Annotated in this window: 47 protein-coding genes (2 of these 47 only partly in view); 22 read left to right on the top strand and 25 right to left on the bottom strand. The window is 53.5% G+C overall.

The features are described 5' to 3' along the window. On the top strand, positions 1–454 hold the end of the coding sequence (gene hemL, locus OGW16_RS07885; protein WP_286518244.1) for a glutamate-1-semialdehyde 2,1-aminomutase. 827 nt of this gene lie to the left of the window's left edge; only the last 454 of its 1,281 coding nucleotides appear in the window; its start codon lies beyond the left edge, outside the window; it ends in the stop codon at positions 452–454. Between the two features lie 114 nt (positions 455–568). On the opposite strand, the gene fhuB is transcribed toward hemL, so the two are convergent. The 11 genes from fhuB to hrpB all read right to left on the bottom strand — a co-directional run bounded on the left by fhuB (position 569) and on the right by hrpB (position 18,484). Then, positions 569–2,608, bottom strand: a complete 2,040-nt coding sequence (fhuB, locus tag OGW16_RS07880) for a Fe(3+)-hydroxamate ABC transporter permease FhuB (protein ID WP_286518252.1) — start codon at positions 2,606–2,608, stop codon at positions 569–571. Positions 2,609–2,622: 14 nt separating this feature from the next. Then, positions 2,623–3,513 carry a Fe(3+)-hydroxamate ABC transporter substrate-binding protein FhuD gene (gene fhuD, locus OGW16_RS07875; protein WP_286518242.1) on the bottom strand — a complete coding sequence of 297 codons (891 nt, stop codon included), beginning with the start codon at positions 3,511–3,513 and terminating at the stop codon, positions 2,623–2,625. Further along, complete coding sequence (gene fhuC / locus OGW16_RS07870; RefSeq protein ID WP_213733347.1) at positions 3,513–4,310, bottom strand: Fe3+-hydroxamate ABC transporter ATP-binding protein FhuC; 798 nt, start codon at positions 4,308–4,310, stop codon at positions 3,513–3,515. The genes fhuD and fhuC overlap by 1 nt, the downstream gene beginning before the upstream one ends. Before the next feature lie 46 nt (positions 4,311–4,356). Next, positions 4,357–6,606, bottom strand: coding sequence for a ferrichrome porin FhuA (fhuA, locus tag OGW16_RS07865; RefSeq protein WP_047406107.1), 2,250 nt, complete (start codon positions 6,604–6,606; stop codon positions 4,357–4,359). A 222-nt stretch (positions 6,607–6,828) separates the two neighbouring features. After that, positions 6,829–7,794 (bottom strand): fimbrial protein, encoded by a 966-nt coding sequence (locus OGW16_RS07860; RefSeq protein WP_286518240.1) that lies wholly within the window; start codon positions 7,792–7,794, stop codon positions 6,829–6,831. Between the two features lie 89 nt (positions 7,795–7,883). After that, a complete protein-coding gene (locus OGW16_RS07855; RefSeq protein ID WP_286518238.1) occupies positions 7,884–8,879 on the bottom strand; it encodes a fimbrial protein in 996 nt (331 codons plus the stop codon). A gap of 14 nt (positions 8,880–8,893) precedes the next feature. Next, positions 8,894–11,377: a fimbria/pilus outer membrane usher protein gene (locus tag OGW16_RS07850; protein WP_286518236.1), complete on the bottom strand. Its 2,484-nt coding sequence runs from the start codon at positions 11,375–11,377 to the stop codon at positions 8,894–8,896. A gap of 31 nt (positions 11,378–11,408) precedes the next feature. Next, positions 11,409–12,122 carry a fimbrial biogenesis chaperone gene (locus tag OGW16_RS07845; RefSeq protein WP_286518235.1) on the bottom strand — a complete coding sequence of 238 codons (714 nt, stop codon included), beginning with the start codon at positions 12,120–12,122 and terminating at the stop codon, positions 11,409–11,411. A 51-nt stretch (positions 12,123–12,173) separates the two neighbouring features. Further along, on the bottom strand, positions 12,174–12,716 hold the full coding sequence (locus OGW16_RS07840; protein WP_286518233.1) for a fimbrial protein: 543 nt from the start codon (positions 12,714–12,716) through the stop codon (positions 12,174–12,176). Positions 12,717–13,377: 661 nt separating this feature from the next. Next, complete coding sequence (gene mrcB, locus OGW16_RS07835; RefSeq protein WP_047406122.1) at positions 13,378–15,918, bottom strand: bifunctional glycosyl transferase/transpeptidase; 2,541 nt, start codon at positions 15,916–15,918, stop codon at positions 13,378–13,380. A 136-nt stretch (positions 15,919–16,054) separates the two neighbouring features. Further along, positions 16,055–18,484 carry an ATP-dependent helicase HrpB gene (hrpB, locus tag OGW16_RS07830; protein WP_100193964.1) on the bottom strand — a complete coding sequence of 810 codons (2,430 nt, stop codon included), beginning with the start codon at positions 18,482–18,484 and terminating at the stop codon, positions 16,055–16,057. 73 nt (positions 18,485–18,557) lie between these two features. On the opposite strand from hrpB, the gene thpR reads away from it, so the two are divergent. From thpR to panD, 15 genes are all read left to right on the top strand, one after another. Next, positions 18,558–19,088, top strand: coding sequence for an RNA 2',3'-cyclic phosphodiesterase (thpR, locus tag OGW16_RS07825; protein WP_043018465.1), 531 nt, complete (start codon positions 18,558–18,560; stop codon positions 19,086–19,088). A 15-nt stretch (positions 19,089–19,103) separates the two neighbouring features. Beyond that, on the top strand, positions 19,104–19,808 hold the full coding sequence (gene sfsA, locus OGW16_RS07820) for a DNA/RNA nuclease SfsA (protein ID WP_043018464.1): 705 nt from the start codon (positions 19,104–19,106) through the stop codon (positions 19,806–19,808). Positions 19,809–19,985: 177 nt separating this feature from the next. Next, a complete protein-coding gene (dksA, locus tag OGW16_RS07815; RefSeq protein ID WP_003018625.1) occupies positions 19,986–20,441 on the top strand; it encodes an RNA polymerase-binding protein DksA in 456 nt (151 codons plus the stop codon). Positions 20,442–20,511: 70 nt separating this feature from the next. Then, a complete protein-coding gene (gluQRS, locus tag OGW16_RS07810) occupies positions 20,512–21,408 on the top strand; it encodes a tRNA glutamyl-Q(34) synthetase GluQRS (protein ID WP_193146019.1) in 897 nt (298 codons plus the stop codon). Positions 21,409–21,479: 71 nt separating this feature from the next. Then, positions 21,480–22,877: a polynucleotide adenylyltransferase PcnB gene (gene pcnB / locus OGW16_RS07805; RefSeq protein ID WP_204363990.1), complete on the top strand. Its 1,398-nt coding sequence runs from the start codon at positions 21,480–21,482 to the stop codon at positions 22,875–22,877. 51 nt (positions 22,878–22,928) lie between these two features. Further along, positions 22,929–23,420: a 2-amino-4-hydroxy-6-hydroxymethyldihydropteridine diphosphokinase gene (folK, locus tag OGW16_RS07800; protein ID WP_286518230.1), complete on the top strand. Its 492-nt coding sequence runs from the start codon at positions 22,929–22,931 to the stop codon at positions 23,418–23,420. A 364-nt stretch (positions 23,421–23,784) separates the two neighbouring features. Continuing rightward, positions 23,785–24,378, top strand: coding sequence for a fimbrial protein (locus OGW16_RS07795; RefSeq protein ID WP_043018460.1), 594 nt, complete (start codon positions 23,785–23,787; stop codon positions 24,376–24,378). Positions 24,379–24,556: 178 nt separating this feature from the next. Beyond that, positions 24,557–25,291, top strand: a complete 735-nt coding sequence (locus OGW16_RS07790; RefSeq protein WP_043018459.1) for a fimbrial chaperone — start codon at positions 24,557–24,559, stop codon at positions 25,289–25,291. A gap of 31 nt (positions 25,292–25,322) precedes the next feature. Next, positions 25,323–27,959, top strand: coding sequence for an outer membrane usher protein (locus OGW16_RS07785; protein WP_100193962.1), 2,637 nt, complete (start codon positions 25,323–25,325; stop codon positions 27,957–27,959). After that, complete coding sequence (locus OGW16_RS07780) at positions 27,946–28,515, top strand: fimbrial protein (RefSeq protein WP_043018458.1); 570 nt, start codon at positions 27,946–27,948, stop codon at positions 28,513–28,515. The genes OGW16_RS07785 and OGW16_RS07780 overlap by 14 nt, the downstream gene beginning before the upstream one ends. Before the next feature lie 14 nt (positions 28,516–28,529). After that, the gene (locus OGW16_RS07775) at positions 28,530–29,150 is read left to right on the top strand and encodes a fimbrial protein (RefSeq protein ID WP_043018457.1); all 621 of its coding nucleotides are present in this window, start codon (positions 28,530–28,532) and stop codon (positions 29,148–29,150) included. Between the two features lie 11 nt (positions 29,151–29,161). Continuing rightward, entirely contained in the window at positions 29,162–29,746 is a 585-nt protein-coding gene (locus tag OGW16_RS07770; protein ID WP_043018456.1) for a fimbrial-like protein, read from the top strand. A gap of 146 nt (positions 29,747–29,892) precedes the next feature. Further along, entirely contained in the window at positions 29,893–30,687 is a 795-nt protein-coding gene (panB, locus tag OGW16_RS07765) for a 3-methyl-2-oxobutanoate hydroxymethyltransferase (RefSeq protein WP_043018455.1), read from the top strand. 11 nt (positions 30,688–30,698) lie between these two features. Continuing rightward, positions 30,699–31,553, top strand: a complete 855-nt coding sequence (gene panC, locus OGW16_RS07760) for a pantoate--beta-alanine ligase (protein WP_087051024.1) — start codon at positions 30,699–30,701, stop codon at positions 31,551–31,553. A 95-nt stretch (positions 31,554–31,648) separates the two neighbouring features. After that, complete coding sequence (panD, locus tag OGW16_RS07755) at positions 31,649–32,029, top strand: aspartate 1-decarboxylase (protein ID WP_000621526.1); 381 nt, start codon at positions 31,649–31,651, stop codon at positions 32,027–32,029. Between the two features lie 6 nt (positions 32,030–32,035). Here panD and OGW16_RS07750 read toward each other — a convergent pair whose 3' ends face one another. The 4 genes from OGW16_RS07750 to OGW16_RS07735 all read right to left on the bottom strand — a co-directional run bounded on the left by OGW16_RS07750 (position 32,036) and on the right by OGW16_RS07735 (position 35,564). Then, positions 32,036–33,265 (bottom strand): polysaccharide deacetylase family protein, encoded by a 1,230-nt coding sequence (locus OGW16_RS07750; RefSeq protein ID WP_043018453.1) that lies wholly within the window; start codon positions 33,263–33,265, stop codon positions 32,036–32,038. Positions 33,266–33,326: 61 nt separating this feature from the next. After that, on the bottom strand, positions 33,327–33,767 hold the full coding sequence (locus OGW16_RS07745) for a PTS sugar transporter subunit IIA (protein WP_043018452.1): 441 nt from the start codon (positions 33,765–33,767) through the stop codon (positions 33,327–33,329). A 103-nt stretch (positions 33,768–33,870) separates the two neighbouring features. Continuing rightward, the gene (locus OGW16_RS07740) at positions 33,871–34,641 is read right to left on the bottom strand and encodes an ABC transporter permease (protein WP_008786229.1); all 771 of its coding nucleotides are present in this window, start codon (positions 34,639–34,641) and stop codon (positions 33,871–33,873) included. Next, on the bottom strand, positions 34,638–35,564 hold the full coding sequence (locus OGW16_RS07735) for an ABC transporter ATP-binding protein (RefSeq protein WP_047406150.1): 927 nt from the start codon (positions 35,562–35,564) through the stop codon (positions 34,638–34,640). Before OGW16_RS07735 ends, OGW16_RS07740 begins: the two co-directional genes overlap by 4 nt. Positions 35,565–35,672: 108 nt before the next feature. Here OGW16_RS07735 and can point away from each other — a divergent pair, with 108 nt between their 5' ends. Beyond that, positions 35,673–36,335, top strand: coding sequence for a carbonate dehydratase (can, locus tag OGW16_RS07730; protein ID WP_043018450.1), 663 nt, complete (start codon positions 35,673–35,675; stop codon positions 36,333–36,335). A gap of 69 nt (positions 36,336–36,404) precedes the next feature. Here the strand turns inward: can and hpt are convergent, their stop codons facing one another. Beyond that, positions 36,405–36,941: a hypoxanthine phosphoribosyltransferase gene (hpt, locus tag OGW16_RS07725; protein WP_042312274.1), complete on the bottom strand. Its 537-nt coding sequence runs from the start codon at positions 36,939–36,941 to the stop codon at positions 36,405–36,407. A 203-nt stretch (positions 36,942–37,144) separates the two neighbouring features. On the opposite strand from hpt, the gene OGW16_RS07720 reads away from it, so the two are divergent. Then, a complete protein-coding gene (locus tag OGW16_RS07720) occupies positions 37,145–39,535 on the top strand; it encodes a glucose/quinate/shikimate family membrane-bound PQQ-dependent dehydrogenase (RefSeq protein ID WP_087051042.1) in 2,391 nt (796 codons plus the stop codon). Between the two features lie 34 nt (positions 39,536–39,569). On the opposite strand, the gene OGW16_RS07715 is transcribed toward OGW16_RS07720, so the two are convergent. Together OGW16_RS07715 and cueO are read right to left on the bottom strand one after the other, a co-directional pair. Continuing rightward, complete coding sequence (locus OGW16_RS07715; RefSeq protein ID WP_075145196.1) at positions 39,570–40,091, bottom strand: hypothetical protein; 522 nt, start codon at positions 40,089–40,091, stop codon at positions 39,570–39,572. 121 nt (positions 40,092–40,212) lie between these two features. Further along, positions 40,213–41,829, bottom strand: coding sequence for a multicopper oxidase CueO (gene cueO / locus OGW16_RS07710; RefSeq protein ID WP_100193959.1), 1,617 nt, complete (start codon positions 41,827–41,829; stop codon positions 40,213–40,215). A gap of 153 nt (positions 41,830–41,982) precedes the next feature. Here cueO and OGW16_RS07705 point away from each other — a divergent pair, with 153 nt between their 5' ends. Next, positions 41,983–42,330, top strand: coding sequence for a YacC family pilotin-like protein (locus OGW16_RS07705; RefSeq protein WP_003018667.1), 348 nt, complete (start codon positions 41,983–41,985; stop codon positions 42,328–42,330). 33 nt (positions 42,331–42,363) lie between these two features. Here the strand turns inward: OGW16_RS07705 and yacL are convergent, their stop codons facing one another. Both yacL and acnB read right to left on the bottom strand, forming a co-directional pair. Further along, on the bottom strand, positions 42,364–42,726 hold the full coding sequence (gene yacL / locus OGW16_RS07700) for a protein YacL (RefSeq protein WP_043018447.1): 363 nt from the start codon (positions 42,724–42,726) through the stop codon (positions 42,364–42,366). Between the two features lie 174 nt (positions 42,727–42,900). Continuing rightward, positions 42,901–45,498 (bottom strand): bifunctional aconitate hydratase 2/2-methylisocitrate dehydratase, encoded by a 2,598-nt coding sequence (gene acnB / locus OGW16_RS07695; protein ID WP_016151723.1) that lies wholly within the window; start codon positions 45,496–45,498, stop codon positions 42,901–42,903. 448 nt (positions 45,499–45,946) lie between these two features. Between acnB and OGW16_RS07690 the strand changes: the two genes are divergently transcribed. Next, positions 45,947–47,533 (top strand): DUF3300 domain-containing protein, encoded by a 1,587-nt coding sequence (locus OGW16_RS07690; RefSeq protein ID WP_043018446.1) that lies wholly within the window; start codon positions 45,947–45,949, stop codon positions 47,531–47,533. A 10-nt stretch (positions 47,534–47,543) separates the two neighbouring features. Next, positions 47,544–48,338 carry a DUF2950 family protein gene (locus OGW16_RS07685; RefSeq protein ID WP_075145199.1) on the top strand — a complete coding sequence of 265 codons (795 nt, stop codon included), beginning with the start codon at positions 47,544–47,546 and terminating at the stop codon, positions 48,336–48,338. 65 nt (positions 48,339–48,403) lie between these two features. On the opposite strand, the gene traT is transcribed toward OGW16_RS07685, so the two are convergent. The 5 genes from traT to pdhR all read right to left on the bottom strand — a co-directional run bounded on the left by traT (position 48,404) and on the right by pdhR (position 56,428). Continuing rightward, positions 48,404–49,135: a conjugal transfer complement resistance protein TraT gene (gene traT, locus OGW16_RS07680; protein ID WP_043018444.1), complete on the bottom strand. Its 732-nt coding sequence runs from the start codon at positions 49,133–49,135 to the stop codon at positions 48,404–48,406. A gap of 194 nt (positions 49,136–49,329) precedes the next feature. Further along, on the bottom strand, positions 49,330–50,754 hold the full coding sequence (gene lpdA / locus OGW16_RS07675) for a dihydrolipoyl dehydrogenase (RefSeq protein WP_003829486.1): 1,425 nt from the start codon (positions 50,752–50,754) through the stop codon (positions 49,330–49,332). Positions 50,755–50,929: 175 nt separating this feature from the next. Continuing rightward, positions 50,930–52,822, bottom strand: a complete 1,893-nt coding sequence (gene aceF / locus OGW16_RS07670) for a pyruvate dehydrogenase complex dihydrolipoyllysine-residue acetyltransferase (RefSeq protein ID WP_043018443.1) — start codon at positions 52,820–52,822, stop codon at positions 50,930–50,932. Positions 52,823–52,836: 14 nt separating this feature from the next. Then, on the bottom strand, positions 52,837–55,500 hold the full coding sequence (aceE, locus tag OGW16_RS07665) for a pyruvate dehydrogenase (acetyl-transferring), homodimeric type (protein WP_043018442.1): 2,664 nt from the start codon (positions 55,498–55,500) through the stop codon (positions 52,837–52,839). A gap of 163 nt (positions 55,501–55,663) precedes the next feature. Beyond that, a complete protein-coding gene (pdhR, locus tag OGW16_RS07660) occupies positions 55,664–56,428 on the bottom strand; it encodes a pyruvate dehydrogenase complex transcriptional repressor PdhR (protein WP_003018699.1) in 765 nt (254 codons plus the stop codon). Positions 56,429–56,992: 564 nt separating this feature from the next. Between pdhR and aroP the strand changes: the two genes are divergently transcribed. Continuing rightward, positions 56,993–57,671 carry the 5' end (the start) of an aromatic amino acid transporter AroP gene (aroP, locus tag OGW16_RS07655; protein ID WP_008786209.1) on the top strand. It continues 695 nt past the right edge of the window, so only the first 679 of its 1,374 coding nucleotides appear in the window; the start codon lies at positions 56,993–56,995; its stop codon lies beyond the right edge, outside the window.

The following is a 57,671-nucleotide window of genomic DNA, read 5'->3' as shown; positions in this document are numbered from 1 at the left end:
CGGCGGCCGCCGCGATGTGATGGACGCGCTGGCGCCGACCGGTCCGGTTTACCAGGCGGGTACGCTTTCCGGTAACCCAATTGCGATGGCAGCAGGCTTTGCCTGTCTGACCGAAGTGGCCCAACCGGGTATTCATGAAACGCTGAACGAACTGACGACGCGTCTGGCGGAAGGTCTGCTGGAAGCTGCCGAAGAAGCGAATATTCCGCTGGTAGTTAACCATGTGGGCGGAATGTTCGGGATTTTCTTCACCGATGCAGAAACCGTAACCTGCTATCAGGATGTGATGGCATGCGACGTTGAACGCTTCAAGCGTTTCTTCCACATGATGCTGGATGAAGGGATTTACCTGGCGCCTTCTGCTTTCGAAGCGGGCTTTATGTCCGTGGCGCACAGTGAAGGCGATATCAATAACACCATCGACGCCGCGCGTCGGGTGTTTGCGAAACTGTAAAAGAGAACGTACAGAAACAACGTAGGCCGGGTAAGGCGAAGCCGCCACCCGGCTTTTTTATTGCCGGATGGCGACGCAAAGCGTCTTATCCGACCTACATGAAAAGAATCAGCCTCAGCGACTCTGTTTTCTCAGCAGATAGATAAAGTACGGCGCGCCAATAAACGTCGACAATAACCCCGCCGGGATCTGATACGGAAACAGCACCATTCTGCCGCACCAGTCAGCAAAGACCAGAAGTACGCCTCCCGCCAGCGCCGAAATCAGCATATGCGGCATCGCCCGACGAAAACCCATCATTCGGGCAATATGCGGAGCCATCAACCCGACAAAGCTCAACGGTCCAATGGTCATGGTTGCTGTCGCCGTCAACCCTGCAGCCAGGAGCAGTAACCCTACGCGCGACGGCGTGATTGCCATCCCCACCGCCCGCGCCGTATCACCGCCAAGCGGTAAAATCGTCAGCCAACGACGGCACAGCGGCGTCATCGCCAGCAGGATAACCATCACAATCCCGGTGCGCAGTACCTGTTCACCCGTCGCGTTATAGGTTGAGCCGGAGATCCAGGTCAGTACGCCCGCCATACGCGGATCGCCGCTGGCCTGCAGCATCATCAGCAACATTGTAAACGCCGTGCTGAGCGCCATCCCTGCCAGCAGCATACGGTGCGGCGAAAAACCACCGCGCCCGGCGGCAATCATAATGATAAGCAAGGTGGCCGCAGCCCCGAGACTCCCGGCAGGCATCAGCCAGCCAAAGGCATTTCCTGGGACCAGAAACAGCATCAGCACTACGCCAAATGCTGCACCGGAGCTAATGCCCAGCACTTCCGGGCTGGCCATTGGGTTGCCCGTCAGACGTTGAATAATACAGCCCGCTACCGCCAACATTACCCCGGCAATCAGCGCCGCCATAATACGTGGCCAGCGCCAGGGCATCAGCTCATCCAGCATCGCGCCGCTGGCCCATGTCCAGCCGTGCGCATCGCGGCCAAACGACAGCGCCACCACCAGGGTCAACAGCAAGAGCGCCCCACCCGCCAGCGTAAACATCAGCACATTCTGACGCTCAGCGGCGATGCGGTTGCTGGCATTCATATCCGGCGCGCTCATACTCCTAAGGCGCGGTAACAGCCACAGCAGTAATGGCGCGCCAATCAGCGCCGTCACCGATCCGGTGGAGACTTCCATCCATACGCGGGTCAGCCACAGAATGATTTGGTCGGAGAGCCAGAGGATCAACGCACCAATCAGCGGGGCCAGCATCAGACGCGCCAGCAGACGACGCGCACCGAGCATTTTCGCCAGCAGCGGCGCAAACAGGCCAATAAAGCCGATAATCCCCACGGCGTTCACCAGCAAGGCGCTGAGAACAATCGCCAGCGATAAAGCCGCCAGACGCGCCAGCGACAGCGCCAGACCAAGGTTACGCGCCACGCCGTCATCCAGTCCCATCAGCGTCATAGGCCGCAATAGCAACAGAGTCAGCATCATGCCGCCCAGCAGTTGCGGCCACAGGCGCTGTACGCCGCTCCAGTCGGTTTGCGTTAGCGTACCGCTGCTCCATAAAAACATGCTTTGCAGCTGATCGTGATGGAAGATAACCATCAACTGGTTAATTGCCCCGCAGTACAGGCTGACCACCAGCCCGGCAAGGATTAACGTCACCGGGGAAAGACGCTTGCCCCAGGCTACGCCAAACACCAACGCCCCAACGACACATGCCCCCGCCAGCGCCGCAAATTGCGTGGTCAGCGCACCGGGAATAGCCCACAGCGTGGTAACCGTAATGCCCAACTGCGCACCGGTCGCCACGCCCAACGTGGTTGGCTCCGCCAGCGGGTTACGCAGCACCTGCTGAAACAATACGCCGACCAGCCCCAGCCCGGCACCGACCAGTAGCGATATCGCCAGCCTCGGCAGCAGGCTATAGTGGAAAACCATCTGTTTAATGGCGTCGATATCCGGTGACCAGATAGCCTGTTGCCACTGGCTGCGCGGTAGTGCAACGGAGAAGTTAACCCAGGTCAGCCAGAGAGCAACAATAACCAGTACCAGCAACAATAACGCCGGATGGCGGCTTCGCCTTATCCGGCCTACAACGCGCGCAAACCGTAGGCCGGATAAGGCGCTTTTAGCGTCGCCATCCGGCATTTCAAATTTCCTGCTCACGCTTTGCCTCCCAGCGCATTATCCAGAATACGGGCAAAATGCATTGCCGAGAGCGTTGCGCCATAGAACCAGACGGCCGGCACGCGCTGAAAACGTCCGCTACGGACAAACGGCATCGCTTGCCACAACGGCGTAGACATCAATGCAGCCATCTCTTTATCGTTGCCGTGGTCAAAGCACAATACATCAACATCCTGAAAGGTAGCCAGACGGTCAATACTCACGGCAGTGCTGCCCCAAAAGTTTGTCTCTCCCTGCCAGGCGTTGGGGATCCCATAATCGTCCAGCACGTCCTGGAACAAGCTATTTGGGCCAAACACCAGCATATGTCGCGAATCAAGCAGGGAAGTGAGAAGTACAGGGCGCGCGCCACGTTGAATGAAGCGCGGCTTCAGACTGGCGATAAAACGATCGTACTCGGCCAGATGGCGTTCAGCAGAGGCCTGCAGATTGAACAATTGCGCCATTTCCTGCAGCGATTGTCGCGCAACCGCCAGCGGTTTTTTGCCGTCGCTGAAGTTAAATCCCCGGCCAGGCGCAATCCGCGCCAGCTTTTCGGGAGAAGGACCATAGCCTGCCGACCAGAGCAAAAACGAGGGTTTCATTTCGGTCAGCAGTTCGAGATTGGGTTCCGTGCGTAGCCCGACATCAATCACCGAGTCCGGCAGCGGGGGCTCATTGACCCACAGCTTGTAGTTAGGGATATCGGCAATGCCATACGGCGTAATACCCAGCGCCAGCAATAGCTCTACCGGCAGCCATTCCAGCGCCACAATGCGCTGTGGATCAACCGCCGCGGCGTGCGCCGTCTTCATCTGCCACAGCAGCGGCGACAGCGCCATCGCCGTAAGCAAGCGCCGACGGGTAATATGATGTAATTCAATCATTAATAGACAAAACTCACGGGTGCGGCACCGGCCGGATGCGGCAAAATGCCCATCGGGATACCGTAAATCTGTTCCAGAGTTTCACTGCGCATCAGTTCAGCAGGCGTCCCTTGCGCAATCATTTCTCCGCCGCGCAGCGCAACTAAGTAATCACAGTAGCGGGCCGCCATGTTGATATCATGCAGCACCGCAATCACCGTCAGCCCGCGCTGCTGGCTTAAGCTATGCACCAGCGCCAGTACGTCAACCTGATGGGCGATATCCAGCGCGGAAGTCGGTTCATCAAGCAGCAGACAGCGGCTGTCCTGCGCAACCAGCATGGCAATCCACGCGCGCTGACGTTCTCCGCCGGACAGACTATCAACCAAACGGTGCGCCAGCGGTTTTAAGCCGACCAGCGAAATCGCTTCTTCTACTTTCTCTCTGTCGGCAACGCCAAAACGTCCCAGCGCCCCGTGCCACGGATAGCGGCCAATCGCCACCAGTTCGCGCACCGTCATCCCTTCGGCCTGCGGCAGCTGCTGCGGCAGATAGGCGACCTTGCGGGCAAACGCTTTACTGCTCCAGTTCTCCAGCGGCTGTTCGTCGAGCAGGATTTCACCTTCTGACGGCGGCTGATGACGTCCCAGCATTTTCAATAACGTCGATTTTCCGGAACCGTTGTGGCCGATAAGACCGGTCACTTTTCCCACAGGAAAAGTTAATGAGAGAGGATGCAAAAGCGTGCGGCCAGGCACACGAAAGGAGACATTACGCAACGCAAAAGTGGTGTCGGGATGGGATCTGTTTTCCTGCATAGCAGCCAACTTGTAAAACGGGCACGCAAAGCGTGCCCAAAAGAAATTAGAAACGGAAGGTTGCGGTTGCAACGACCTGACGTTCTGCGCCCCAGAAGCAGCCATAGGTATTGAAGCAACTGGCGACGTATTCACGGTCAAACAGGTTGTTCACATGCAGCGCCACGTTGGAGCCCGCCATGCCGACGCGCGCCAGATCGTAACGTACTAACGCATCCACCAGCGTATAGCTCCCCACTTTAAATGAGTTTGCCGGATCGCCATAGCTGGAGCCAGTATAACGAACACCCGTACCCAACGTCAGCCCGGAAAGCGCGCCGTCATAAAGGGTGTAGTCCCCCCACAGTGATGCCATATGTTTTGGCACCTGAGCAGGCGTGTTGCCTTTGTAGTTGGTGTCGGTAGTGTATTCCGCGTCGGTGTAGGTATAAGAACCCACTACGTTGACGCTGGCAGACAGCGCCGCTTTCGCTTCGATTTCCACACCGCGTGAACGAATTTCACCGCCTTCAACTGACCAGAACGATCCATTCGGGTCGGCCATCAGGTTGTTGGTTTTGGTCAACTGGTAAACGGCACCAGTGATCACGATCGGACGATCGCTCGGCACGTACTTCACGCCAGCTTCGTACTGCTTACCTTTAGATGGCGCAAAGATGTTGCCGCTTTCCCCGACCTGAGAAGCAGGTTCAAACGACTCGCTGTAGCTGAAATACGGGGTCACACCGTTGTCGAACAGGTAGTTAACACCGCCACGCCAGGTGAATTGCTTATCATCACGGGAATCCTGCACGCCAGAAACGCGGTTCAGGGAGTCCTGTTTAGCCCAGTCGTAACGACCGCCCAGAGTGACCAGCACCTTATCCCACTGCATCTGATCCTGAGCGTACAGGCCAGTCTGCTTCTGCTTATTCAGCACTTTATAAGGACCGGAAGGACCAGGGTGTGAGCCAAAATCGAAGTCGCTGCGATCAAGGTTATAGATATCTGACGGCGATACGGAACCGGCATAACCAAACCAGGAGTCGATATCGTTACGCATACGCATGAAATCAACGCCGGTCAGCAGCGTGTGATCAACATCGGCAGTTGCAAACTTGCTTTGCAGTTGGGTATCAACAGAGAAGTTCTGCAATTTCTCATTATCGATAACGTATTGGCGAGTCAGCGTGTGATCCCAATCGGCCTGAGGAACGCTGGCGCAAGGACTGTTGGCCGGATCCTTTGTATAGAGCGGATCGGAGCACATTCCGTAGCCATACACGCTATTCTGCGAAACCTTGTTTTGCGCATAACGCAGGTTCTGACGCACGGTAAAGGTATCGTTAAATTCGTGATCGAAGCTGTAGCCCACCATCTTCTCGTTACGAGAATAGGTATTGTTGTTCGCACCTTCGTTGAAATCGGTAGGCAGACGCGAACCGTTTGGCAGCTTAGATACGGTCCCCTCTTTCGGCAACCAGCCGTAATAGCCGGTTTCCGGCTCGTTCTGGAAGTAGGAGAGGAAGGTGAAGTTTGTCTTATCATCCGGACGCCATGAGAACGATGGCGCGATGGCGTAGCGTTGTTCTTCCGCACCCTGCTGCTGCGCATTCGCGGAACGCGCCAGGCCGGTCAGGCGGTATGAGTACACGCCATCGTCATCCAGCGCATCGCTGAAGTCGAAACCGGTCTGGAACAGGCTGTCGGTGCCCATTTTGAACTGAACTTCTTTCAGCGGCTCCGTCGTCGGACGCTTGCTGACCATGTTCAACAACCCGCCAGGGTTGCTCTTTCCGTAAAGAACGGAAACCGGACCGCGCATCACTTCAGCGCGTTCCAGCATATAGGGGTCGATTACCGCATCGTTATAGAAGTTACCCTGCATCTTCAGGCCATTCAGATAGTTATTCTGACTTTGGCCGTCGGCGGCAAATCCGCGAATAATCAGATAGTCATAGGTATTGGACGCACCACGCGTACCCACGGCAACGCCAGGGGTGTAGCTGAGCGCCTCTTTAACCGATTTCGGCTGATGCAACGCCATCTCTTCGGCGGTGACCACGGAAATAGACTGAGGAACTTTTTGAATCGGAGTATCGGTTTTGGTCGCCGTAGCAGACTGTCGTGCAGCGATGGTTGCCGCTGGTCCCCATGCGCTTTCCTGCGGGGCAGGTGCAGCAGTTACGGTGATGGTTTCTTCTTTCGGGTCAACCGCCGCCTGTGCATAGACAGACATGCCGCTAACCGCTGTGGCTACCACTACTGCGATTTTACGCAGCGATGAACTTGGCTGAGCAGTTTTAAGACGCGCCATTGGTATTTCTCTGATGAAAGTGAATGATAACGTAAACGAGAATTATTATTATAACGGCAGCATAATATTCGAAACTCTGGCGAGATAGCAAGCAATACGCGTCCCTACTAAAACTGAGGGGTTAAGAAATAACCAGATGAAAAGGAAGGGTTAATAAATTAGGCTAAAATGTTAGGGCTCAAAAAGAACCCCGTAGGGGTATCGCGTCTGCATAGATCCACATTAGCGGTAATACACTTCAAAGGTAGCCACCGCATCGACCTGGCCCCCCTTCACCGTTCCGGTTTTAGCGTATCGCGCTTTCAGCGGGATCACCTCTGTTCCCTGCCCGGTCGCGCTTTCGATCCCCGTATATTCCTGATCAAAATTCAGCACATGATTGTCTTTGTCGAGGATCTGGATCCCGACGCCGCTGGCGGCCCCTTCTCCGCGGGCAATGTTCAGAATAGTGCCGTCGGTAACACCGGTTGAACCGGCGCTGGTAAACTTATAATCAATGTGCGTTCCGGCAGTACAATTGGCGACTTCAATTTTAAAGCTGTCATCGGTGAGCACGGATGAATATCCCTGAGATAACCCACCGGCTGTCACCGTATCCAGCAACACATTGATATTTTTGCTTTTCAGATTGCAGGTATTAGCAATCACATCAACCGTGGCAGGCGCAAAGCGTAATTTCGCTACGGTTAAACTTCCCATTTGATAATCGGCGTTAAATTTACTGGTATCCAGCGTGCCAGACTGGACCGTCCCGATAACCACTAACTGAACGCCGACATGATAAGTTGAATCATACGAGACCCAGTTGCCCGTCATCCCCAGATAATGCCAGGGAGTAATAATGTTATCGTCGGTAAAGGTGGCGGTTTTATTTTCCGCGCGGGCGGCGCGAACCCCGATGCCCGGCACCGTGGTTTTATAAACGCCGCTTAACACTCCCGAGTAATCGGCATCGGTTAATACCGTGTAACCTTCGCGAACCTGTACATCTGTATTACAGGTCAATCCGTGTGATTCTCCGACCGTTTCTCCGGAATAGACAATGGTTCCTACGGCGGCATCGGAGTCAATCACAATCTGCGCGGGCATGGTAAACGTAATCGTTGGATTCGCATTCGGATTGGTAAACGAGCAGTCCGCTCTGGCCTGCTGAAAACAGACGCTCACCAAGGCTAAAACCAACATCATGAAGAGCCTGGAAAATCCCTTTTTCCCTTTACTCATTGGTTAACTTTCCTGTTTGCTAAACAACATCCCTGGGCGCGTTCCCCAGTGGATTACCGGTAATAAACGGCAAACGTCGCCACCGCATCAACCTGACCCGCCTTCACGTTACCCGTTTTGATATAGCGCGCCTTAAGTGGAATGGTCACCGACTGATCCTGTGTCGTTTGCGCGACCGCCGTATAGTTGCGATCAAACTGCAGCACGTTGTCGTTACTGTCCATAATTTGAATGCCGACCCCGTCAGCAGCGTGATCGCCCGTAGCAATATTCAGGATATTGCCATCCGTGACGCCGGTCGAACCCGCGGTAGTGAACTGATAGTCAACCTGGATGCCCGCGCTGCAATTATTAAGCTGAATTTTAAAGCTGTCATCGGACACCGTTCTGGACACGCCATTAGCCAGTTCGCTGGCAACAATCGTAGAGAGCGGCGCCAGAACATTCTTTTCAACCAGGTTACAGCTGTTTGACTGAACGATTACGGTAGTCGGTGAAACTCTGATCCTCGCCACAGTAACGCCGTCGTAGATCCAGTCAGCACTTAACTGTGAAGTATCAATGTCCCCTGAGCTCACTTCTCCGGTCACGACAAACTGTGCCTCCGCGTGTGAGTCCATTGCATAAATACTCTTCGGTTCGGTTCGGGATGACCCAGTATGCATCGGTGTTACCAACGAGCCTGGCGTTATCGCCTGGAAGTCTTTAACCCACGCCATGCGTACGCCAATCCCGGGAACGTTGGTCTGATAAACCCGGGACAATGGATTATCGGTACGCTCATCGCTGGCGGTTAAAAAGGTGTAGCCCGTCTTGATCTCTCCATCGCTGGTACATGAAACAGAAATCGCATCCCCTAATGACTCTTGCGAGTAGAGCACGGTTCCCGGTTCGGCATCGGCATTCACCACTAATGCTGGCAGCGTGATTACCGCAGTCGAAGGTTCCTTACCATTTAAAATTGAACAACTGGCGCTTGCCGTCTGATAGCACATCAACAATCCACCGCATACCACCACCTGACACCCGCGTTTTATCATCCTTTGCATATTGCCTCCTTTTATCAATGGCAGTTAAGCGTTGCGGTAAAAATACCCGGTTCCGGTTGTGCCGGAACCGTCACCTCCGCCGAGCAGCGCTGCTGCGCCGTATCGCCCCATTGCGCGGTCACACGCTGCGTCCCTTTTAACCCGGTGACATACACTTCACCGGCATCGCCTACGATTGACGTCGCGCCGTCCATACTCAGCACGGCCCCAAAAGGCACTACGCCCTGGCCATATTGCAACGTCAGCAAGGCGCGTTTACCTGCCCGCGCGGTAAAGTCAGCCGCCACCACCGCACCTTTAGTCGGAATCACGTCCAAAGACGCATCCTGAATATCTAAATCATCGCGCCCCTGGGTATTCACGGTGATGGTATTGCGCCGATAGTTGGTTAAGGTCGGCACAATGGCATTGCCCCAACGGTCGGTATACACCCCTTGTGAATTCTGGATTTTGACGTTATCGCCATCGGCGATATGCACCACTGCAAAAGCGTCCTGGATTGATTGTCCCAGCGTGATTCCCTGCGAGTGCGCGACCACGGATCCCTGCGCGCTATAGCCCCACTGCTTGCTGTCTTGCTGATAGCTGTAATTCGCGCTGAATTCCCCCACCGAGGCCCGATAGCGCGAGGAGAGATAGGCGCCGTAGCCCACGTTGTTATCGGTGTAGGTCTGCTGAAGATTGTAATTTAAGTTGTTATTTTCCAGCAGCGTGCCGCTGACGCCCGCCTGGTGTGAAGTGTTACCTTTTTTCGAACTGGTCACGTTGTAGGTGCCCCAGGAGTTCGCCAGCCAGCGCGAGAGCGGTACGTTAATCGAAATCGAAACCTGCTGGTCGTTATCGGTTGAAGGCGTTTTCGTCAGGCTGTAGTTCAGCGACCAGTTAACACCCTGCCAGCTACTGCTGTAACCCAGGCTGACGCTGCGCTCATGGCCTTCCATTCCCCAGTAGTCCTGCTGATAGGCGTTGGCATATACCGACCCCCAGCTATGTAACGACTGTGAAAGGTTTAGCTGTAAGCGGCTCCGGCGGTTAAAAGCATTGCGATAGCTGTAAATGCTGTCGTCGTCATAGGTGTTATTGCGCTGATCGAGCGCCTCCTGAAAGGTATAAAACCCGGAGGTGGAATAACGATAGCTGGCCAGCGTGACCGTGGTATTGGTCAGCGGAAAATCTTTTGCGTACTGCGCGCGCCACGACTGGCCGTTCGCATCTGCGCGACCGTCGTCAAACGCGGTTCTGGCGGCCGTCAAATCCATCGACACTGAACCAAAATCGCGTAAATCGGCCCCGATGCCGACCAGCCCGGCATGATACATCGACGCGCCCTGCAGACCGCCGTAGGCGGTAATCCCGTAAGGTAAGCCGTAAATGGCCGTCGCCTGGGCGAATTCCGGCTCCTCGCCGTTATCCACATCGCGATATTTCCCTGCCGCCAGGCTGTACTTCAGCGCGCCTTCGCGCTGCATAATCGGCACCGAGGAGCTGGCCTGAATAAAGCTGCGCTCCGTACCGTCGGCCTCCGTGACGGTGACTTCCAGATCCGCCCCTGCCGTGACCTGGGTTAAATCACGGATTTCAAACGGGCCGGGCGAGACGTTGGTCTGGTAGATGGTGTAACCGTTTTGTTTGATGGTCACTTTGGCATCGCTGTTGGCAATGCCGCGCACCACCGGGGCGAACCCCTGTAATCCGCTGGGCAGCATGCTGGTATCAGTCTCCAGCTTCACCCCGGTCATTTGTACGCTGTCGAACAGTTCGCCGTTGGTGTAGGTTTGCCCAAGCTGAAGCTGGCTGCGCAGGCGTTTGATATCACGCTCCAGCGTTGTGCTTATAGATTGCCAGCCGCTGTCATTCCCCCAATTACTGGAATTGCGCACCCGCCATGGGCCGATGTTCATACCCGAATTGAGACTGGCCCAGTTAGAAACATTGTTGTCCCCATTCGACTGCTGATGCGAGCCCGAAACATAGTAGCTGGTCCACAGCGCCGGAATGCCATCGTCCCAGGAGGCAGGATTGCTTTCACCCGAAATTTGTTTGTCGCGGTAGATTTGCGGAATACGTAATTGCAGTACCTGAGTTTCCGGGCTGAAGTCATAGCGCGCATCAGCAATATAATCACTGATATCGCCCAGCAGCGTATCTTCATTAATATTATTTAATGCCGGGACGGTATCGACCTTGACGCCTAATTCACGCAGTTCCGCTTTGGTGAATTGCGGAATCAGTTTGCTGTTATCTTTTGAAAGGAGGTAATTTAAATTTCGTTTATCGATGCGATCCTGATCCCAGACAATGGACGTTAAATATCGCCCGGGAGATAATCCGTTATGGCGTAAATAGGCTTCAAGCGCGCCGGTATTCTCCAGCGGCGTCCCCGTTTCCAGCGCGTTGAGATTGAAATAATCGTCAGCGCAAACGGAACCACTCGCCGTTAATATCGCGAATGTCAGCGTATTGAGTGCAAAAAGCCGGACAGTACGATGAGAAGACATAAACGCCACCCGTAAGAAATCGATAGCTCATTTACAGCGACTGTTTCCGCTGTCCGGTTTCTGATCCGTAATCATTAATTGCGGTCCAGACAACGTTACCTTTTACTGCCGCTGGCAACGGAAAACGCTGCTCAGCAAACGGCGCGACCATCATGGTTAATGCCGAGGGAGAGTTTTGCTCTGATGCTGCTTTAATCTCTGTTCCCGCAACTTTTAGCTGTCCGAAGGTGACATAGAATGGCGTAGGGTTTTTCACCACTAACTGGTTTTGGCTGCGGCTAAACTGCAATGACTGCCAGGCCGCTTTCGCCTCACTTTCTTTCAGCGAAGCCGGGCGATAGAACAGCTTTAATTTGGTCTTAATCGCAAATTGCAGCGTGTTGTTATCGCGTAATTCTTCCGGGATCGCAGAAACAGATTTTATATTCGCCATAAACAGCGATTCACGGTCCTGCGGCAAGGCCGTTTTATTACCGGTATAAACTACGTGCAGCAGCGTCTGGCGATTTTCATCCAGTTTATAAATCGGTGGGGTAATAATAAATGGCGCTTTACTGTCATCAATATTACTGACCCAACTATGCACCAGATAACGTTTATCATTATCTTTATTTTTTAATGTTACCTGTACCTCAGACTGGTTGGCAGGATAAATAATTCGCGTTCCGCCAACCACTACGCCAGCATGAGCAATATTAATGCCAGTAGCTAACACCAGGGCTAATGTGGTAATGAGTCGTTTCATTTTTCCATTCCATTGAAATACTGGCCCAGCCTGGGCCAGGTTGTATGACAATTAACGATAAATCAGGGTATACGTCGCTTGCGCGGTATAATCACCGATGGTCGGTACCGTGCTGCCAACCTGAATAACTTCAGCTTTATAATTGAACACTACGCTTTCGCCATTGGCTTTATTCAACGACGCATCAGGATCTGAGCCATCAAATTTTACGTAATTACTGCTGCCTTCCGGCAACATACGCACGCCGAGGTTCGTCGCGGTTCCCGTCGGTTGCAATACTTCCTCGTTATATCCGGCGATACGCGTACCATCAAATTTGATATTGAGGTTGGCAATCGCGGCATCACATTCCGTCAGCGTGATTGCAAAAGATTGTGAATCCCCCACTTTCTTATCTGCGCCAAATGCGGTTTGTGAAAGATTATTAAACGTCACCGTACCGTTTGTCGCTGTACCGTTAACATCCACTACGCAGCTATCAGGAATAATCTTTCCGTTAAAGGTTACGGTTCCCGTATCAACGGCTAACGCAGGCATTGCGGCACCCGCCAGCACACTGCTTACAAACAACGAGGTGAGAATTTTTTTGCACATAACGTATTCCTTACATATGCTCACAAAAAGTAACAAAGAAAAAAGCAATTTTAACGAAAGGAACTTAAGACTGGCTGGGGATACGGATGCAACAACATCACTTGATATATAATATATCTTTATCAACTCATTCAATCTAAAACATTCCTTTGTGTGATCTATTCTACGGCTCACAATCAATAAAAGCGAACGGATATATTCACCGCAGGTGATGTTAAATGTTGATAATTCATTTAAATTCATAAACATAAGAATAGATACAACATTTTCTTAAATTTGAATTAAGCAAAATTTAATAAATTCAATAAAACAATATTAAATACCACATCATGATCTCAAAAAATAAGAATAGCGAAAAAACCAGCACAAAAATGCGAGTAAAATTAGTCAATACCGAATATATACAAAAAAGTAATATATTGAGTCTATGATTAACAGCCCTGGAGCGGGCTACAAATACCGCAGCAGATCAATATTACTCAAAGCAGCAATTCACAAAGAAATGTGATCCACAGCAAATTAGCCGCATGCGCGAAGACAAGCGCAGACATTCAGCACGCAGAGAGAAAATGAAAAGAGAGGGAAAGGTGCCAGCAACGCGAGGGGGAAGTCCCCCACACCGGCCTGTGCCGATGCGGGGGAAGAACAGTTAAAACCAAAATCAGTTACTGCCGAACATGTCCTTAATCCAGCCAGCGACACCGTCGCTATCTTTCTTCTCCTGCTGCGGCGGTTGTTGCTGTTGCTGCTGTTGTGGCTGCTGCGACGGCGTTGACTGATCGAACGGATTACCCGACTGCTGCTGCATTTCACCCTGCTGACACAGCGAATCCGGATCGGTGGTCCACACCGGGAGCGTACGCATCCCGCCGCTACATACGAAGTTGCCGTCGTAGTCCACGCCCATATCTACCACATCTTCCGGCGGCGTCAGCACCAGCGGTGTCGGCGTCTGGTTCGCCAGATAACGCTGATAAATCGACATCGCGCCGCTGGCACCGTACAGCTTGGTTGGCTGGTTGTTATCACGGCCAACCCAGGTAATGGTCACCTGGCTGCCATCAATCCCGGCAAACCAGGTATCCACGTTGTTGTTGGTGGTCCCGGTTTTCCCTGCCAGATGCAGCCCTGGATACTTCGCGCCAAGCTGGCGACCCGTTCCACGCTGAACTACCTGCTGCATGGTCCACAGCGTCATATACGCCGCCTGCGCCGGAACGGCGCGCTCGGCCTGCGGGAAGCTCTGGTACAACACCGTACCATCTTCAGCGATCACCGAACGCAGCGCTGACAGCGGCGCGCGGTTCCCGCCACTGGCGATAGTCTGGAACGCCTGTGCTACTTCGATTGGCGTCAGGTTCAACGCTCCAAGCAGCATGGCCGGAACCGGGTTAAGCTGATCTTTCGGCGCGCCCAGCTTCAGCCAGGTGTCGGTCACAGCAGGCAGGCCCAGCGCCATCCCCAGATTTACCGTTGGCACGTTCATCGAGCGCGTTAGCGCATCCACCAGCATCACTTTTCCGCTTTCGCTATAGCGACGGTCATCGTTCTGCGGCGACCACACCTGGCCGTTCGGCTGACGCAGCGCAATCGGCGCATCGGCAATCCAGGTATTGAGACGGTACAGCTTCGGCTGACTGAGCGCGGTCAGATAGGTCGCAGGCTTGGCCAGAGAGCCAATCGAACGACGCGCCTGCATCGCACGGTTATAGCCCGCAAACTGCGGTTCTGCTCCGCCGACCATGGCGCGAACTTCACCGCTAAAGCGGTCAACCACCACAATCGCCGTTTCCAGATCGCTCAGCTTACGCTGTTTCTTCAGCACCGGAATACCTTCCACCGCCGCTTTTTCTGCGGCGTCCTGCGCCACGGAATCAAAGGTGGTGAAGATTTTCACGCCGGAGAGATCTTTAACTTTATCGCCCAGCTTCGCCTGTAGCTCCTGACGCACCATCTGCATAAACGCAGGCTGCGGGGAGATCACCCCACCACGCGGCTGTACGCCTAATGGACGCGCGCTGAGCATGTCATACAGATCCTGGTCGATAATCTGCTGCTGTTGCAGCAAACGCAGAACCAGGTTACGACGCTCCAGCGCCAGCTTCGGGTTACGCCATGGGTTGTAGATCGACGCCCCTTTAACCATCCCTACCAGCAGCGCCTGCTGGTCGAGGCTCAGTTCTTCCACCGGACGACCGAAATAATAGAGGCTCGCCAGCGGGAAGCCGCGGATCTCATTATCACCGCTTTGACCGAGATAGACTTCGTTCATGTACAGCTCAAGAATGCGATCTTTGCTGTAACGCGCGTCCATAATCAGCGCCATATAGGCTTCGTTGGCTTTACGCCAGTAAGAGCGTTCGCTGGAGAGGAACAGGTTTTTCACCAACTGCTGAGTCAGCGTACTGGCACCCTGTACCGTACGACCCGCCGTCAGGTTCGCCAGCACCGCACGACCAATGGAATAGAGGCTGATACCGTCATGTTCATAGAAGTGACGGTCTTCGGTCGCCAGCAGCGTATCCACCAGCAGATCCGGGAAGCCGCTACGCGGAACAAACAGGCGCTGCTCGCCGTTAGGCGAAGAGAGCATGGTGATCAGACGCGGATCGAGGCGGAAGAAACCGAACTGGCGGTTGTTATCCATATTCTCGATGGTGTCCAGATGATCGCCGTCAAAGGTCAGACGCGCGCGCACCTGCCCTTCTTTGCTGTCCGGGAAGTCAAACGGACGACGGATCATCTCGATGCTCTTCGCCTGCACGGTAAATTCGCCCGGACGCGTCATCTTCGTCACCTGACGATACTGCGTAGCCTCCAGCAGCTTCACCATCTCGTTCTTACCGATAGGCATTTCTGGCTCAAGGTTAACCATACGGCCATATACCGCCGCAGGAAGCTGCCAGACTTTGCCATCAATACGGCTACGGATTTTTTGGTCCAGATACACGCCGTAAATGGCGATCAGCACCAAAAAGACAATCGACAGTTTTACCAGCAGCCAGAACCAGCCGCGCTTACCACGAGGCTTACGCCCTTTGCCCTTACCCTTACGCGGCATCGGTTCTTCATCCTCATAGTCATCATCATCATAATCGTCGTCATACTCTTCATCTCTGAGTTGACGACGGCTCACCTTTTGTTTCACCGGACGCGATGGTTTCCCTTTACGTCCAATTGGCTCGCGGTCATTCCCCGCCATGCTTTTTCTCCGCAACATTCAGGCGCAAGGGCCCGATTCTCTGTTCTTCCGTCCTGCGACAGAAGAAGAAATCTCTCAATTATTACCGCTCTTTCGCCGGATGCGGCATAAACGCCTTATCCGGCCTACCGTTTCATTACGAATACTTTTTGGTGCGCCGCGTTGGCGCGGTATTCGCCGGATCGTCCGGCCAGACATGTTTGGGATAGCGCCCTTTCATCTCTTTTTGCACCTCGCGGTACGATCCCTGCCAGAACGCGCTCAAATCACTGGTCACCTGTAGCGGTCGCTGGGCAGGAGACAGCAGTTCCAGCACCAACGGTATGCGTCCCTGGGCGATGGTTGGGGTCTTCGCTTCACCAAACATTTCCTGCATCCGCACCGCCAGTACCGGAGGATTATCCTCATGATAGCGAATGGCGATCCGGCTTCCCGTCGGCACAGTGTAATGCGCCGGCAGTTCACTATCCAGACGTTGCAGCATTGACCAATCCAGCAAACCGCGCAACGCCTGAGCCACATTTAGCGCTTTTAACGCGCGTAACGAGTGCACACCGCTCATGTGCGGCAGCAGCCAGCTCTCCAGCGACGCCAGCAGAGAGTCCTCATCTACCGCGGGCCAGTCATACTCTGGCAACCAGTTTGCCGCGCATTGCAGACGCAGGCGAAACTGCTCGGCTTCCGGCGTCCAGTTGAGCACACTGAGTCCTTTATCGCGAATGCCGTTCAACATCGCCTGGTGCAACTCCTCTTCCGAGGGTTTGGCCAGCGGCTGTACTTTTACCGTTAGCTGACCAATGCGTAACCGACGCAATGCCTTTAACGTTCCCTGAGTCTCATCCCATTCGATGGTGTCGGACTGTTGCAGCAGTTCAGGACATGCCTGCATCAACGCCTCGATATCCAGCGGCAAGGCCAGCAGAATACGCGCATCCGGCGAAGCGCTGCCCTGCAGTAACAACGGTGCTATCAGCCATTCATGGCGTCCTGAGGCGTCATCAGCATCCAGCATTGCCCCCATACCGTTGGCCAGTTGATAGCGCCCTTCCTGCCCGCGTCTACGCGCGATCCGATCGGCAAACGCCTGCGCCAGCAATGAGGGGAGCAGCGCGCTGTCGGGCTGTCCGTTGCGAACGTTAAGCCGTTTCAGCAATTGTTGACTGCGCTGCTGCCAGGCAGGCTGATTTCGTGAAAACGCCACAGCCAGATCGGTACTGCCGCCGCGCGGCGGCTCTTCCAGAATCGCAGCCAGTTTCGCCGCCGTTGCCGCTTCATCGTCATTGTTGGCGCTAACCAGCATAGCCGCTAAACGGGGGTCGTTACCCAACGCCGCCATTTTCTGCCCCGTGGCGCTGAGCCTGTCGCCTGCAAGCGCGCCCAGCATCTCCAGCAGCCGTTTTGCCGCCAGCAGGTTGATAGTGGGCGGCGCATCCAGCCAGTTCAGTTGCTCAGGGTCAATGCATCCCCATTGCAGCAACTCCATCAACAGCCCGGACAGGTCGCTCTGTAATATCTCCGCGTCTCCCTGCGCCGCCGCTCTTTCCGCCTGCTCTTTAGCAAGCAGATGCAAACAGATACCGGGCTCCAGACGCCCTGCACGACCCGCTCGCTGGGTCATTGAAGCCTGACTGATGCGCTGGGTAATCAGCCGCGTCAAACCGGTACGTGCGTCATAGCGCGCCACGCGCTCCTGGGCGCAGTCCACCACCAGCCGGATACCTTCAATCGTTAAGCTGGTTTCGGCAATATTGGTCGCCAGCACCACTTTGCGCTTACCTTGCGGCGCGGGCAAAATCGCCTGACGCTGTTCGGCAAGCGTCAATGCGCCATACAGCGGGCACAGCACCACATCGCTGCCTACACGCGTTGCCAGCTGCTCCTGCACGCGCAGGATTTCGCCAACGCCCGGTAAAAACAGCAGCAGCGACCCGCTTTCATGGCGCAGTAGCTCTGCTGTTGCTATCGCCACCGCTTCATCAAAACGCAGATGCGCCGCTAACGGTTGAAACCGCCGCTCAACGGGAAATGCGCGGCCTTCAGAGACGATCGTCGGCGCATCGGGCAACATCTGCTGCAAACGCCCATTGTCCAGAGTGGCGGACATAATCAACAGTTTTAAATCGTCACGCAGCCCTTGCTGTACGTCCAGCAACAAAGCCAGCGCCAGGTCGGCCTGCAGGCTCCGCTCGTGAAATTCGTCGAGGATCACTAACCCAACACCCGCCAGTTCGGGATCGCGCTGGATCATGCGCGTCAGCACACCTTCCGTTACCACCTCCAGTCGGGTCTGCGGCCCTATGCAGCTTTGCGCGCGCATGCGATACCCCACGGTCTCGCCAGGCTTTTCATTCAGCAATTCCGCTAACCGCTGCGCTACGTTGCGCGCCGCCAGACGGCGCGGCTCCAGCAGAATAATCCGTCCCTTGATCCCGCGATGCTCAAGAAGCCGCAACGGCAGCCAGGTCGATTTCCCGGCCCCGGTCGGCGCCGTCAGCAGAACCTGCGACGAGGCATCAAGGGCGGTAAGCAGTTCAGGCACTACGGCGGCAACGGGCAACGACGTCACAAATGGCTCCAGAGGGTTAACATTCTTCGCGCTGCATTGTAGCATCGCGTTAATTCATAACCGAGTATCCATCATGTCTGAGCCAAAAAGGCTGTTCTTTGCGATTGAATTGCCAGGCGAGGTTCGGGAGCAGTTAATCCACTGGCGGGCCGCGCAGTTCCCCCCAGAAGCGGGTCGTCCCGTGGCCGCCGATAATCTGCATTTGACGCTGGCCTTTTTAGGCGATGTCAGCGCGGAGAAGCAGCAGGCGCTGTCGCAGCTCGCGGGGCGTATTCGCCAGCCGGGTTTTACGCTCAAGTTCGATGATGCCGGGCAATGGCTGCGATCCAGGGTCGTGTGGCTGGGAATGCGTCAGCCGCCGCGCGGGCTGCTGCAACTGGCGAATATGCTGCGGGCGCAGGCCGCACGCAGTGGGTGCTACCAAAGCCCGCAGCCGTTTCACCCGCATATCACGCTGCTGCGCGATGCCGGCCACGCGGTTCCCATCCCCCCACCGGGCTTTGGCTGGTCGTTTCCGGTCACGGAATTTGCGCTTTACTCCTCCTCATTTGCACGAGGACGCACGCGTTATACACAGCTGCAACGCTGGACGCTGACTGAATAATTAAAGGGACTGCTGATGCAATTTTCTCCACCTTTACAACCGGCTACGCTCATACAGCGCTACAAGCGCTTTTTAGCGGATGTGATCACACCGGATGGCACTGAGTTAACGCTACACTGCCCAAATACCGGCGCGATGACCGGATGCGCAACCCCGGGTGACACCGTCTGGTATTCGACATCAGAAAATACTAAACGGAAATATCCACATACCTGGGAATTAACGCAAACCCAATCCGGGGCATTTATTTGTGTTAACACACTGTGGGCCAATAGATTAACGAAAGAGTCGATTCAGCAGGCGTTAATTTCGGAAGTTTCAGGCTACAGCGTCTTGAAAAGCGAAGTAAAATACGGCGCCGAAGGGAGCCGCATCGACTTTTTGTTGCAGGCGGATTCCCGACCAGACTGCTATATTGAAGTGAAATCAGTCACGTTGGCGGAAAAAGATCAGGGTTATTTTCCCGATGCCATCACTGAACGAGGTCAGAAACATCTTCGGGAATTGATGAGCGTAGCGGCCGAAGGCAAGCGGGCGGTGATATTTTTCGCGGTGCTGCATTCAGCCATTACACGGTTTTCACCCGCGCGCCATATCGATGCAAAATATGCGCAATTATTAGTTGAAGCACAGCTTAAGGGGGTAGAAATTCTGGTTTATAAAGCGGAACTTTCTGCCCATGGTATGACTCTTAAAGAGCCGTTGCCCATTACCTTGTAATGGTGTAAACATTTGGTTAATTAGTATTCTGGGCGCGTGGGCAAATACGCTTTTCCTCACAGGGTTGTCAAGTGTTACGTTTAGATAATTGCTATCCGGAAAAGCATCTGCTATTTATAGCGACCTGATTTTTCCCCCGAACATGGGGATCGATAGTGCGTGTTAAGGAGAAGCAACATGCAAGAAGGGCAAAACCGTAAAACATCGTCCCTGAGTATTCTCGCCATCGCTGGGGTGGAGCCGTACCAGGAGAAACCGGGCGAAGAGTATATGAACGAAGCCCAGCTGTCGCACTTCAGGCGTATTCTTGAGGCATGGCGTAATCAACTTAGGGATGAAGTTGATCGCACCGTATCTCATATGCAAGACGAAGCGGCTAACTTCCCTGATCCGGTGGACCGCGCCGCACAGGAAGAAGAATTCAGCCTTGAGCTGCGTAACCGTGACCGTGAGCGCAAACTGATCAAAAAGATCGAGAAGACGCTGAAGAAAGTGGAAGACGAAGATTTCGGCTACTGCGAATCATGCGGCGTAGAAATTGGTATTCGCCGTCTGGAAGCGCGTCCGACAGCCGATCTGTGCATCGACTGTAAAACGCTGGCAGAAATCCGCGAAAAACAAATGGCAGGTTAATTCCGGTCATTTTTACCACGTTTACTACAGGCGGGAGCATCTCCCGCCTTATTATTTGTTAGTCCGCAAAATGAGCGATTCACACTATATTGGCCGCTTCGCCCCTTCCCCCTCCGGCGAACTGCATTTCGGTTCACTGATTGCCGCCCTCGGCAGTTACCTGCAGGCTCGTGCCCGGCGCGGAATCTGGCGAGTACGCATTGAAGATATTGACCCCCCTCGTGAAGTTCCCGGTGCTGCAGATACGATTCTGCGTCAGCTGGAACATTACGGACTGCACTGGGATGGCGACATTTTGTGGCAATCCCAGCGCCATGACGCCTACAGAGAAGCGCTCGCCTGGCTGCATCAGCAGGATCTGAGCTATTACTGCACCTGTACGCGCGCGCGTATTCAAAGCGTCGGCGGCATTTACGATGGTCACTGCCGTGAGCTGCGCCACGGGCCTGAACAGGCCGCAGTTCGCATTAAGCAACGCCATCCGGTAATGCAGTTTACGGACCAGTTGCGCGGCGTGATTCAGGCCGACCCACAGCTTGCAGGCGAAGATTTTATTATCCACCGGCGCGACGGACTGTTTGCCTATAACCTCGCGGTGGTGGTAGATGACCACTTCCAGGGCGTAACCGAGATTGTGCGCGGCGCCGATCTTATCGAGCCAACCGTACGGCAGATTTCATTGTATCAACAGTTTGGCTGGCAGGCGCCGGACTATATTCATCTGCCGCTGGCGCTTAACGAGCAAGGCGCTAAACTTTCCAAGCAAAATCATGCACCTGCATTGCCGAAAGGCGATCCGCGTCCGGTGATTGTCGCCGCGCTGCGCTTTCTCGGCCAGCGCGCCGATCTTCCGTGGCAGGAGATGCGCGTGGAGCAGATTCTGGCATTTGCAGTGGAAAACTGGAGCCTGACAGCAGTGCCAGAATCGGCGATATTAAATCCGCCATTCTCAAATGCGCCATGCTGAGCTATGATTAGCCGCTATTTTTACACAGCAACACTTGTTCTGATTGAAGTTTGACACTACCGAGGTGCACTATTTTTACCCGAGTCGCTAATTTTTGCCGCAAGGTGCTAAGCCGCGAGGAGCGCGAGGCCGAGCTTGCCGTCGCCCGTCCACATATGACGGTAATCCCGCGTGAGCAGCACTCTATCTCCCGCAAAGATATCAGTGAAAATGCCCTGAAGGTAATGTACAGGCTCAATAAGGCCGGATACGAGGCATGGCTGGTTGGCGGAGGCGTACGCGATCTTTTGCTGGGCAAAAAGCCGAAAGATTTTGATGTCACCACTAACGCTACGCCAGATCAGGTGCGAAAACTGTTTCGTAACTGTCGCCTGGTCGGTCGCCGTTTCCGTCTGGCCCATGTCATGTTTGGCCCGGAAATCATCGAAGTGGCGACTTTCCGCGGTCATCATGAAGGCAGCGAGTCAGATCGCACAACTTCCCAGCGCGGACAAAACGGCATGCTGCTGCGCGACAACATCTTCGGCTCCATTGAAGAAGATGCCCAGCGTCGCGACTTCACGATTAACAGCCTGTATTACAGCGTGGCCGATTTCACCGTGCGCGATTACGTCGGCGGCATGCAGGATCTCGAAGAGGGCATCATTCGCCTGATCGGTAATCCGGAAACGCGCTATCGCGAAGACCCTGTGCGTATGCTGCGCGCCGTGCGCTTTGCCGCCAAGCTCGACATGCGTATCAGCCCGGAAACCGCAGAGCCGATCCCGCGTCTGGCAACGTTGCTTAACGATATTCCCCCCGCACGCCTGTTCGAAGAAGCGCTTAAGCTGTTACAAGCGGGCTATGGGTATGAAACCTATAAAAAACTGCGTGAGTACAGCCTGTTCCAGCCGCTGTTCCCAACCATTACGCGCTATTTCACCGAAGACGGTGACAGCCCGATGGAACGCATCATCGCCCAGGTACTGAAGAATACCGATAACCGCATTCACAATGATATGCGCGTTAACCCGGCGTTCTTGTTCGCCGCCATGTTCTGGTATCCGTTACTGGAAGCCGCACAGAAAATTGCGCAGGAAAGCGGTCTGGCCTACTACGACGCATTCGCGCTGGCAATGAACGACGTGCTGGACGAAGCCTGCCGCTCTCTGGCTATACCAAAACGTCTGACCTCGCTGACCCGCGATATCTGGCAGCTGCAGCTACGCATGTCTCGTCGTCAGGGTAAACGCGCCTGGAAGCTGATGGAGCATCCGAAGTTCCGCGCCGCTTACGATCTGCTGGCCCTGCGCGCCGAAGTAGAAAACAATGCCGAACTGCAACGACTGGCGAAATGGTGGGGTGAATTCCAGGTTTCAGCGCCGCCGGAACAAAAAGGCATGCTGAACGAACTGGATGAAGAGCCAGACGTACGCCGTCGTCATCGTCGCCCGCGTAAACGCGCGCCGCGTCGCGAAGGTTCCGCATGACCCATCACGTATACCCAATGGATTTCGGGTTGCATCAAGGCGGCGACGCAGATGCAGCCTGAAACACGACGGGTATATATCGCCCTCGGCAGTAACCTCGCTTCCCCACTGGAGCAGGTTAATGCTGCCGTCAAAGCGATTGGCGACATTCCCGACAGCCGCATCGTGGCAATCTCCTCGTTTTACCGCACACCGCCGTTAGGTCCGCAGGATCAACCAGACTACCTGAACGCCGCCGTGGCGCTGGAAACCGCCCTCGCCCCCGAAGCATTGCTGGACCATACTCAGCGTATTGAACTGCAACAGGGCCGCGTGCGCAAAGCTGAACGCTGGGGGCCACGCACGCTGGACCTCGACATTATGCTGTTTGGCGACGAAGTGATTAACACCGACCGTCTGACTGTGCCGCACTACGACATGAAAAACCGTGGTTTTATGCTGTGGCCGTTATACGAAATTGCGCCAGAGCTTATCTTCCCGGATGATCAACAATCACTTGCGTTGCTCGTCCAGCAAACCTCCCCCTGCCCTGCACGCTGGTAGTAGCGTTATATAACAAAGTTAATTACGGGAAAAACACTTTCCATATTAATTAAACTACATTTCGTTTTCAGCAAAACTAATTTATACACGTTCTTCCACTACAACCCATGTAAAATAATTATTATTAAAGAATAATTATTGATTAGTTTCTGCGCCCCCTTACAAAAAACCATATTCTGTAAAAATATGACAAAAAGAACCAAATGAGAATTTCCCCAAAATAATGCCAAAATTAAATGATTTTACCAAATCCATAAATCCAAATTATTTTACAAAACATTACCAACAGCTAAAATATGCCCCTGCTATTTAATATAGCAAAATAGCAATTATCTAATATTTCAAATCCTGTAAGGATACAGTAATGAAAAAAGCAATTTTGGCAGCAGCCATGGTTATGGCAATGGGTTCAACTTCAGCAATGGCAGCGGATGCAGAAGGCGGCCAGATTAATTTTCACGGTTTAGTGAGCGCAACAACCTGTTCTAAAGTGGTTTCCACCAGCCGTGGTGACGAGTCCACCGATGGTAACGTCTATCTGGAGACCGCAACACCTGCTGATATCACCACTGAAGTCGCTGATTCTACTTACGGCGCAAAAGCAGAACCTTTCTCCATCATTCTGAACTGTAAAGATGCTGCCGAAGTGACCACCGGTACTAAGGCTAGTCTGTCAATGGTCTCTGCTTTTGGTAACACCAAAGGGACTCTGGATAACGACACCAACCTGACTGCTGCTGGCATGGCTGCTGCGAAGAACGTAAACATCGCTATCCATGACGACGTCACCAAAACGCTGATGAAAGTTGATGGTGCAGACGTTCACGAAGCCACCTTCAGTGAAGGCAAAATCGCGACCTATAACTTCGTAGCTTCTTACGTTAAAGCGAACGGTACTGATACAGTAACCCCAGGTCACGTTACCACCAACGCAATGTATACCTTTACCTATCAGTAATCGTTTTTTTAAACGATGAAATAAACAGGTAATAAGACGATCGTTAATAGCACCATGTAGTATTCAGGATTCATTTTCTATTAACACGTCATGTAATAACGGGGTAGTGATGACTACAGCAATCACTCCCCCGTCATTGATTTATAAACATCCAACTCACTACAAGCAAGGAATGCTCATGTTGAATTTTAAGAAAACGCTTACCACATTGGTACTTGCAGGAAGCTTATTTAGTAATATCAGCCATGCCGATATCATTATTTCCGGCACGCGCATCATTTATGATGAAAATAAAAAAGATGTCAGTGTTCGCCTGGAAAACAAAGGGACTCGCCCATTACTGGTGCAAAACTGGATTGATATGGGGAATGAAAACAGCGATCCGGGCAGTATTAAGGCGCCTTTCGTCTCCACACCTCCGGTTTCACGAATTGAACCCAAACGCGGTCAATCCGTAAAAATCATGTATACCCAGGCCACCGCATTGCCAAAAGACCGCGAAAGCGTGTTCTGGTTCAACGTGCTGGAAGTGCCGCCTAAAGCCGACACCAGCAAAGAAGAAAACAAAAATTTACTGCAGTTAGCCTTCCGCACTCGCATCAAATTGTTTTACCGCCCTGCAGGTCTTCAGGGTTCACCTGCCGAAGCCACCAAACAGTTGAAGTGGCAGATGGGGAATGAACAAGGCAAAGCAGCCGTGCAGGTGAATAACCCAACCCCTTACTACGTTTCGTTTAATGATGCCGTCGTTACGGTTGGCGGAAAACGCTACACCGTCGACGCCACCATGGTTGCACCTCTGAGTAAAGCATCCTTCAGCGTTAAAGGTCTGCAAAACGCCACCTCAGGCAAGCTGGACTACCACGCCATTAATGATTACGGCGGCATGATCGAAGGTTCCGTTTCTCTGTAATCAATTAATCAAAACGCAGGATGAAAAGACGGTGCAAAACGTTCCTCATAAAAATAAGATGCCGAAAAAAACGCTGCTGGCGGTTTGCTGCGCACTGTTTTATAGCCAGTCGGGTTTAACTGCCGAAAGCGTTGAATATGACAGTACCTTCCTGATGGGGAGCAGTGCCTCAACGATTGATATCAGTAAATATGCCGATGGCAACCCAACGCCAGCGGGGATCTACAATGTAAAGGTTTACGTTAACGAAAAAGCGGTTGCCACCCTGTCGATACCGTTTATTGATACCGGTAAAAAGAGTGCGCAAGCCTGCCTGACGTCAAAAAACCTGGCGCAGTTGCATATCAAACAGCCAGAACTCTCCGGTGAGCAGGCCATTCTGAAGAAAGGTAATGAAGAAGAGGAAGACTGTTTAAATCTTCCGGCGCTTATCGATCAGTCAAACGTGAGCTTTGATATGGGTGAGCAGCGTCTGGATGTCTCCATTCCACAGGCGTGGCTGATCAAAGGTTATTCTGGCTATGTTGAACCGTCCCTGTGGGAAAGCGGTATTCCGGCGGCGTTATTTTCCTATAACCTTAACGGCTACCACAGCACCAGCAATGGTACTGACAACGACAGCCTGTACGCCGCATTTAACACCGGTATCAACCTCGGCGCATGGCGCCTGCGCGCCAGCGGCAACTATAACTGGACGAAAGATGGCGACAGTAATTTCGACTATCAGAACCGTTATCTGCAGCGCGACCTGCCGGCGCTACGCTCACAGCTGATCGTCGGCGAAGCTTATACCACCGGCGAAACCTTCGACTCGGTGAGTATTCGCGGCGCGCGTCTGTATAGCGACACCCGCATGCTGCCTTCGCAGTTGGCTAACTACGCGCCGATCATCCGTGGCGTCGCCAACACCAACGCCAAAGTGACCATCACTCAGGGCAGCTACAAGATTTATGAAGCGACCGTCCCGCCGGGACCTTTCGAAATCAACGATATCAGCCCGTCCGGCTACGGTAGCGATCTGGTCGTCACCATCGAAGAAGCCGACGGCAGCAAACGCACCTTCTCTCAGCCGTTCTCTTCAGTTATGCAGATGCAGCGTCCGGGCGTCGGGCGCTGGGATCTGAGCGTCGGTGAGGTCAATAACGACGAACTTCACGACAAGCCCAATATGGCACAGGGTTCGTACTACTACGGTCTGAACAACGTGCTGACGGCCTACACCGGCGTTCAGGCCACGGATAATAACTACCTTGCAGGGCTCTTCGGCCTCGGCCTGAACACGTCCTTTGGCGCGCTGGCGGTCGACGTAACCCACTCGCGCGCGGAAATCCCGGACGACAAAACCTATCAGGGACAAAGCTATCGCGTAACGTGGAACAAACTGATTGAAGCGACCGATACGTCGTTCAACGTCGCGGCTTACCGTTATTCGACGCAAAACTATCTCGGCCTGAATGATGCTATCGAGCTTATCGACGACGCCAAATTCAAAGGTGAAGATGCCGAGCAAGACACCATGAATAACTTCTCGCGCATGAAGAATCAGGTCACCGTCAGCATGAACCAGCCTTTGCAGTCGGCTGAGGTTGATTACGGTTCATTTTATCTGTCAGCCACCTGGACCGACTATTGGGCGAGCAATGAAAGCCGCAGCGATTACAGCATGGGCTACGGAAAAGGCTTCTCCTGGGGCAGCATGAGCATCAACCTGCAGCGCACCTGGGATGAAGAGGGTCAGAAGGATGATTCGCTCTATATCAACTTCAACATACCGCTGGCAAACCTGCTGGGCGGTGAACATCACCGCTCAGGCTTCAATAACCTGAGCACCCAGATGCGTACCGATTTTAACGGTGGGCACCAGCTCAGCATGAATAGTAGCGGCAGCAGTGAAGACAACAAGTTCAACTACAGCGTCAACACCGGCTACACCATGCAAAAAGAGGGTAAGAACATCTCTGATGTCGGCGGCTACACCAGCTACCAGTCGCCGTGGGGTGATATTTCGGCCTCTGCCTCCGCCAATAACGACAGCAACCGTCAGTACTCGCTTTCCACCAATGGCGGCTTTGTACTGCACAGCGGCGGTCTGACCTTCTCCAGCGACAGCTTCGGCAACAACGATGCCATCGTGCTGGTGAAAGCCCCTGGCGCTAAAGGCGCCAAAATTAACGGCGGCAGCAGCACCATTGACCGCTGGGGTTACGGCGCAACGAACTCGCTGACGGCCTACCGTGAAAACCAGGTCAACCTCGACATTGACACAATGGATAACGACGTCGAGCTCAAGAGCACCAGCGCCACCCTGGTTCCACGCGATGGCGCGGTCGTTTTCGCCAGTTTTGAAACCGATGAAGGGCGTTCAGCCATTCTCAACATGACGCGCGACGATGGTAAAACCATTCCATTCGGCGCTGAAGTTTACGAGAACGACGTGCAGATCGGCAATATGGGCCAGGGCGGCCAGGCATTTGTTCGCGGCATTAGCGACAGCGGCGAACTTTCGGTGAACTGGTTCGAAAACAACCAGCCAACCCGTTGTAAGGCAATCTTCCAGTTGCCGGCAACACAACAAACGGTCGGCGCCAGCCAGACCCTACTGTTAGACAACATTACGTGTCGTGTCATCAACCACAATGTAAATGGAATCCCCAATGAAAAGGAATAAGCGCTTTTTAGCTGCCTCCGTACTCGCGGTACTGTTTCCGCTGACCAGCCAGGCGGAAACAGTGAACGTCGACTTCACCGCCACCGTACTGGGCACCACCTGTAACATGACCATTGCCGCGCTGGATGGTTCATCAGTTTCCGGCGACGCCACCAACGGCTATAAGTTAACGGTGGGCGACGTCGGTCTGGATAAGATCGTTAAGAAATCAGCAGAGTCGCAGAAGAACTTTAAGTTTGTCTCCAGCGAATGTGCCGGTTCAATGACCAGTATCACCACCACACTGGCGACATCCGCATCCGCCAGCGGCAATTTTATTAAAAATGAATCCCTCGAAACCGGTGCCGCCACCAATATTGGCATGGGCTTTAAGCGTAAAAGCACCAGCGGTGAAACCTATATGACGCCGGGTGCTTCTAGTACCCTCACCTGGTCTCCTGAGGAGCGCACTAACAACGCCCTTGAAATGACCGTGGCGCTGCGCGAACTGACGGATGGCGCGGGTACCACCGGCGCATTCAGCTCCAAAGCGACCTTTACCTTCACTTATCAATAACAGGGACGATGATAATGAAAAAACAATTTTTGCGCGGGTTAATTTTTGGCGCACTGGCAACGATGGGTACGGGCGTTTCCACCCTGGCGCAGGCCGACGGCACGGCAAGCCTGGATTTAACCGTAGAAGCCAATATCACCGCCGGCACCTGTTCAGCATCGGTGGTTGACGGCGGGACAGCCACCGCTACGATTGGTCTGGGCAACGTGTATATCTCGGAAGTCTGGGCTAAAAGCAAATCAAAACCTTTTAGCCTGCGCTTTAGCGACTGCGCCGGGTTAAAAGATAAAACGGCGACACTAAAGATTGAAGCGGCGGAAGGAAAGTGCGCTGGAGGCAACTCCGATAACCCCGAGTTTGCCAACGCCTCAGCATCAGCAACAAAGGCAGCTAAAACCGGTTTGGAAATCTGGACGACAGCAACGCCAGAAGGCGCGGATAGCGTACGGTTCTACTGTGGCCATGCTGCAACAGACCTGCATACTATCGATCTCTCAACTGCGACATCTACCACGCCTCTGGATTATCCGCTAAGCGCGCGTCTGGTGCCGGTATCCACTGGGTCAACGCTACTTTCTCAGCTGACTGCGGGTGATTTTCTGGCTTCAACTATTTTCACCATTACTTACCAGTAACGGTAATCGCCATGATGCGTTTGCGTAGATTCACACTCTCCGCGTTAATTTCAGGGCTGGCAACAGCCCTGGTTGTCGCGCCGCTGTATGCCGACACCAACGTGGATTTCACCGCCACCGTGCAGAAGGATACCTGCCAGATAGAAATTAATGGCAGTGGAACGGTAAATTTCGCAACCGTAGGTCCCGCCTATTTCGCTGACGGCATTTCCGCCGAAAGCGACTATAAGGGGGGAGAAGAGTTCTCCATTAAGCTCCTGAGTTGCCCGGTCAGCGACGGAGCCATGACCAATGTGACGTTTGAATTCACGCCGCAAAGCGGGCAGTTTGCCGCGGGCAATCAGCAGGTGTTTGCCAACGAGCTTATTCAGAGCGCAGGCGGAGCAGACAACGTCGGCGTGGTGATCTTTACCACGGACGCCCCGCGTAAGAATGTGTTGAATACGGATGGCACATCGCGAGCAACCTTTAACGCAACGGCCTACAGCGATACCAGCTGGACCTTTTACTCCAGAATGCAAAAAATCCTTGATAGCGGCACGGTGACGCCAGGTGAGTTAAGCAGCCGTGTGTTAGTGAATGTAAAATACGAATAACGCCACGGTCCGTTCACAACAGCCAGTTCCCTAAACATATTCCCGACGGAACACCGTCGGGAATTCCCACAAAGGGCTAACGCTTTTCTGCTTCATTCCCCTACAATGCGCCCATTCTATTCATCAATATTATGGCCGGAGAGGTTATGAGCAAACCCACTACTATCGCTGTGCTGCAGAAATGCAAACAAGAGAAAAAGCGCTTCGCAACAATCACTGCCTACGACTATAGCTTTGCTAAACTGTTCGCCGATGTTGGCCTCAACGTGATGCTGGTTGGCGATTCGCTGGGCATGACGGTACAGGGGCACGACTCCACCCTGCCGGTCACCGTGGAAGACATTGCCTACCACACCCGCGCCGTGCGCCGTGGCGCGCCCAACTGCCTGCTGCTCTCCGACCTGCCGTTTATGGCTTACGCCACTCCGGAGCAGGCATTTGAAAACGCCGCCATCGTGATGCGCGCGGGCGCGAATATGGTCAAAATCGAAGGTGGCACCTGGCTTACGGATACCGTAAAAATGCTCACCGAACGCGCGGTGCCGGTTTGCGGTCATCTGGGATTAACCCCCCAGTCGGTGAATATCTTCGGCGGCTATAAAATTCAGGGTCGCGGCGACGCCGGACAGGTACTGCTGGACGACGCGCTGGCCTTAGAAGCCGCCGGCGCTCAACTGCTGGTGCTGGAGTGCGTGCCGGTTGAGCTGGCGAAGCGCGTCACTGAGGCGCTGTCGATTCCGGTTATCGGTATTGGCGCAGGTAACGTCACCGACGGGCAAATCCTGGTGATGCACGATGCGTTTGGCATCACCGGCGGTCATATTCCAAAATTCGCGAAAAATTTCCTTGCCGAAGCGGGCGACATGCGCGCCGCAGTGCGGCAGTATATGGCTGAAGTGGAGTCCGGCGTTTATCCGGGCGAAGAACACAGTTTCCATTAAGGAGTCAAGGTGTGTTAATTATCGAAACCCTGCCGCTGCTGCGCCAGCATATTCGTCGTCTGCGTCAGGAAGGCAAACGCGTCGCCCTGGTTCCCACCATGGGCAACCTGCACGATGGCCATATGAAGCTGGTCGATGAAGCAAAAGCCCGGGCCGATGTGGTCATCGTCAGCATTTTCGTCAACCCGATGCAATTTGACCGGCCGGACGATCTGGTGCGTTATCCGCGCACGCTGCAGGAAGACTGCGAAAAGCTGAACAAGCGCAAAGTCGATTATGTATTTGCCCCAGCCGTGGAAGAAATCTATCCGCAGGGTCTGGAAGGCCAGACTTTCGTTGATGTTCCCGGCCTCTCCACCATGCTGGAAGGCGCCAGCCGTCCAGGCCACTTCCGTGGCGTTGCCACGATCGTCAGCAAGCTGTTTAACCTGATCCAGCCAGATATCGCCTGCTTTGGTGAGAAAGATTTCCAGCAGCTGGCGCTGATCCGCAAAATGGTGGCGGATATGGGTTATGACATTGAGATCGTCGGCGTGCCGATTATTCGCGCCAAAGACGGTCTGGCGCTTAGCTCGCGTAACGGTTATCTGACCGCAGAGCAGCGTAAAATTGCGCCGGGTTTGCACAAAGTGATGAACGGCATCGCTGAAAAACTGATTGCGGGTAATCGTGAGCTGCAAGAGATTATTGCCATTGCCGAGCAGGAACTGAATGAAAAAGGCTTTCGCGCCGACGATATTCAGATTCGTGATGCCGACACCCTGCTGGAGCTGACGGAAACCAGTAAACGCGCGGTGATTCTCGCCGCCGCCTGGCTGGGTCAGGCGCGCCTTATCGATAATCAAAGCGTTACATTAGCCCAGTAGACACGGGTTAAAAATCAGGCAATACTGCCTGAGAATTTCTCAAAGCAGGCCACTCGCGCCTGCTTAGCCAAGGTAAACGACAGGGTATAGAAGTTATGATTCGCACCATGCTGCAAGGCAAGCTCCACCGCGTAAAAGTTACGCAGGCGGACCTGCACTACGAAGGCTCCTGCGCCATCGACCAGGATTTTCTCGATGCCTCTGGTATTCTGGAAAACGAAGCTATTGATATCTGGAACGTGACCAACGGTAAACGTTTCTCAACCTATGCGATTGCGGCTGAACGCGGCTCCAGAATCATCTCGGTGAACGGCGCGGCGGCGCACTGTGCTGAAGTTGGCGACATTGTGATTATCGCCAGCTTCGTCACCATGTCTGATGAAGAAGCCCGTACCTGGCGTCCGAAAGTCGCCTACTTTGAAGGCGACAACGAGATGAAGCGTACCGCGAAAGCCATTCCGGTACAGGTTGCCTGACAGCCCTTACCCCTGCGGCTGATTGACTATCAGCCGCGACATCGTCTCCAGCGAATCCGTTCTTAAAATATAAAGTCTTTTCAATAAGAACGGATTATCCCCCGGCTTAACCTTCCCTCTCACCGTGGTGACCGCCATGTGGAATCCCGCGTCGCCAGCCGCTTTTACCGCCGTAGCGTTATAACCGCCAAACGGATAGGAAAGATACAGGACGTGAGGATTGAACTGGGACAGCGCCCGGCGCGAACGGGCAAAATCAAACAGAATGTTGTGATAGCTGCGACTCAAAAGGATTGGCCGGTGATTGGCATCCACCCGATGTAAAAAATGAGTATGCGACTGGAAGTCGAACACGTCGCGGATCTCGTTCAGTTCAGAGAGGCTCATAAACTGCAGCGATTTCGGATCCCACTTCTGCGGGTGGCGCTTGATGCGTGAGGAGATGATAAACGCCGTTGCCTTCATGCCGTGCTGCTTCAGAATCGGGTAAGCATAACGGCTCACCGACTTCAGCCCATCATCAAAAGTCAGCACCACCGCCCGCGCCGGGAGGTTCATATTGTTGCGGATGTAGCCTTCCAGTTGGTACATCGTCAACGTGGTATAGCCGCGGTCCTGGAGCCAGGCCATCTGGTTGCTGAAGGCGCGTACGGAGGTTGTCGTGGAGGTGTGACGAAAGCGGGTGTTCTCTTCATCGCGCAGAATATGGTGATAGGTTAACACCGGGATACCGTTGTCTTCCTGCGCATCCAGCGCGCTAATGTAGGCCAGTCTGCCGCCGATGCGGATCTGGTACCAGGTCTGGTTGAGACGGTCTTTAAGCTTGCTGATAACCGGATATCGCAGATTATCCGCCAGCACGCCAAACGGAGCGCTACCGACATCCGGAGCGTTATACACCGGCGTATCTTTCCAGGTCACCAGGCTTTGATTGCTGAGGGGTTTATTGAGATCGCCCAGACCATCGTCAACTTTCTGCCGCCCCTGAACCGGCTCCAGATGTCCCTTATCAATAAATCCGGTGCCAAAGCCAAAGGTAAATTCGTAATAGTCTGCCGCGATGGGCTCAACGGCAAGGATCTGCCCGGCGCGAATATTCCCGACCGTCACCATCTTATTGCCAATCTGCGCCCATACGGCGGCCGCTTCGGTGGTTTGCATATAGCGAGCAGGCAAAGCCGCGGCGACGCTGCCAGAGAACAGGAGCACTACAACAAGCAGAACGCGCATAACCATATGAGATAACCGAGGCGAGAAACCCCGGCTATTGTAGCAAAAGCGCCATCAATACCAATGATTAATACTCATACAAATCATGCTTCAACACGAACGGGGGATTTTTCTGTTGTTGGTGCCACAGACTAGAGACTTCAGGCCCGCCAAGCGCGACGATGCAATCGCGAAACGCAGAACTGCTCATCGATTCCCGCGACGAAATCATTCGCTCAAGCAATGGATAGCTGATACCTGAAATCACTTCACACTGGGAATGTTTGTGGCTCATTAACGAAGCGACGCGGTAAGGCGCGGCCCCGGCCATATCTGTCAGGAAGATCACGCCCTCGCCTGAGTCGGTGGCATGCAGGGCATGACACATCATGCGGCTTAGCATATTCGAACTGAGTCCACGCCAAAAGCTTACCGCCTGGCATTGGACCAACGGGCCGTACTTTTTCTCCAGACGATGTAGCATGTCCTGTGCCTTATCGTCATGACAGGTAATTACCCAACCTAACATTGCCTACCTCCTTAGCAGGCAAGTAGTTTATCAGGGTGATAAATCGGTAATGGTGATAAGCATCAAAAGTCTTCCTCTCCCGGCCAGGGAGAGGAAGAAAGAATTAGCTACGCAGGCCGCGTCCGCGCTGAATCAGGTACCAGCACAGCAGGTAAAACGCCGCAATGAATACCACCAGCACGCCAAACGTGGTGACCAGCGGAACATCATGAATACCCAGGAAGCCGTAGCGGAAACCGCTAATCATGTAGACAATCGGGTTCAGATGCGACAGTCCCTGCCAGAAAGGCGGCAGCAGCGTTAACGAATAGAACACGCCACCCAGATAAGTCAGCGGCGTCAGCACGAAGGTCGGGATCAGGCTGATATCGTCAAAGGTTTTAGCGAAAACCGCGTTCAACAATCCGGCCAGCGAGAACAGCACCGCCGTCAGCACCAGCGTAAGCGCTACAAAGACCCACGAGTGCACCTGGAACGGCACGAAGAACAGTGAGATAGCGGTGACCAGAATGCCTACGCACAGGCCGCGCGCCACGCCGCCGCCGACAAAACCGGCGATGATCACGTGCGTCGGCACCGGGGCGACCAGCAGTTCTTCAATATTGCGCTGAAACTTGGCGCTAAAGAATGACGATGCCACGTTAGCGTACGAGTTGGTGATCACCGCCATCATAATCAGCCCCGGCACGATAAACTGCATGTAGCTAAAACCGTGCATTTCACCGATACGCGAGCCGATCAAATTACCGAAGATAATAAAATAGAGCGTCATGGTAATGACCGGAGGAACCAGCGTTTGGATCCAGATCCGCATAAAGCGGTGGATCTCTTTCGCCCAGATGCTTTTCAGCGCTACCCAGTAAAGCTGCATCATGCGCGATCTCCTTGTTTTTCATGCACCAGGGAAACAAACAGTTCCTCCAGTCGGTTCGCCTTGTTGCGCATACTCAATACCTGAACCCCCTGGGCGCTCAGCTGTGAGAACACGCTGTTGACCCCCTGTTCACGCAGAACTTCCACTTCCAGCGTGGAGGTATCCACCAGCCGGTACTGATAACCTTCCAGTTTTGGCAGCGGGCTTTTCGGCGCCAGATCGAGAATAAAGGTTTCGGATTTCAGCTTGGAGAGCAGGCTCTTCATCGAGGTATTTTCCACCAGCTCGCCGTGCTGAATAATGCCGATATTGCGACACAGCATTTCCGCTTCTTCGAGATAGTGGGTGGTCAGAATAATGGTGGTGCCTTTATCGTTTAAATCCTTTAAAAAGCCCCACATTGAACGGCGCAGCTCAATGTCGACGCCCGCCGTCGGTTCATCCAGGATAAGTAATTTTGGCTCGTGCATCAGCGCCCGGGCAATCATCAGACGGCGCTTCATCCCACCGGAAAGCATGCGCGCGCGCTCGTTACGTTTTTCCCATAAATCGAGCTGCTTTAAATATAATTCGCTGCGTTTGACCGCCTCTTTATGCTCAACGCCGTAGTAACCCGCCTGGTTGACCACGATCTGCTGCACGGTTTCAAACGGGTTAAAGTTAAACTCCTGCGGTACTAACCCAAGCTGGCGTTTAGCGTTAACCGTATCTTTTTCAAGATCGTAGCCGAAGACGCTCACCCGCCCGGAGGATTTATTCACCAGCGAGCTGATTATCCCGATGGTGGTGGACTTCCCTGCGCCGTTAGGGCCTAAAAGCGCATAAAAATCACCCGCTTCGACTTGCAAATCTATGCCGCGTAGCGCCTGAACGCCACCGGGATAGGTTTTTTTAAGTTGTTGAAGTTCCAGAGCAATGGTCATGGTTTTTTACTTACCTTACGTTCTGACATTTTATATATAGTTTAATTAATGCTGGAGTTACCCTATATTAGCCCATCGAATTTATCTGGCTTCGGGTCGTACAACTCCATGAAAGACATAGATACACTCATCAGCAACAATGCACTATGGTCAAAGATGCTGGTAGAAGAAGATCCCGGATTTTTTGAAACCCTGACACATGCGCAGAATCCGCGTTTTCTATGGATTGGATGTTCCGATAGCCGCGTTCCCGCTGAGCGTTTAACCGGTCTTGAACCGGGTGAACTGTTTGTTCACCGTAACGTGGCCAACCTGGTTATTCACACCGACCTGAACTGTCTCTCAGTGGTTCAGTATGCGGTGGATGTGCTGGAAGTGGAACATATTATTATATGCGGCCACTATGGATGCGGCGGCGTCCAGGCGGCTATTGAAAATAAAGAACAGGGGCTGATTGATAACTGGTTACTGCATATTCGCGATATCTGGTTTAAACACAGCTCACTGCTGGGCGAAATGCCGCAGGAACGTCGCATGGACACCCTGTGCGAACTTAATGTCATGGAGCAGGTGTATAACCTGGGCCACTCAACCATTATGCGTTCAGCCTGGAAGCGCGGTCAGAAAGTTACCATTCACGGCTGGGCTTACGGTATTCATGATGGCCTGCTGCGCGATCTGGACGTCACCGCCACCAGTCGCGAAACGCTGGAGCAGCGTTATCGCCAGGGGTTGTCTAACCTTAGTCAGAAACACATCAACCATAAATAATGTGACATTGCCGGGAGGCGGCTACGCCTTACCCGGCCTACAAACCTGCGCCACCAGGCGCTCCCGACATTACTCGTCCAGCAGCACCACTTTGCCAACGTACGGCAGATGGCGATAACGCTGGGCATAGTCAATGCCGTAGCCGACAACAAACTCATCTGGAATAGAGAATCCGATAAACTCAACCGGAACATCCACTTCGCGACGGGAAGGTTTGTCCAGCAGCGTACAGATAGCCAGGGATTTCGGCTCGCGCAGGCTCAGAATCTCACGCACTTTGGACAGCGTGTTGCCGGAGTCGATGATGTCTTCAACAATCAGCACGTCTTTGCCACGAATGTCTTCATCCAGGTCTTTCAGGATTTTAACATCGCGCGTGGTAGACATGCCGCTGCCATAGCTGGATGCAGTCATGAAATCGACTTCGTGGGAGACATGCACTTCACGGCACAGGTCCGCCATAAACATAAATGAGCCGCGTAACAGACCAACCAGCACCATATCGCTGCCGCTGTCCTTGTAACGTTCATTAATTTGACGTCCCAGTTCAGCAATACGCGCTTTGATCTCCGCTTCCGGGATCATGACTTCAACAGTATGTTTCATATCTCTAACCATATGATTTAAAAACAAATCACTTAATGCTTACTTTTAATAAGCCAGCATCTAAGCGCAAGGCACGCAGTATACCAGCAAAAGCATTCATACGCGGCATCTGTTGATAAAGTTCATAATGTGACAATGGTCACGCGTTTTAGCTCCTATAATTAACTGCTATTAAAGAAATAACACATGTGATGGTATTTTTTATGGCAAATAACAACGTACGTTCTCAACGGCTTATCGTGACCCTGAGCGCCGTGTTCGCGGCACTTTGTGGACTGTATCTCCTGATTGGCGGAGGCTGGCTCGTCGCCATTGGCGGCTCCTGGTATTACCCGATCGCGGGCCTCGCCATGCTCGGTGTGGCGCTTCTGTTATGGCGCAGTAAACGCTCTGCCCTTTGGCTGTATGCCGCCCTGCTTCTCGCCACCATGATTTGGGGCGTATGGGAGGTCGGCTTTGATTTCTGGGCGCTGACGCCGCGTAGCGACATCCTGGTCTTCTTTGGTATCTGGCTTATCCTGCCTTTCGTCTGGCGTCGCCTGATTATCCCTTCCAGTGGCGCAGTAGCGGGGCTGGTGGTGGCCCTGCTGATTAGCGGCGGTATCCTGACCTGGGCTGGCTTCAACGACCCACAAGAGGTTCACGGTATGCTGAGTGCTGATGCCACCGAGGCTGAGGCTATCTCTCCGGTTGCCGATGAAGACTGGCCGGCTTACGGTCGCAATCAGGAAGGTCAACGCTACTCTCCGTTGAAACAAATCAACGCAGACAACGTTCATCAGTTGAAAGAAGCCTGGGTATTTCGTACCGGGGATTTAAAACAACCCAACGATCCCGGTGAAATCACCAATGAAGTTACGCCCATAAAAGTAGGCGATACCCTTTTTCTGTGTACCGCCCACCAGCGACTGTTTGCCCTGGACGCGGCCAGCGGTAAAGAGAAGTGGCATTTCGATCCTCAACTTAATACCAATACCAGCTTCCAGCACGTAACTTGTCGCGGCGTTTCCTATCATGAAGCCAGACCGGATACGGCTTCAGCAGAGGTGATGGCCGACTGTCCGCGCCGTATCCTTTTACCGGTCAATGATGGGCGACTGTTTGCATTGAATGCCGAGACCGGCAAGCTGTGTGAAACCTTCGCCAATAAAGGCATTTTGAATCTGCAGACCAATATGCCGGATACCACGCCGGGTCTGTATGAGCCAACATCACCGCCCATCATCACTGATAAAACCATTGTGATTGCCGGGTCGGTGACTGATAACTTCTCCACCCGCGAAACTTCCGGCGTTATCCGTGGCTTCGATGTGAATACCGGTAAGCTGCTGTGGGCGTTCGACCCAGGCGCCAAAGATCCTAATTTCATCCCTTCGGATGAACATACCTTCACCTTTAACTCGCCGAACTCCTGGGCGCCTGCGGCCTACGACGCGAAGCTGGATCTGGTATATCTGCCCATGGGCGTCACCACGCCGGATATCTGGGGCGGTAACCGCACACCGGAGCAGGAACGTTATGCCAGCTCCATCCTGGCGTTAAATGCCACTACCGGGAAATTGGCCTGGAGCTATCAGACCGTTCACCACGATCTGTGGGATATGGACTTACCGGCGCAGCCAACTCTGGCGGATATCAACGTCAACGGAGAGAAAGTTCCGGTCATTTATGCCCCGGCAAAAACCGGTAATATCTTTGTGCTCGATCGCCGTAATGGTGAACTGGTGGTGCCAGCCCCGGAAAAACCGGTGCCGCAAGGGGCAGCCAAAGGTGATTATGTCAGCAAAACCCAGCCGTTCTCCGACCTCAGCTTCCGTCCGCATAAAGATCTCAGTGGCGCGGATATGTGGGGCGCAACCATGTTTGACCAGCTGGTGTGCCGTGTAATGTTCCATCAGTTGCGCTATGAGGGCATTTTTACCCCACCTTCAGAGCAGGGCACACTGGTGTTCCCGGGTAATCTCGGCATGTTCGAATGGGGCGGCATCTCTGTTGATCCTAACCGTCAGGTCGCCATTGCCAACCCAATGGCGCTGCCGTTTGTTTCGAAGCTGATCCCACGCGGTCCCGGCAACCCAATGGAACCGCCAAAAGACGCCAAAGGTACAGGCACGGAGTCCGGTATTCAGCCGCAATACGGCGTACCGTTCGGCGTAACGCTCAATCCGTTCCTTTCACCATTTGGCCTGCCGTGTAAGCAGCCAGCATGGGGTTATATCTCCGCGGTGGACCTGAAAACCAATCACGTGGTGTGGAAAAAACGTATAGGTACGCCGCAGGACAGCATGCCGTTCCCAATGCCGGTTCCGGTGCCGTTCAATATGGGGATGCCAATGCTGGGCGGACCTATCTCCACCGCGGGGAACGTGCTGTTTATCGCCGCGACGGCGGATAACTATTTGCGTGCGTACAACATGAGTAACGGTGAAAAACTGTGGCAGGGCCGTCTGCCGGCCGGTGGTCAGGCAACGCCGATGACCTATGAAGTGAACGGTAAGCAGTATGTGGTGATTTCCGCTGGGGGCCACGGCTCATTTGGTACGAAGATGGGCGATTATATCGTGGCATATGCGTTGCCGGACGACGCGAAGTAAAATGGAAAACGCCCGCTATTCAGCGGGCGTTTTTTTATTCAAACTTCAGTGACAGTAACGACGCTTTTGCGGCTTCCTGATACTGAGCCACCAGATCTTTGGTCATATTGAAGGAGACCTGCACCGCTTTCTCGTTTTGCGAGGTAATCAGCAGCATATTGAGAATTTCAGTATCCGGCGCTTGAGAACGGAAGGTAATCAGCCACGCTTTATGCCCGTCAACCGTGACAGGTTCGGCCTGCGGGTTGAAGTTGGTCAGCATCTTCAGCGTCGCATCCTTTGCCACATCCAACTGAGCGGCAGGCAACGCGTTGCGCCCGGCGGTAATACCTAAAGACGCCTTACCGCGTTCGTCACCGTAAATCACCTGTGGACGGTTTTCAGAAGGGTATTTGATTTTTGCCATTTCGTCCGGCATCGGCGTGAGCGTCTGCGGAATTTCAAGGCTTAAATTCAGGTTTGAAATCTGTTGGCGTTCCATCTTCATCGCAGCCTGTGCCGAAACAGCCAGAAGCATAATAAAAGATGCCGTCAGTATTTTACGCAAAAGGGTCATGAATACCTCGTGATGAGTGATTAACCTCATCAGTATATGCATGCTTCTACTGGACGATAGGGTAATAATCCGTTTTTGGAATAAACATTTAGCGGATAGCTCCACCGCTATCCGCCGCTGTTTATACGGTAAAACCGAGCATCATCCCGGTGTCTTCATGCTCTAACAGATGACAATGCGCCATATAGGCATGCTCTTTTGGCGCGTCGTGGTCAAACTTCACCAAAACCTCACTCACGCCGCCTTCTACCCGCACCGTATCTTTCCATCCCGCGCGGTGCGCGGCAGGCGCTTTGCCATTTTCAGACAAAATGCGGAACTGCGTGCCGTGAATGTGGAACGGATGCAGCATCATGTCGCCCTGACCGGAAATCACCCAGCGCTCATGCTGCCCCTTCGCCGCGGCAAACATCGGTTTATTCATATCAAACGCCTGGCCATTAATCCGATTGGCATTATGGAAATCGAATGTTCCATGCTTCATGTTGCCCATGTCGCCATGCTGCATATTCCCCATCTCACCGTGGTTCATATTGCCATGATTCATATTCCCGTGACCCATATTGTCATTGTTCATATGGCCCATCATTTTCCCATGATCCATACCCGTCATAGCCTGAGCGCCGTACTTCTTCATCAGCATTTGCATGCCCATCATGTCGAGCATCGGATCCATAGACAATTGCAGTTTGCGCACCGTCAGCCCCTCAAGCGATGGCAGCGCGGGCATAGACGTCAGCGTATCCGGCAGCGTGCCGGAAGCGGTAATCAGCAGCGGCTGAACGCGCATCACTGGGTGCGGCTTATCAAATGGCGCAATCGCCATGCCCATCTGGCTGACAGGCAGAGTGACCAGATCAAATGCTTTACCGTCGCTCACATCCACCAGCACTTCGAAGCGTTCGCCCATCAGCATAGGTAGTTCGGTCACTTTTACCGGCTCCGCCAACAGTCCGCCATCGCTGGCAATAACGTACAAAGGACGATTGTCGCTGGCTGCAATATTCAATGAGCGCGCGTTACAACCATTCAACAGACGCAAGCGCAGCCAGCCGCGCGGTGCCGCATGCTGAGGATAAATCGCCCCGTTGGTCAGCAGCGTATCGCCAAACCAGCCGACGGCAGCGGTCATGATGTCGAGTTGATAGTTAACCTGACCATCTGCAGAGAACTGTTTGTCCTGAATAATCACCGGCACATCATCAATGCCCCACTGCTTAGGCAGCAGCAGCTTGCGAATCTCTTCATCTTCAATCAACACGAGTCCGGCCAGACCCATCGCCACCTGGCGACCAGTCTTCCCATGCTGATGCGGGTGGAACCAGCAGGTTGCCGCGCGCTGATCCGGCGTGAAGGTCACTGAACGTTTCCCGCCCGCCGGGATAATGCCCTGCGGCCCACCGTCGACCTCTCCGGGGATTTCCAGCCCGTGCCAGTGCAACGTCGTTTCTTCGGCAAGCTGGTTGTGGATATCCACCGTGACCGCCTGCCCTTTGCTCAGCTTGACCGCTGGCCCGAGCAAGTTGCCGTTATATCCCCATGTGGTAGCAGTTTTACCTGCAAAGCTCGACTGCCCGGCTTGTGCAATCAACTGAATGCGATTAGAAGCATCGGCGGTTAACAGGTCTGGAATGGGTAATGCGGGACGGTCTGCGGCGAATACGCTCCGGCTCCACAAAGGTAACGCTGACGCGACGCCCAGCGCCACGGAGTACTTTAAAAAATCACGACGTTGCATAATCACTTCCTTATATTCAGCAGCTTAAGCAGGCTATCTTTTAAGCATAAGCCTTCCCCTTACGGGAAGGTCAAGTGAACGGCTAATAATAAAGGTCGTCGCTTCGCTCGCAGTGTGCTAACGTTTAAATTCCGTGATGCAGTGGTAGAAGCAATGAAGACGTTTTTCAGAACAGTTTTGTTCGGCAGCCTGATGGCCGTATGCGCAAATAGCTACGCGCTGAGTGAGTCCGAAGCCGAAGATATGGCCGATTTAACGGCAGTTTTTGTTTTTCTGAAAAATGACTGTGGATACCAGAATTTGCCTAACGGGCAGATTCGTCGCGCACTGGTCTTTTTTGCCCAGCAAAACCAGTGGGACCTGAGTAATTACGACACCTTCAATATGAAAGCGTTGGGTGAAGACAGCTATCGCGATCTCAGCGGTATCGGTATCCCAACGGCAAAAAAATGCAAAGCGCTGGCGCGTGACTCGTTAAGCCTGCTGGCGTACGTGAAGTAACAGGCATAGCGGAGCCCGCTGGCTCCGCATGAATTAACGCTGTTGCACAAATTCACGATATGCGGCCACGACCTGAAGAAAATCCTCTACGCCGCAAAGTGAAAAGCTCTCTTCGTCGTAGTAGTTCATCCCTTCTTCCATTTCATCTCCGGTGAACTCCAGCTGATTGGCACGAACCATCACCTCTTCACCATCCAGCCAGAGCGTGTATTCATGCCCTGCTCGCTGCCAGGAGCGCTCACTGCCCTTCACCGCACGCGCCGCCTGTTCCACTTCATCCAGTAAGGCCAGGTTCTCTTTCACTTCTTCATTAAACCAGTGCCCCACCACCTCGTGGCCCATGGACATACGCACTTTTACCACCCCGGTAATATCGCGCAGAAATTCGTAATCCATAATGTCTTCCTCTGCTCCCGGCAATGCGCCAATACCGCATTGCGCCTTGCTGTAATTATCGCAGCAGCGCGGCAGAAAAAAAGCGTAGCGGGTATAAGGAATAGAAATAAAAATGCCCGGAGAAGCAGACTTCTCCGGGCATTGATGCGTTTTTAAACAAAACGCGTTAGCGCATTACACCGCGGTCTGGAAAATCACACCATCGGCTTTCTCGGTGTATTGAGACAGCTGGTCGAAGTTCAGATAACGGTAGGTATCTACGGCAGTTTTATCCACCTGCGCCACATAGGTCTGATACTCTTCCGCCGTCGGCAGTTTACCAATCAGCGCCGCAACCGCCGCCAGCTCAGCAGAAGCCAGGTAGACGTTCGCTCCGGTACCTAAACGGTTCGGGAAGTTACGGGTAGAGGTGGACACTACCGTTGCGCCGTCAGCCACACGCGCCTGGTTGCCCATGCACAGGGAACAGCCCGGGATCTCAATACGCGCGCCGCTCTTACCGAACACGCTGTAATAGCCTTCTTCGGTCAGCTGTGCCGCATCCATACGGGTTGGCGGAGCCACCCACAGACGCGTCGGCAGTTGGCCTTTGTGCGCATCCAGCAGCTTACCGGCGGCACGGAAGTGGCCGATGTTGGTCATACAGGAGCCGATGAACACTTCGTCGATCTTCTCGCCCTGCACGTCAGACAGCAGGCGCGCATCGTCCGGATCGTTCGGCGCACACAGGATTGGCTCTTTGATATCCGCCAGATCGATGTCGATCACCGCCGCATATTCTGCGTCAGCATCGGCTTCCAGCAGCTGCGGATCCGCCAGCCATTTTTCCATCCCCTGCACACGACGTTCCAGCGTACGGCGATCGCCATAGCCTTCAGCGATCATCCACTTCAGCAGCACGATGTTAGAGTTCAGATACTCAACGATCGGCTCTTTATTCAGTTTGATGGTACAGCCGGCAGCGGAACGTTCAGCGGAGGCATCGGTCAGTTCGAACGCCTGCTCGACTTTCAGATCCGGCAGACCTTCGATTTCAAGGATGCGGCCAGAGAAGATGTTTTTCTTACCTTTCTTCTCAACGGTCAGCAGACCCTGTTTGATCGCGTACAGCGGAATGGCGTGTACCAGATCGCGCAGGGTAATACCCGGCTGCATTTTGCCTTTGAAGCGCACCAGAACGGATTCCGGCATATCCAGCGGCATCACGCCGGTCGCCGCGGCAAACGCTACCAGACCGGAACCCGCCGGGAAGGAGATACCAATCGGGAAACGGGTATGGGAGTCACCGCCGGTGCCGACGGTATCCGGCAACAGCATGCGGTTCAGCCAGGAGTGGATAACGCCATCACCCGGACGCAGCGACACGCCGCCACGGTTCATAATGAAGTCCGGCAGCGTATGGTGTGTGGTCACGTCAACCGGCTTAGGATACGCGGCGGTGTGACAGAAAGACTGCATCACCAGATCAGCAGAGAAGCCCAGGCATGCCAGGTCTTTCAGTTCGTCACGGGTCATCGGGCCGGTAGTATCCTGGGAGCCCACGGAAGTCATCTTCGGTTCGCAGTACGCGCCCGGACGGATACCTTTCACGCCGCAGGCGCGACCCACCATTTTCTGTGCCAGAGAGAAGCCGCGGCTGCTTTCCGCCACGTCTTTCGCCTGACGGAAGACGTCTGAGTGCGGCAGGCCCAGCGCTTCGCGCGCTTTGGTGGTCAGGCCACGACCGATGATCAGCGGAATACGGCCACCAGCGCGCACTTCGTCGATCAGCACGTCGGTTTTCAGCTCAAAGCTTGCCAGCAGTTCGCCGGTTTCGTGGTTGCGTACTTCGCCCTTGAACGGGTAAACGTCAATCACGTCACCCATGTTCATGTTCGACACATCCACTTCGATTGGCAGCGCGCCCGCATCTTCCATGGTGTTGAAGAAGATAGGTGCAATTTTACCGCCGAGGCACAGACCGCCGCCGCGCTTGTTCGGCACATGCGGAATATCATCGCCCATGAACCACAGTACGGAGTTGGTAGCGGATTTACGCGAAGAACCGGTACCGACAACGTCACCCACATAAGCCAGCGGGTAGCCTTTTTTCTGCAGTTCTTCGATCTGTTTGATCGGACCTACCGCGCCCGGCTGATCCGGTTCGATACCTTCACGGGCGTTTTTCAGCATCGCCAGCGCGTGCAGAGGGATATCCGGGCGAGACCATGCGTCAGGAGCCGGAGAGAGGTCATCGGTGTTGGTTTCACCGGTCACTTTGAAGACGGTAACGGTGATTTTTTCAGCCAGAGCTGGACGGTTCAGGAACCATTCGGCATCGGCCCAGGACTGCATTACCTGCTTCGCATATTCGTTGCCCGCTTTGGCTTTTTCTTCTACATCGTAGAAGTTATCGAACATCAGCAGCGTTGAAGAGAGCGCTTTGGCGGCAATCGGCGCCAGTTTTGCATCGTCAAGCGCGTCAATCAGCGGATGAATGTTGTAACCACCCTGCATGGTGCCCAGCAGTTCAATGGCTTTTTCTGGCGTAACCAGCGGGGAGGTAGTGTCGCCTTTCGCGACGGCAGCGAGAAAACCAGCTTTAACATACGCGGCTTCATCTACGCCAGGAGGAACGCGGTTGATCAACAGGTCTAACAGGAATTCTTCTTCGCCCACAGGCGGGGTCTTCAGCAGCTCGACAAGTGCGGCCATTTGGGTTGCGTCTAAAGGTTTTGGCACAATCCCCTGGGCAGCACGCTCAGCTACGTGCTTACGGTATTCTTCTAGCACGACGATATCTCCTCGCTCTCATTGTCATAATGCGGCGCTTTTGTAGATGGGCGATTCTCTTCACGCTCCTGTGAGACAGTAGTTAGTAGGGTAAATGCCCGGTACCGCATAAGGCACAATAACAGGATTTTCATTAAGTGTTAATCCGTTTACAAAAAAGCAACATAAAAAATTGGCTGAATCGTTAAGAATGGTATAGCGACAAGGCGGGAGGCCATTAAGGCTACCTGAAACCGCCCTGAAACGGTTGATTTTCAAGCGTGACCTGCTGAATATTCCAGCGACTTTTCAGCCATCAGATATAATTGTGTAATAAATCTTCACACTCTTTTTCCGGACCTACCGGGTGAATCCCCAATAAAAGTCAAAACTGTCTAACACGGGTGAATAATACTCGCGACAACAGGAACGCCTCACGGCACAGCACTTGTCTCGTTGGAGTCATTTTATGAAGTTGCCCTTTAAGCCACACCTGCTTGTCCTTCTGTGCAGTGCCGGGCTGTTTGCCGCCTCTGGCGTGATGTTCGTTAAAAGTCGCGCAACGGAGCCCGCAGCTCCAGCCCCCGTCGCACAACAACCGTCAGCGCCGGCTCCGGCTCCCGTAGAGGCCCCTGCCCCAGCCGCCCCAGCACCTGCTGCAACACCTACGTACACGGCGGCACAAATCGATCAGTGGGTTGCGCCTATCGCGCTCTATCCGGATTCACTGCTGTCGCAGATTTTGATGGCCTCAACCTACCCAGCCAACGTCATCCAGGCCGCGCAGTGGTCAAAAGACAACCCCAAAATGCAGGGTGATGCCGCCATTCAGGCCGTTGCCAGCCAACCCTGGGATCCCAGCGTGAAATCACTGGTCGCATTTCCGCAACTGATGTCGCTGATGGGTGAAAATCCGCCGTGGGTACAAAGCCTGGGCGATGCTTTCCTTGCGCAGCCGAAAGATGTTATGGATTCCGTGCAACGCCTGCGTGCGCTGGCGCAACAGACCGGTGCGTTGCAATCGACACCGCAGCAGACAGTCACCACGAGTGTGAAAAATGTGCCTCCTCCTCGTACCCAAACTCAAGAAGGAGTAACAGTTCAATCGACGGCCCCACCGGCTCCAACGGTAATCAAAATTGAATCCGCCGATCCACAGGTAGTGTACGTTCCCACCTATAACCCGAATACGGTTTACGGTACCTGGCCGAACACCGCCTATCCGCCAACCTATCTGCCGCCAACGCCCGGTGAGCAGTTTGGCAACAGCTTCGTGAACGGTTTAGGCTTCAGCCTCGGTGTTGCCACAACCTATGCCATCTTCAGCAATATCGACTGGGATGACGACGATCACCATCATAACGATGACTGGGATAACCATGGCGGTTATAACCGCAATGGTGATAACAACATTAATATCAACGTTGATAACTTCAATAAAATCAGTGGACAACGGCTGACGGACGCTAACCGTACCTGGCAGCATAACCCGGCCTATCGCGAGGGCGTGCCGTACCCTAACAACCAGCTTAATAACCGCTTTCACCCCACTAACACGGCAACGGGTTTAAGCTCAACCCAGCAAAGACCGGTCAACCGTGATAGCCAGCGTCAGGCAGCCCTGAGCCAGATGGAAAAATCAACGGGGAAAACATTCCCGCAAACGGCGCGTACGGGCACGAGAGACGCCCAGCGTCAGGCATCCAGCCAACAGCTGAAGCAAATTTCCCAGCGTAATAACTACCGGGGTTACGATACCAAACCGCAAACGGCGAAACGGGCGAACACTCAGCAGCGCGAAAATCGCCAGGCCGCGACCCAACGCCAGGAGAAACGGATCACGCAACCAGCGCAGCAACGCAATGTGCAGCAGCGTAATCTTCAACAGCGGACCAGCCAGCCACGCGCTAATGCACTGAGCGGCAACGACAGTCGCTCCGCCAGCTGGCAGGCGCAGCAGCAGCGAGGTGCTCAAAGCAGACAGGTCGCCCGCAACCAGCCATCTCGCCAGCTTTCCGGCGGTCGTGCTGAACACCGTGAATTCCGTCATCGTTAAGGGAGCCGACATGAAAAATAAACTACTCAGTGGAATGGTGTTGTTCATGGTTTCGGCCACCGCGATGGCACAGCAATCCTTCAGTACGCCAGACCAGGCGACCGATGCCCTGGCAAGCGCTATCAGCGAACAAAATGAAAGCGCGATGAACAACCTGCTTGGGGAAAACTGGCGCGAGTTTCTGCCGCCGGAAGGCGTTGATCCTGATGCGGTTGATCGCTTCCTGCGCGACTGGAAGGTTCGCCATAACACCATCGTCGACGGCAATACCGCGCATCTGGTGGTCGGAGACAGCGACTGGCAACTGCCGATCCCCGTTGTTAAAACCACTTCTGGCTGGCAATTTGATATCAAGGAAGCGGCGGAAGAGATCCTGACTCGTGAGATTGGGCGCAACGAACTTTCCGCGATTGAAGCATTACACGCCTATGTAGATGCTCAGCAAAGCTACTTTGCGATGAACCAAAAATACGCGCAAAAGATTGTCAGTTCTGAAGGGAAAAAAGACGGTCTGTACTGGCCTGTTTCGCCCGGCGAAGCCCCCAGCCCGCTAGGCCCGGCCTTTAGCCCACCGGAGCCAGGTACGGGCTATCACGGCTATCATTTCCGTATCCTTCCCGATAAAGCCAGCGGCTTTGCGATGGTTGCCTGGCCCGTCAGCTACGATCACACCGGTGTCATGAGTTTTATCATTAACGGTGAAGACAAGGTCTACCAGGCGGATCTTGGCGAGGAGTCGCAGCAGAAAGCTCAGGCGTTAACCGCATACCATCCGGATAAAAACTGGCAGCCCGTAGCACCCTGATCCCCAGAGGCGAAAAGTTAGGAGGCCGGGTAAGGCGAAACCGCCACCCGGCAACTTACAACAGATTACAGGATGTTAGCGACGGATTTCGCCAGCTGCGCTTCGAGAACCGGTTTCGCTTCTTCGAACTTCAGATTCACTTTGTTAGCATTCGACACCACGCGGGTCTGGTATTTTGCGCGATCGCCCTGCGCGCTGCTGGTTTGCAGCTTAATGCCAGACGTGCCCTGACGCAGAGCAGCAACGTTATCCGTTGTCACTTTCGCTTTGCTGCGTTCGGAGATTTGCAGGTCGGTAACCATGGTGTAGTTCACATCCTCCACCATAGCATCAGCAGCCATACCGATCAGTCCCGCCGCCAGGCCAACACCCAGCGCCGCACCGGAGGAGTTGCTGTTATAGGCGGTAATCCCCGCACCCAACGCAGCGCCCACCGCCGCCCCTTCGTAGCCGGTCTTCAGGAAGCCCTGAGCTTCGCGCAGATCCATTTTGTCTGCTTTCAGTACGTTCGCCTGCACCCAGTAGTAGGCGCTGTCCGGTGAACTGGTCACTTTATAGCCCTTCGCGGACAAATCGTTTGCCAGCAGGGTTTGCAGGTTGCTCATGTCTTTATCAGAAGTGTTTTTTACCTGAATGTAGACGGTCTTCTCGCTGGAAGGCTCCAGCCAGATGGTTTCGCTCATCTGCGTTTTCACTTCGAGGTTACGTTTTTTAACGGCAGTGGTCATCGCACCACAACCGGTCAGCGTCATTGTCGCGACAACCATGCCAACAACCGCGATTTTTTTTAAAGACATGTATTTTCCTTTTTTCGTGTAATAGAGAGTCCAGAGCCTCTTCTCCGTGCAGCCAGTAGCCACACAATGGCGAAAAAAGTATCGGCAGTTGCGCAGTTTTTTTTAGTGGAAATATCAATAACATGACTACCAAAACTGGTAGCTTTCAGGCAAAAAAAACGCCTCCGAAGAGGCGTATTCACAAAAGCGGGAGATTACTTTTTCTTCGCTTTCGGATTTGGCAGGTCGGTGATGCTACCTTCGAAGATTTCTGCCGCCAGGCCCACGGACTCGTGCAGAGTCGGGTGAGCGTGGATGGTCAGCGCGATGTCTTCAGCGTCACAACCCATTTCGATCGCCAGACCGATTTCGCCCAGCAGCTCGCCGCCGTTGGTGCCGACAATCGCACCACCGATAACACGGTGAGATTCTTTGTCGAAGATCAGTTTGGTCATACCGTCTGCGCAGTCAGAAGCGATAGCACGGCCCGAAGCAGCCCACGGGAAGGTCGCGGTTTCGTAGCTGATGCCTTTTTCTTTCGCTTCTTTCTCAGTCAGGCCAACCCATGCAACTTCTGGTTCAGTGTAGGCGATGGATGGGATAACTTTCGGATCGAAGTAGTGTTTCTTACCGGCGATAACTTCAGCCGCAACGTGACCTTCGTGAACACCTTTGTGCGCCAGCATCGGCTGACCGACGATATCGCCGATAGCAAAGATGTGCGGGACGTTGGTGCGCAGTTGTTTGTCAACGCGGATGAAGCCACGGTCATCAACTTCCACGCCAGCTTTGCCCGCATCGAGGTTTTTGCCGTTCGGTACACGACCGATAGCCACCAGCACCGCATCGTAACGCTGAGCTTCAGCAGGCGCTTTTTTGCCTTCCATGGAAACGTAGATACCGTCTTCTTTCGCTTCAACGGCGGTCACTTTGGTTTCCAGCATCAGGTTGAATTTCTTGCTGATGCGTTTGGTGAAGACTTTAACCACGTCTTTATCGGCAGCCGGGATAACCTGGTCAAACATTTCAACCACGTCGATCTCTGAACCCAGCGCATGGTACACGGTACCCATTTCCAGACCGATGATACCGCCGCCCATTACCAGCAGGCGCTTAGGAACAGTTTTCAGTTCCAGAGCATCGGTGGAATCCCACACGCGTGGGTCTTCATGCGGAATGAATGGCAGTTCGATCGGACGGGAACCCGCCGCGATGATCGCGTTGTCGAAGTTGATCACGGTTTTGCCGTTTTCGCCTTCAACTTCCAGGGTGTTAGCCCCGGTAAATTTACCCAGACCGTTAACCACTTTCACTTTACGGCCTTTGGCCATACCAGCCAGACCGCCGGTCAGTTGAGTGATAACTTTTTCTTTCCAGGTACGAATCTTGTCGATATCGGTTTTCGGCTCGCCAAAAACGATACCGTGTTCAGCCAGCGCTTTGGCTTCTTCGATAACTTTTGCTACGTGCAGCAGCGCTTTAGAAGGGATACAGCCGACGTTCAGACAAACACCACCGAGGGTGCTGTAACGTTCTACGATGACGGTCTCCAGACCTAAATCTGCGCAACGGAAGGCAGCAGAGTAACCTGCAGGGCCTGCCCCAAGTACCACGACCTGAGTTTTGATTTCAGTGCTCATCATGACCTCTTAATTTATACCCGTCGTCCACCGGGTCGTTCTATCCGCCCGTATTTTACAAAATTGTTAACAATTTTGAAACAACAAACGGCAACCGATTTGTCTTTCGCACAATAACCTCACTGACTTCATGAGATTACCAGAAAAAAGCCGGCCGTCGGGCCGGCTTTTTCGCTTACATCACCAGGCGGCGAATGTCAGACAGCATGTTGTTGATGATGGTGATAAAGCGCGCACCATCCGCACCGTCGATTACGCGGTGGTCGAAGGAGAGCGAAATCGGCATCATCAGACGCGGCATAAACTCTTTACCGTTCCACACTGGCTCCATAGAGGACTTGGAGACACCGAGGATAGCCACTTCCGGCGCGTTCACAATCGGCGCGAAGTGGGTAGTACCCAGGCCACCGATGCTGGAGATGGTGAAGCAACCGCCCTGCATTTCGCCAGCGGTCAGCTTGCCATCACGTGCTTTCTTGGAGATGGTGGTCAGTTCACGAGACAGCTCGGTAATGCTCTTCTTGTTCACGTCTTTGAAGACCGGAACAACCAGACCATTCGGCGTATCCACCGCAACACCAATGTTGATGTATTTTTTCAGGGTCAGGCGCTGACCGTCTTCAGACAGGGAGCTGTTGAAGCGTGGCATCTGTTCCAGAGCGGCGGCAACGGCTTTCATGATGAAGACCACTGGGGTGAATTTCACGTCCAGTTTACGTTTTTCAGCTTCCGCGTTCTGCTGTTTACGGAACGCTTCCAGATCGGTGATATCAGTTTTGTCGAAGTGCGTAACGTGCGGGATCATCACCCAGTTACGGCTCAGGTTAGCACCAGAGATTTTCTGGATACGGCCCAGTTCCACTTCTTCGATTTCACCAAACTTGCTGAAGTCCACTTTCGGCCAGGGCAGCATGCCCGGGATACCGCCACCAGCCGCAGCTGGTGCAGACTCGGCGCGTTTGATAGCGTCTTTCACGTAAGCCTGAACGTCTTCACGCAGGATACGACCTTTACGGCCAGAACCTTTCACTTTCGCCAGGTTCACACCGAATTCGCGCGCCAGGCGACGAATCAGCGGCGTTGCATGAACGTAAGCGTCGTTCTCAGCAAACTCAGATTTGCCTTCCGCTTTCGCTGCTGGCGCCGCGGCTGGTTTAGCAGCCTGAGCCGGTGCAGCGGCCGGAGCCGGAGCTGCGGCTTGCGCAGGAGCGGCAGCAGGCGCTGCGCCTTCAACTTCGAAGACCATAATCAGAGAACCGGTTTTGACTTTGTCGCCGGTGCTGATTTTGATTTCTTTCACGGTGCCCGCGAACGGTGCCGGAACTTCCATAGAGGCTTTGTCGCCTTCTACGGTGATCAGTGACTGCTCAGCGGCAATTTTATCGCCCACTTTAACCATCACTTCAGTGACTTCAACTTCGTCACCGCCGATATCCGGTACGTTAACTTCTTTCGAGCCAGAAGCTGCCGGAGCCGCCGCTGCTGCTGGAGCTGCCGCTTGAGCCGGTGCTGCAGCAGGCGCTGCGCCCGCAACTTCGAAGACCATAATCAGCGAGCCGGTAGACACTTTGTCGCCGGTGTTGATTTTGATCTCTTTAACAGTACCTGCGAACGGCGCCGGAACTTCCATAGAGGCTTTGTCGCCTTCTACGGTGATCAGAGACTGCTCAGCCGCAACGGTGTCGCCCACTTTAACCATGACCTCGGTAACTTCAACTTCGTCACCACCGATGTCCGGTACGTGTACTTCTTTCGCTGCTGAGGCGGCAGGTGCTGCTGCCGGAGCTGCTTCTTTCTTCTCTTCTGCCGGAGCAGGTGCAGCGGCTGCTGCACCATCGGCGGAATCGAAAATCATGATCAGTTTGCCGGTCTCAGTTTTGTCGCCAACAGAGACTTTGATCTCTTTAACGATACCAGCCTGAGGAGACGGAACTTCCATAGAGGCTTTGTCGCCTTCTACGGTGATCAGCGACTGTTCAGCTTCAACTTTGTCGCCCACTTTGACCAGGATCTCGGTGATTTCAACTTCATCAGCCCCGATGTCCGGTACATTGATTTCGATAGCCATTATTCTTTTACCTCTTACGCCAGACGCGGGTTAACTTTATCTGCATCGATGTTGAATTTGATGATTGCGTCTGCAACCACTTTCTTATCGATTTCGCCACGTTTAGCCAGTTCGCCCAGGGCCGCTACAACCACGTAGGAAGCATCAACTTCGAAGTGGTGACGCAGGTTTTCACGGCTGTCAGAGCGACCGAAACCGTCAGTACCCAGTACGCGATAATCATCAGCCGGTACATAAGTACGAACCTGTTCGGCAAACAGTTTCATATAGTCAGTAGATGCTACTGCCGGAGCGTCGTTCATCACCTGAGCGATGTACGGAACGCGCGGAGTTTCCATCGGGTGCAGCATGTTCCAGCGCTCACAATCCTGGCCATCACGCGCCAGTTCAGTGAAGGAAGTTACGCTGTAAACGTCAGAGCCTACACCGTAGTCGTTCGCCAGAATCTGTGCTGCTTCACGCACGTGACGCAGGATAGAACCGGAGCCCAGCAGCTGAACTTTACCTTTCTTACCTTCGAGGGTTTCGAGTTTGTAGATACCTTTACGGATACCTTCCTCGGCACCTGCTGGCATTGCCGGCATGTGGTAGTTTTCGTTCAGCGTGGTGATGTAGTAGTAAACGTTCTCTTGTTTCTCACCGTACATACGCTCCAGGCCATCGTGCATGATGACTGCAACTTCGTACGCGTAAGACGGATCGTAAGAGATACAGTTCGGGATAGTCAGAGACTGAATATGGCTGTGACCATCTTCGTGCTGCAGACCTTCGCCGTTCAGCGTAGTACGACCAGAAGTACCCCCTACCAGGAAGCCGCGAGCCTGTTGGTCGCCAGCCTGCCAGCACAGGTCGCCGATACGCTGGAACCCGAACATGGAGTAGTAGATGTAGAACGGAATCATCGGCAGATCGTTGGTGCTGTAAGAGGTCGCAGCAGCCAGCCAGGATGCGCCAGCACCCAGTTCGTTGATACCTTCCTGCAGGATCTGACCTTTCTCGTCTTCTTTATAGTAAGCAACCTGCTCACGGTCCTGCGGGGTGTACTGCTGACCGTTCGGGCTGTAGATACCGATCTGACGGAACAGACCTTCCATACCGAAAGTACGCGCTTCGTCAGCGATGATCGGAACCAGACGATCTTTGATCGACTTGTTCTTCAGCATCACGTTCAGGGCACGAACGAAAGCGATAGTGGTGGAGATTTCTTTGTTCTGCTCTTCCAGCAGCGCACCGAAGTCTTCCAGAGCTGGCAGTTCCAGCTTCTCGGTGAAGTTCGGCTGACGAGCAGGCAGGTAGCCGTGCAGTTTCTGACGCTGAGCGTGCAGATAAGTGTGCTCTTCAGAACCTTCCGGGAAGGTGATGTAAGACAGGTTTTCAACCTGCTCGTCGGTCACAGGAACGTTGAAACGGTCGCGGATATAACGCACGCCGTCCATGTTCATTTTCTTAACCTGGTGAGCGATGTTTTTACCTTCAGCGGTGTCACCCATGCCGTAACCTTTAATGGTATGGGCGAGGATTACAGTTGCTTTGCCTTTGGTTTCCTGCGCTTTTTTCAGTGCAGCGTAAACTTTCTTCGGATCGTGACCACCGCGGTTCAGAGACCAAATCTGCTCATCAGTCCAGTCAGCAACCAGGGCTGCAGTTTCCGGGTATTTACCGAAGAAGTGCTCACGTACGTATGCGCCATCTTTGGATTTGAAGGTCTGGTAGTCGCCGTCAACAGTTTCGTTCATCAGTTGGATCAGTTTACCGCTGGTGTCTTTACGCAGCAGCTCATCCCAACGACCGCCCCACATGACTTTGATAACGTTCCAGCCAGCACCCGCGAAGATGCCTTCCAGTTCGTTAACAATCTTGCCGTTACCGGTTACCGGGCCATCAAGACGCTGCAGGTTACAGTTGATAACAAAGACCAGGTTGTCCAGTTTTTCACGGGTCGCGATGGTGATAGCGCCCTTAGATTCTGGCTCATCCATCTCGCCGTCGCCCAGGAAGGCGTAAACGGTTTGTTTAGAGGTATCTTTCAGGCCACGGTGTTCCAGATATTTCAGGAACTTAGCCTGGTAGATGGCACCGATTGGGCCCAGACCCATAGATACGGTTGGGAACTGCCAGAATTCCGGCATCAGTTTCGGGTGCGGGTAGGAAGACAGGCCTTTGCCATGTACTTCCTGACGGAAGTTGTTCATCTGCTCTTCAGTCAGACGACCTTCCAGGAATGCGCGTGCGTAGATGCCCGGAGAGATGTGGCCCTGGAAGTACACCAGATCGCCGCCATCTTGCTCGTTGCGTGCACGGAAGAAGTGGTTGAAGCAAACATCATATACCGTTGCGGAGGACTGGAAGGATGCCATGTGGCCACCCAGCTCGAGGTCCTTTTTAGACGCGCGCAGTACGGTCATGATGGCGTTCCAACGGATAGCAGAACGAATACGACGTTCCAGCTCCAGATTGCCCGGGTATTCCGGTTCATCTTCAACGGCAATAGTGTTTACATAATTGCTGGCCCCTGCACCTGCCGCTACTTTCACGCCGCCTTTGCGGGCTTCTGAAAGCAGTTGGTCGATCAGATACTGAGCACGCTCAACACCTTCTTCACGGATGACCGATTCGATCGCCTGTAGCCAGTCGCGAGTTTCGATCGGATCCACGTCATTTGGGAAACGTTCTGACATGGGGGTATTCCTTATCTATCTAATACGTTGAGTTATCTGGAACCTGTCCCATTACGTTCTCGTCAGAGAGCGTAATAAGACAGGTTCTGCGTTTAGTTGCCGCGCACTTTATATGGCGCTTGATTTACAACATCTTCTGGTTAACGTTCTGCCAGAAAAATCACTAATTCTTTCGTTGCTCCAGACGGCGTAAGGCGCGTTCACGACGACTTTCCTCACGGCTTCTGTCCAGCAGAATCTCTTCGATAAATGCCAGGTGACGATGAGACGCTTCACGCGCTTCTTCAGGCTTCCCGGCGATGATTGCTTCAAAGATACGGGTACGATGACTGCTTACCAGCGGCAGCATCTCGCGACGCGCATACAGCAATTCGAAGTTTTGCCGAACGTTCTGGGCCAACATCGGCTCCATACACCTTAGCAAATGGAGCAGCACTACATTGTGTGCCGCTTCGGTGACAGCAATTTGATACTGAAGTACCGCATCAGATTCGCCGTCAAGATCGCCGGACTGTTGCGCAAGCTCGATTGCATGGTGGAGTTCACGGATACGCGTTTTGTCTTCATCCGTGCTGCGCAGTGCAGCGTAATAAGCTGCAATACCTTCCAACGCATGGCGCGTTTCAAGCAGGTCAAACTGGGATTCAGGATGGTCGGAGAGCAGCTCTACCAGTGGGTCGCTAAAGCTCTGCCACAGGCTGCTCTGAACAAAAGTGCCACCGCCCTGACGACGAAGCAGTAACCCCTTCGCTTCAAGGCGTTGGATCGCCTCGCGTAAGGAGGGGCGGGAGACGTCGAACTGTTTTGCCAGCTCGCGTTCCGGTGGGAGTTTTTCTCCGGGGCGAAGTGTCCCCTCAAGAATTAAAAACTCCAGCTGCTGCTCAATCACATCGGAGAGTTTTGGTTGGCGGATTTTGCTGTAGGCCATGATTTCCTGTCTTAAGCCATTTGCCCGGAGTCAATTGGTCTTACCAATTTCATGTTCTTGACGCTAAAGTAACAAAGTATTCACCTTCTGTCCATACAGGTTTTGATTGAAATCAGTAAAGGGGGCATATTTTAACAACATTACAGAAATAACGTTTCAAACATGTAACTATGCACAAATGTTAAATTTACCCACCACGGGGTAGTTTTAACGGAATTGAAACGAAATATTATCTCATCTGAACCGATTCACCTGCTTATTTATCGACGTATCAACCACAATTAATGAATAGAAATTCAAAACGGAAATTTTGTGGTAGATAAACTCGTATTTACAAATGGTTTCTTTTTATTCAACTCGTCATCTTCCCCGCACAAAGCAGGTGCATTCGCGCTCGCATATCATTATTCTGATCAAGACAAAAGTCTTAAGGCAACATTTTATCTAAAGCATCTGTAAACTAATTAATACAACAAACGGAATTGCAAACTTACACACGCATTACTGCGTAGTTCAAAAAATAAGTACTCGAAATATGAAGAGTAAAACCACACACGAGGTTTAATGATGGAAAGTCAACAGCATGGCGATCAGCTCAAGCGCGGTCTTAAGAACCGCCATATACAGCTAATCGCACTGGGTGGCGCGATTGGTACCGGGTTATTCCTCGGTAGCGCATCCGTTATCCAGTCTGCAGGACCGGGTATTATTCTGGGTTACGCTATTGCCGGCTTTATCGCCTTTTTGATTATGCGTCAGTTAGGTGAAATGGTGGTTGAAGAGCCGGTTGCAGGCTCCTTTAGCCACTTTGCTTATAAATACTGGGGCGGTTTCGCAGGCTTCTCTTCTGGCTGGAACTATTGGGTTCTGTACGTGCTGGTTGCCATGGCTGAACTGACAGCCGTGGGTAAATATATCCAATTCTGGTATCCAGAGATCCCAACCTGGGTTTCTGCGGCGGCCTTCTTCGTGCTGATTAACGCCATCAACCTGACCAACGTGAAAGTGTTTGGCGAAATGGAGTTCTGGTTTGCCATTATTAAAGTCATTGCCGTGGTTGCGATGATCCTGTTCGGCGGCTGGTTGCTGTTTAGCGGCAACGGCGGTCCGCAGGCCAGCGTCAGTAACCTGTGGGACCAGGGGGGCTTCCTACCGCATGGATTCACCGGTCTGGTGATGATGATGGCTATTATTATGTTCTCTTTCGGTGGGCTGGAGCTGGTCGGGATCACCGCGGCAGAAG

The sequence above is a fragment of the Citrobacter sp. Ce104 genome (genome assembly GCF_030334595.1).
Taxonomy (GTDB): Bacteria; Pseudomonadota; Gammaproteobacteria; order Enterobacterales; family Enterobacteriaceae; genus Citrobacter; species Citrobacter europaeus.
This window is presented reverse-complemented; position numbering and strand designations above follow the sequence as displayed.

Bases quoted from the DNA above. Each gene is read 5' to 3' on its own strand.
- panD (WP_000621526.1), top strand. From the start codon at position 31,649: ATGATTCGCACCATGCTGCAAGGCAAGCTCCACCGCGTAAAAGTTACG.
- traT (WP_043018444.1), bottom strand. From the start codon at position 49,135: ATGTCTTTAAAAAAAATCGCGGTTGTTGGCATGGTTGTCGCGACAATG.
- OGW16_RS07720 (WP_087051042.1), top strand. From the start codon at position 37,145: ATGGCAAATAACAACGTACGTTCTCAACGGCTTATCGTGACCCTGAGC.
- sfsA (WP_043018464.1), top strand. From the start codon at position 19,104: ATGCAATTTTCTCCACCTTTACAACCGGCTACGCTCATACAGCGCTAC.
- fhuA (WP_047406107.1), bottom strand. From the start codon at position 6,606: ATGGCGCGTCTTAAAACTGCTCAGCCAAGTTCATCGCTGCGTAAAATC.
- aceE (WP_043018442.1), bottom strand. From the start codon at position 55,500: ATGTCAGAACGTTTCCCAAATGACGTGGATCCGATCGAAACTCGCGAC.
- OGW16_RS07845 (WP_286518235.1), bottom strand. From the start codon at position 12,122: ATGAAACGACTCATTACCACATTAGCCCTGGTGTTAGCTACTGGCATT.
- OGW16_RS07735 (WP_047406150.1), bottom strand. From the start codon at position 35,564: ATGACCATTGCTCTGGAACTTCAACAACTTAAAAAAACCTATCCCGGT.
- OGW16_RS07860 (WP_286518240.1), bottom strand. From the start codon at position 7,794: ATGATGTTGGTTTTAGCCTTGGTGAGCGTCTGTTTTCAGCAGGCCAGA.
- OGW16_RS07775 (WP_043018457.1), top strand. From the start codon at position 28,530: ATGAAAAAACAATTTTTGCGCGGGTTAATTTTTGGCGCACTGGCAACG.
- folK (WP_286518230.1), top strand. From the start codon at position 22,929: ATGCAGCCTGAAACACGACGGGTATATATCGCCCTCGGCAGTAACCTC.
- OGW16_RS07795 (WP_043018460.1), top strand. From the start codon at position 23,785: ATGAAAAAAGCAATTTTGGCAGCAGCCATGGTTATGGCAATGGGTTCA.
- lpdA (WP_003829486.1), bottom strand. From the start codon at position 50,754: ATGAGCACTGAAATCAAAACTCAGGTCGTGGTACTTGGGGCAGGCCCT.
- fhuC (WP_213733347.1), bottom strand. From the start codon at position 4,310: ATGCAGGAAAACAGATCCCATCCCGACACCACTTTTGCGTTGCGTAAT.
- fhuB (WP_286518252.1), bottom strand. From the start codon at position 2,608: ATGCCGGATGGCGACGCTAAAAGCGCCTTATCCGGCCTACGGTTTGCG.
- OGW16_RS07840 (WP_286518233.1), bottom strand. From the start codon at position 12,716: ATGTGCAAAAAAATTCTCACCTCGTTGTTTGTAAGCAGTGTGCTGGCG.
- hpt (WP_042312274.1), bottom strand. From the start codon at position 36,941: ATGAAACATACTGTTGAAGTCATGATCCCGGAAGCGGAGATCAAAGCG.
- can (WP_043018450.1), top strand. From the start codon at position 35,673: ATGAAAGACATAGATACACTCATCAGCAACAATGCACTATGGTCAAAG.
- yacL (WP_043018447.1), bottom strand. From the start codon at position 42,726: ATGGATTACGAATTTCTGCGCGATATTACCGGGGTGGTAAAAGTGCGT.
- OGW16_RS07740 (WP_008786229.1), bottom strand. From the start codon at position 34,641: ATGATGCAGCTTTACTGGGTAGCGCTGAAAAGCATCTGGGCGAAAGAG.
- OGW16_RS07745 (WP_043018452.1), bottom strand. From the start codon at position 33,767: ATGTTAGGTTGGGTAATTACCTGTCATGACGATAAGGCACAGGACATG.
- OGW16_RS07685 (WP_075145199.1), top strand. From the start codon at position 47,544: ATGAAAAATAAACTACTCAGTGGAATGGTGTTGTTCATGGTTTCGGCC.
- OGW16_RS07770 (WP_043018456.1), top strand. From the start codon at position 29,162: ATGATGCGTTTGCGTAGATTCACACTCTCCGCGTTAATTTCAGGGCTG.
- gluQRS (WP_193146019.1), top strand. From the start codon at position 20,512: ATGAGCGATTCACACTATATTGGCCGCTTCGCCCCTTCCCCCTCCGGC.
- thpR (WP_043018465.1), top strand. From the start codon at position 18,558: ATGTCTGAGCCAAAAAGGCTGTTCTTTGCGATTGAATTGCCAGGCGAG.
- OGW16_RS07855 (WP_286518238.1), bottom strand. From the start codon at position 8,879: ATGCAAAGGATGATAAAACGCGGGTGTCAGGTGGTGGTATGCGGTGGA.
- cueO (WP_100193959.1), bottom strand. From the start codon at position 41,829: ATGCAACGTCGTGATTTTTTAAAGTACTCCGTGGCGCTGGGCGTCGCG.
- OGW16_RS07715 (WP_075145196.1), bottom strand. From the start codon at position 40,091: ATGACCCTTTTGCGTAAAATACTGACGGCATCTTTTATTATGCTTCTG.
- panB (WP_043018455.1), top strand. From the start codon at position 29,893: ATGAGCAAACCCACTACTATCGCTGTGCTGCAGAAATGCAAACAAGAG.
- mrcB (WP_047406122.1), bottom strand. From the start codon at position 15,918: ATGGCGGGGAATGACCGCGAGCCAATTGGACGTAAAGGGAAACCATCG.
- fhuD (WP_286518242.1), bottom strand. From the start codon at position 3,513: ATGATTGAATTACATCATATTACCCGTCGGCGCTTGCTTACGGCGATG.
- OGW16_RS07750 (WP_043018453.1), bottom strand. From the start codon at position 33,265: ATGGTTATGCGCGTTCTGCTTGTTGTAGTGCTCCTGTTCTCTGGCAGC.
- aceF (WP_043018443.1), bottom strand. From the start codon at position 52,822: ATGGCTATCGAAATCAATGTACCGGACATCGGGGCTGATGAAGTTGAA.
- OGW16_RS07780 (WP_043018458.1), top strand. From the start codon at position 27,946: ATGAAAAGGAATAAGCGCTTTTTAGCTGCCTCCGTACTCGCGGTACTG.
- OGW16_RS07790 (WP_043018459.1), top strand. From the start codon at position 24,557: ATGTTGAATTTTAAGAAAACGCTTACCACATTGGTACTTGCAGGAAGC.
- OGW16_RS07850 (WP_286518236.1), bottom strand. From the start codon at position 11,377: ATGTCTTCTCATCGTACTGTCCGGCTTTTTGCACTCAATACGCTGACA.
- pdhR (WP_003018699.1), bottom strand. From the start codon at position 56,428: ATGGCCTACAGCAAAATCCGCCAACCAAAACTCTCCGATGTGATTGAG.
- OGW16_RS07705 (WP_003018667.1), top strand. From the start codon at position 41,983: ATGAAGACGTTTTTCAGAACAGTTTTGTTCGGCAGCCTGATGGCCGTA.
- dksA (WP_003018625.1), top strand. From the start codon at position 19,986: ATGCAAGAAGGGCAAAACCGTAAAACATCGTCCCTGAGTATTCTCGCC.
- OGW16_RS07690 (WP_043018446.1), top strand. From the start codon at position 45,947: ATGAAGTTGCCCTTTAAGCCACACCTGCTTGTCCTTCTGTGCAGTGCC.